49 protein-coding genes, 1 pseudogene and 1 riboswitch (2 of these 51 cut by a window edge) are annotated in these 57,671 nt (G+C 52.7%); of the genes and pseudogenes, 41 read left to right on the plus strand and 9 right to left on the minus strand.

All coding sequences use genetic code 11. The features are described from left to right. The 5 genes and pseudogenes from ureC to J3482_RS04910 all read left to right on the plus strand — a co-directional run. A pseudogene (ureC, locus tag J3482_RS04890) lies at nucleotides 1–534 on the plus strand (urease subunit alpha); it begins 1,612 nt to the left of the window's first position. A 14-nt stretch (nucleotides 535–548) separates the two neighbouring features. Further along, nucleotides 549–992 (plus strand): urease accessory protein UreE, encoded by a 444-nt coding sequence (locus J3482_RS21515; RefSeq protein WP_206922134.1) that lies wholly within the window; start codon nucleotides 549–551, stop codon nucleotides 990–992. Nucleotides 993–1,004: 12 nt separating this feature from the next. Next, entirely contained in the window at nucleotides 1,005–1,691 is a 687-nt protein-coding gene (locus J3482_RS04900) for an urease accessory protein UreF (protein WP_206916641.1), read from the plus strand. 13 nt (nucleotides 1,692–1,704) lie between these two features. Next, nucleotides 1,705–2,313 carry an urease accessory protein UreG gene (ureG, locus tag J3482_RS04905; RefSeq protein ID WP_206922135.1) on the plus strand — a complete coding sequence of 203 codons (609 nt, stop codon included), beginning with the start codon at nucleotides 1,705–1,707 and terminating at the stop codon, nucleotides 2,311–2,313. Continuing rightward, nucleotides 2,282–3,175, plus strand: a complete 894-nt coding sequence (locus J3482_RS04910; RefSeq protein ID WP_206922136.1) for an urease accessory protein UreD — start codon at nucleotides 2,282–2,284, stop codon at nucleotides 3,173–3,175. Before ureG ends, J3482_RS04910 begins: the two co-directional genes overlap by 32 nt. 82 nt (nucleotides 3,176–3,257) lie before the next feature. Here the strand turns inward: J3482_RS04910 and J3482_RS04915 are convergent, their stop codons facing one another. Continuing rightward, nucleotides 3,258–4,586 carry a nucleobase:cation symporter-2 family protein gene (locus tag J3482_RS04915; RefSeq protein ID WP_206917850.1) on the minus strand — a complete coding sequence of 443 codons (1,329 nt, stop codon included), beginning with the start codon at nucleotides 4,584–4,586 and terminating at the stop codon, nucleotides 3,258–3,260. Nucleotides 4,587–4,614: 28 nt separating this feature from the next. Beyond that, entirely contained in the window at nucleotides 4,615–5,193 is a 579-nt protein-coding gene (locus J3482_RS04920; RefSeq protein ID WP_206917848.1) for a xanthine phosphoribosyltransferase, read from the minus strand. 159 nt (nucleotides 5,194–5,352) lie between these two features. Then, nucleotides 5,353–5,454: riboswitch (purine riboswitch) on the minus strand. 288 nt (nucleotides 5,455–5,742) lie between these two features. Here J3482_RS04920 and xylA point away from each other — a divergent pair. From xylA to J3482_RS04935, 3 genes are all read left to right on the plus strand, one after another. Further along, entirely contained in the window at nucleotides 5,743–7,059 is a 1,317-nt protein-coding gene (xylA, locus tag J3482_RS04925; protein ID WP_206922137.1) for a xylose isomerase, read from the plus strand. A 5-nt stretch (nucleotides 7,060–7,064) separates the two neighbouring features. Then, entirely contained in the window at nucleotides 7,065–8,603 is a 1,539-nt protein-coding gene (gene xylB, locus J3482_RS04930; RefSeq protein WP_236017899.1) for a xylulokinase, read from the plus strand. A 254-nt stretch (nucleotides 8,604–8,857) separates the two neighbouring features. After that, a complete protein-coding gene (locus J3482_RS04935; protein WP_206917841.1) occupies nucleotides 8,858–10,228 on the plus strand; it encodes a sugar porter family MFS transporter in 1,371 nt (456 codons plus the stop codon). 147 nt (nucleotides 10,229–10,375) lie between these two features. Here J3482_RS04935 and J3482_RS04940 read toward each other — a convergent pair whose 3' ends face one another. The 5 genes from J3482_RS04940 to dhaK all read right to left on the minus strand — a co-directional run bounded on the left by J3482_RS04940 (nucleotide 10,376) and on the right by dhaK (nucleotide 15,420). Further along, the gene (locus J3482_RS04940; protein WP_206917833.1) at nucleotides 10,376–11,050 is read right to left on the minus strand and encodes a tetratricopeptide repeat protein; all 675 of its coding nucleotides are present in this window, start codon (nucleotides 11,048–11,050) and stop codon (nucleotides 10,376–10,378) included. 80 nt (nucleotides 11,051–11,130) lie between these two features. After that, a complete protein-coding gene (locus J3482_RS04945) occupies nucleotides 11,131–13,314 on the minus strand; it encodes a type IA DNA topoisomerase (protein ID WP_206922138.1) in 2,184 nt (727 codons plus the stop codon). Nucleotides 13,315–13,380: 66 nt separating this feature from the next. Further along, a complete protein-coding gene (gene dhaM, locus J3482_RS04950; protein ID WP_206917827.1) occupies nucleotides 13,381–13,788 on the minus strand; it encodes a dihydroxyacetone kinase phosphoryl donor subunit DhaM in 408 nt (135 codons plus the stop codon). After that, complete coding sequence (gene dhaL / locus J3482_RS04955) at nucleotides 13,767–14,417, minus strand: dihydroxyacetone kinase subunit DhaL (RefSeq protein ID WP_206917825.1); 651 nt, start codon at nucleotides 14,415–14,417, stop codon at nucleotides 13,767–13,769. The genes dhaM and dhaL overlap by 22 nt, the downstream gene beginning before the upstream one ends. A 16-nt stretch (nucleotides 14,418–14,433) precedes the next feature. Continuing rightward, nucleotides 14,434–15,420, minus strand: coding sequence for a dihydroxyacetone kinase subunit DhaK (gene dhaK, locus J3482_RS04960; RefSeq protein ID WP_206917824.1), 987 nt, complete (start codon nucleotides 15,418–15,420; stop codon nucleotides 14,434–14,436). A 335-nt stretch (nucleotides 15,421–15,755) separates the two neighbouring features. Between dhaK and J3482_RS04965 the strand changes: the two genes are divergently transcribed. The 4 genes from J3482_RS04965 to J3482_RS04980 all read left to right on the plus strand — a co-directional run bounded on the left by J3482_RS04965 (nucleotide 15,756) and on the right by J3482_RS04980 (nucleotide 20,692). Further along, complete coding sequence (locus J3482_RS04965) at nucleotides 15,756–16,316, plus strand: glycerol-3-phosphate responsive antiterminator (protein ID WP_206917815.1); 561 nt, start codon at nucleotides 15,756–15,758, stop codon at nucleotides 16,314–16,316. 200 nt (nucleotides 16,317–16,516) lie between these two features. Then, nucleotides 16,517–17,347, plus strand: a complete 831-nt coding sequence (locus J3482_RS04970) for an MIP/aquaporin family protein (RefSeq protein WP_206917814.1) — start codon at nucleotides 16,517–16,519, stop codon at nucleotides 17,345–17,347. Between the two features lie 62 nt (nucleotides 17,348–17,409). Continuing rightward, the gene (glpK, locus tag J3482_RS04975; RefSeq protein WP_206917813.1) at nucleotides 17,410–18,903 is read left to right on the plus strand and encodes a glycerol kinase GlpK; all 1,494 of its coding nucleotides are present in this window, start codon (nucleotides 17,410–17,412) and stop codon (nucleotides 18,901–18,903) included. Nucleotides 18,904–19,033: 130 nt separating this feature from the next. Next, on the plus strand, nucleotides 19,034–20,692 hold the full coding sequence (locus J3482_RS04980) for a glycerol-3-phosphate dehydrogenase/oxidase (protein ID WP_206922139.1): 1,659 nt from the start codon (nucleotides 19,034–19,036) through the stop codon (nucleotides 20,690–20,692). A gap of 74 nt (nucleotides 20,693–20,766) precedes the next feature. Here J3482_RS04980 and J3482_RS04985 read toward each other — a convergent pair whose 3' ends face one another. Next, complete coding sequence (locus J3482_RS04985; RefSeq protein ID WP_206917781.1) at nucleotides 20,767–22,017, minus strand: aminotransferase-like domain-containing protein; 1,251 nt, start codon at nucleotides 22,015–22,017, stop codon at nucleotides 20,767–20,769. A 308-nt stretch (nucleotides 22,018–22,325) separates the two neighbouring features. Here J3482_RS04985 and J3482_RS04990 point away from each other — a divergent pair, with 308 nt between their 5' ends. The 19 genes from J3482_RS04990 to J3482_RS05080 all read left to right on the plus strand — a co-directional run bounded on the left by J3482_RS04990 (nucleotide 22,326) and on the right by J3482_RS05080 (nucleotide 46,855). Next, nucleotides 22,326–23,972: an APC family permease gene (locus J3482_RS04990; RefSeq protein WP_206922140.1), complete on the plus strand. Its 1,647-nt coding sequence runs from the start codon at nucleotides 22,326–22,328 to the stop codon at nucleotides 23,970–23,972. A 105-nt stretch (nucleotides 23,973–24,077) separates the two neighbouring features. Further along, on the plus strand, nucleotides 24,078–25,058 hold the full coding sequence (locus J3482_RS04995) for an aldo/keto reductase (RefSeq protein WP_146822139.1): 981 nt from the start codon (nucleotides 24,078–24,080) through the stop codon (nucleotides 25,056–25,058). Nucleotides 25,059–25,479: 421 nt separating this feature from the next. Then, nucleotides 25,480–26,772: a histidinol dehydrogenase gene (hisD, locus tag J3482_RS05000; protein ID WP_146822138.1), complete on the plus strand. Its 1,293-nt coding sequence runs from the start codon at nucleotides 25,480–25,482 to the stop codon at nucleotides 26,770–26,772. Nucleotides 26,773–26,793: 21 nt separating this feature from the next. Further along, a complete protein-coding gene (locus tag J3482_RS05005; RefSeq protein ID WP_206917775.1) occupies nucleotides 26,794–27,849 on the plus strand; it encodes a LacI family DNA-binding transcriptional regulator in 1,056 nt (351 codons plus the stop codon). Then, nucleotides 27,846–28,328: a hypothetical protein gene (locus J3482_RS05010; protein WP_206922141.1), complete on the plus strand. Its 483-nt coding sequence runs from the start codon at nucleotides 27,846–27,848 to the stop codon at nucleotides 28,326–28,328. The genes J3482_RS05005 and J3482_RS05010 overlap by 4 nt, the downstream gene beginning before the upstream one ends. Nucleotides 28,329–28,346: 18 nt before the next feature. Then, complete coding sequence (locus J3482_RS05015; protein WP_206917763.1) at nucleotides 28,347–29,249, plus strand: N-acyl homoserine lactonase family protein; 903 nt, start codon at nucleotides 28,347–28,349, stop codon at nucleotides 29,247–29,249. An 18-nt stretch (nucleotides 29,250–29,267) separates the two neighbouring features. Further along, nucleotides 29,268–30,605 (plus strand): MFS transporter, encoded by a 1,338-nt coding sequence (locus J3482_RS05020; protein ID WP_206917760.1) that lies wholly within the window; start codon nucleotides 29,268–29,270, stop codon nucleotides 30,603–30,605. A 477-nt stretch (nucleotides 30,606–31,082) separates the two neighbouring features. After that, nucleotides 31,083–33,284, plus strand: a complete 2,202-nt coding sequence (locus J3482_RS05025) for an EAL domain-containing protein (protein ID WP_188332164.1) — start codon at nucleotides 31,083–31,085, stop codon at nucleotides 33,282–33,284. Between the two features lie 204 nt (nucleotides 33,285–33,488). After that, nucleotides 33,489–33,887, plus strand: coding sequence for a RidA family protein (locus J3482_RS05030; protein ID WP_188332163.1), 399 nt, complete (start codon nucleotides 33,489–33,491; stop codon nucleotides 33,885–33,887). 60 nt (nucleotides 33,888–33,947) lie between these two features. Next, entirely contained in the window at nucleotides 33,948–35,207 is a 1,260-nt protein-coding gene (locus J3482_RS05035; RefSeq protein WP_146822130.1) for an MFS transporter, read from the plus strand. Between the two features lie 198 nt (nucleotides 35,208–35,405). After that, entirely contained in the window at nucleotides 35,406–36,770 is a 1,365-nt protein-coding gene (locus J3482_RS05040; protein ID WP_438938582.1) for an aromatic ring-hydroxylating oxygenase subunit alpha, read from the plus strand. A 20-nt stretch (nucleotides 36,771–36,790) separates the two neighbouring features. Next, the gene (locus tag J3482_RS05045; RefSeq protein ID WP_146822128.1) at nucleotides 36,791–37,291 is read left to right on the plus strand and encodes an aromatic-ring-hydroxylating dioxygenase subunit beta; all 501 of its coding nucleotides are present in this window, start codon (nucleotides 36,791–36,793) and stop codon (nucleotides 37,289–37,291) included. Nucleotides 37,292–37,308: 17 nt separating this feature from the next. Next, nucleotides 37,309–38,526 carry a formaldehyde dehydrogenase, glutathione-independent gene (fdhA, locus tag J3482_RS05050; RefSeq protein WP_021297970.1) on the plus strand — a complete coding sequence of 406 codons (1,218 nt, stop codon included), beginning with the start codon at nucleotides 37,309–37,311 and terminating at the stop codon, nucleotides 38,524–38,526. Between the two features lie 531 nt (nucleotides 38,527–39,057). After that, nucleotides 39,058–39,738: a GntR family transcriptional regulator gene (locus J3482_RS05055; RefSeq protein ID WP_206922142.1), complete on the plus strand. Its 681-nt coding sequence runs from the start codon at nucleotides 39,058–39,060 to the stop codon at nucleotides 39,736–39,738. A 47-nt stretch (nucleotides 39,739–39,785) separates the two neighbouring features. Next, on the plus strand, nucleotides 39,786–41,081 hold the full coding sequence (locus J3482_RS05060; RefSeq protein ID WP_206917756.1) for an MFS transporter: 1,296 nt from the start codon (nucleotides 39,786–39,788) through the stop codon (nucleotides 41,079–41,081). A gap of 52 nt (nucleotides 41,082–41,133) precedes the next feature. Beyond that, nucleotides 41,134–43,092 carry a YjhG/YagF family D-xylonate dehydratase gene (locus J3482_RS05065; protein WP_206922159.1) on the plus strand — a complete coding sequence of 653 codons (1,959 nt, stop codon included), beginning with the start codon at nucleotides 41,134–41,136 and terminating at the stop codon, nucleotides 43,090–43,092. 87 nt (nucleotides 43,093–43,179) lie between these two features. Further along, on the plus strand, nucleotides 43,180–44,097 hold the full coding sequence (locus tag J3482_RS05070) for a fumarylacetoacetate hydrolase family protein (RefSeq protein ID WP_223204058.1): 918 nt from the start codon (nucleotides 43,180–43,182) through the stop codon (nucleotides 44,095–44,097). Further along, on the plus strand, nucleotides 44,094–45,482 hold the full coding sequence (locus J3482_RS05075) for an FAD-binding oxidoreductase (protein WP_206922143.1): 1,389 nt from the start codon (nucleotides 44,094–44,096) through the stop codon (nucleotides 45,480–45,482). The genes J3482_RS05070 and J3482_RS05075 overlap by 4 nt, the downstream gene beginning before the upstream one ends. A 179-nt stretch (nucleotides 45,483–45,661) precedes the next feature. Next, nucleotides 45,662–46,855, plus strand: coding sequence for a 4-hydroxybenzoate 3-monooxygenase (locus tag J3482_RS05080; protein WP_146822124.1), 1,194 nt, complete (start codon nucleotides 45,662–45,664; stop codon nucleotides 46,853–46,855). Here the strand turns inward: J3482_RS05080 and J3482_RS05085 are convergent. Further along, complete coding sequence (locus tag J3482_RS05085; RefSeq protein WP_223204057.1) at nucleotides 46,819–47,628, minus strand: IclR family transcriptional regulator; 810 nt, start codon at nucleotides 47,626–47,628, stop codon at nucleotides 46,819–46,821. The genes J3482_RS05080 and J3482_RS05085 overlap by 37 nt on opposite strands. A 199-nt stretch (nucleotides 47,629–47,827) precedes the next feature. On the opposite strand from J3482_RS05085, the gene J3482_RS05090 reads away from it, so the two are divergent. The 10 genes from J3482_RS05090 to J3482_RS05135 all read left to right on the plus strand — a co-directional run. Then, the gene (locus tag J3482_RS05090; RefSeq protein WP_146822123.1) at nucleotides 47,828–48,634 is read left to right on the plus strand and encodes a DODA-type extradiol aromatic ring-opening family dioxygenase; all 807 of its coding nucleotides are present in this window, start codon (nucleotides 47,828–47,830) and stop codon (nucleotides 48,632–48,634) included. Between the two features lie 76 nt (nucleotides 48,635–48,710). Beyond that, a complete protein-coding gene (locus J3482_RS05095) occupies nucleotides 48,711–50,147 on the plus strand; it encodes an aldehyde dehydrogenase (RefSeq protein WP_206917746.1) in 1,437 nt (478 codons plus the stop codon). A 13-nt stretch (nucleotides 50,148–50,160) separates the two neighbouring features. After that, on the plus strand, nucleotides 50,161–50,946 hold the full coding sequence (locus J3482_RS05100; protein ID WP_146822121.1) for a 2-keto-4-pentenoate hydratase: 786 nt from the start codon (nucleotides 50,161–50,163) through the stop codon (nucleotides 50,944–50,946). Nucleotides 50,947–50,977: 31 nt separating this feature from the next. Continuing rightward, nucleotides 50,978–51,862 (plus strand): acetaldehyde dehydrogenase (acetylating), encoded by an 885-nt coding sequence (locus J3482_RS05105; protein ID WP_146822120.1) that lies wholly within the window; start codon nucleotides 50,978–50,980, stop codon nucleotides 51,860–51,862. Between the two features lie 14 nt (nucleotides 51,863–51,876). Further along, on the plus strand, nucleotides 51,877–52,908 hold the full coding sequence (gene dmpG, locus J3482_RS05110; protein ID WP_146822119.1) for a 4-hydroxy-2-oxovalerate aldolase: 1,032 nt from the start codon (nucleotides 51,877–51,879) through the stop codon (nucleotides 52,906–52,908). A gap of 63 nt (nucleotides 52,909–52,971) precedes the next feature. Beyond that, nucleotides 52,972–53,745, plus strand: coding sequence for a 2-keto-4-pentenoate hydratase (locus J3482_RS05115; RefSeq protein WP_223204056.1), 774 nt, complete (start codon nucleotides 52,972–52,974; stop codon nucleotides 53,743–53,745). Between the two features lie 14 nt (nucleotides 53,746–53,759). Continuing rightward, nucleotides 53,760–53,951: a 2-hydroxymuconate tautomerase gene (gene thmT / locus J3482_RS05120; protein ID WP_146822117.1), complete on the plus strand. Its 192-nt coding sequence runs from the start codon at nucleotides 53,760–53,762 to the stop codon at nucleotides 53,949–53,951. Between the two features lie 33 nt (nucleotides 53,952–53,984). Further along, complete coding sequence (locus J3482_RS05125; protein ID WP_146822116.1) at nucleotides 53,985–54,923, plus strand: amidohydrolase family protein; 939 nt, start codon at nucleotides 53,985–53,987, stop codon at nucleotides 54,921–54,923. 22 nt (nucleotides 54,924–54,945) lie between these two features. Then, nucleotides 54,946–55,908 (plus strand): DUF1932 domain-containing protein, encoded by a 963-nt coding sequence (locus tag J3482_RS05130; RefSeq protein ID WP_206917722.1) that lies wholly within the window; start codon nucleotides 54,946–54,948, stop codon nucleotides 55,906–55,908. A gap of 308 nt (nucleotides 55,909–56,216) precedes the next feature. After that, nucleotides 56,217–57,671: the 5' portion of a M14 family metallopeptidase gene (locus J3482_RS05135; RefSeq protein WP_206922144.1), read on the plus strand. The gene runs 255 nt beyond the window's last position; the window shows 1,455 of its 1,710 coding nt (coding positions 1–1,455); its start codon is at nucleotides 56,217–56,219; its stop codon lies off the right edge, out of view.

The raw sequence follows: 57,671 nt of genomic DNA on the forward strand, positions 1-57,671 counted from the left end.
GAGGATGCGCGGGCAGACAACGCGCGTGTGAAGCGCTATGTCGCGAAATACACTATCAATCCAGCTATTACGCACGGTATCTCCCAGTATGTCGGGTCTGTGGAGGTGGGGAAATTGGCTGATCTCGTCCTCTGGTCGCCAGCGTTTTTTGGCGTCAAACCGGAGCTTGTGCTCAAGGGAGGGGCCATTGTGTTAGCTAATATGGGAGATCCCAACGCATCGATTCCGACGCCGCAACCGACGTTTTACCGACCGATGTTTGGCCAACTTGGCAAGGCGCGTTATGCGACGTCTTTGACATTTGTCTCGCAGGCGTCGCTGACGCTGGGTATCGTGCAACAGTATGGGTTGAACAAACGGGTTGTCCCTGTTTGTCAATGTCGTAATATCAGCAAGCAATCGATGGTGCACAACGACGCGCGGCCGGCCATCGAGGTTGATCCACTTACTTATCGCGTGACAGCAGACGGCGAGTGGTTGACGTGTGAACCAGCGGAGGTACTGCCGCTGGCGCAGCGGTATTTTCTATTTTGATGGAGGTCTAGCTTGTGAAGGTCACAGCGATTGTGGGCCGCGAAACCGACTTTCCGAATCATCCGTGTGATGAATTGCGCTTGGAAAGCGACGATTTAGCTCGGCGGGTGTTTCGCAAGCGGACGGTTGCCGGGCGTGAAATGAAGGTGTCGTTACCGCGCAATACGATATTGCGCCCGGGGGACGTCTTGCTGGAGGACGGCGGCGTGATTGTTGTCGTTCGCGTGGAACCGGAGTGGGTCTTGGCGATTTATCCCGCGAGTTTTGAGCAGATTGCGCAGGTGGGGCATCAGTTAGGGAATCGCCACATCCCGATTCAAATCTATGAGAACGAAATTCTCGTCGTTTATCACCCGTTGTTGGAATCGCTATTTCAAGGGATGGACATTGAATGCGCGCGTGTCTTGCGTACGCTGGAACAACCGTTTCTCCACATTTTTGCGCCTCACATGCACTAAAGGCGGATGGGAATGAATGCTCAACAATTGTCTTTCATGCTTCAGATTTGCGACGGGAATTTCCCCAACGGCGCGTTTTCCCATTCGTTTGGCTTAGAAACATTGATTGAGACAGGGGTCGTTCACGATGCAGCGACGTTTCAATCTGCACTGAAGAGTTGGTTTGATTTGCAGTTGATACCATTTGACGGTTTAGCGGCACATCTTGCATGGGAATATGCCCACGCAAGAGATGGCGCTGGCGTGATTCGTCTTGCCGACGTGGTGTCGTCATCGTTGATTGCGGAGCAGGCGAAACGCGGTTCGCTCCAAATTGGAAAGCGTTCTTTACAAGTTTTATATGGGCTCGTTCCGGGGGGTATCACAGAGTGGTATTGGCAACGTGTGTGCGCGGGCGAAGTCGAAACGACACACGGCATTGCGTTGGCTGTCGCAGCGGCTGAAATAGGCATCGAGCAGTCGTTAAGTACGGCGGCGGTGCTCTATAGTGCACTGTCGAGTCTGGTCGCGGCAGGTGTGCGGGCCATTCCGATTGGTCAGACAGTCGGGCAGCAAATTCTCGCGACGGCGCGACGCTGGATGCAAGAAGCTCCCGATTTTACTGGACGTACGCCAGAGGACATTTCTTCATCGGCTGTGCGTTGGGAAATTGCGCAAATGAACCACAAACGCTTGAATGGGCGACTGTTCATGTCCTAGGGAGTGATTTTCCATGAATGCGGTGCGTATTGGCATTGGTGGTCCTGTAGGCGCGGGGAAGACGGCGCTCGTCGAACGCCTGACGCGAACGTTTTATGGCGCATATGAGATGGCGGTCGTTACCAACGACATCTTTACCCGAGAAGATGCGGAGTTTCTCGTGAAGAATGGAATTTTAGAGGAAGCGCGGATTATTGGTGTGGAGACGGGCGGATGTCCGCATACGGCGATTCGCGAGGATGCGACGATGAATTTACAGGCGATAGACGATTTGGAGGGACGGTTTCCGGACTTAGAACTCGTGTTTGTTGAGAGTGGTGGGGACAATTTGGCGGCCACATTCAGTCCTGAGTTGGCGGATTTTACGATTTATATCATCGATGTTGCGCAAGGGGAAAAAATTCCGCGCAAAGGTGGCCCGGGCATCTGCAAGTCGGACTTACTTATCATCAATAAAACGGATCTCGCCCCGTTCGTAGGCGCAAATTTGGACGTGATGGCGCGTGACACGGCGCGAATGCGTGGGGCGAGGCCGTTTCTCTTTACGAACCTGTTATTGGGTGAAGGGCTCGACGAGGTGGTGCAGTGGATTGAGTACAACGCGATGCTTGTCGGCCCCTGATGAGACTGGAATTACCGGTAGCGTGGCAGTTGAATTTTGTCGTCGAGGCGAGCGCACCATTGTCGAGCGACAACAGTTCCTGGGACTCTTACGGACGAGTCGACCTGTATATCGGTGCGAAGGTACCTGTCCGGAAGTTCAATTGATTCACCTCGGTCCTGGAGTGATAGACGGGGATGATTACGAACAGCGTTTGACGCTTGGCTCGGGTGCTATGGCCGTTGTCGGGTTTCAATCTTATGCGAAGTTATTGCCTGGTGCTGTGGGTGCAACCCAGCGAACCATCATTACGCTAGGTTCTGAGAGTTACTTGACGATGCGTCCCAATGTTGTGATTCCGTATTCACACTGCACGTATACCTCGGTCACTGATATGTATGTAGAGGATGGTGCAAGGGCCATCGTGGCCGATGTTCTCACGGCTGAATCGTCACAGGGAGCTACTAATCTAGATTGCAATTTGGTATCCCTGACGACGCGGCTGTTTCGGGCGGATGGTTTCGTTTTACGCGATTGCATCCAAATTGGGCGACATTCACTTTCGCGAGGCCACATTTGGTCTAGCGAGTTCCCGGTGCTTGGCAATGTCATCTTGGTGGGGGTGGGGCGTCGTATGGAGAACGCTTTACACCAAGTTGTCGAGTCAATTGACCCTGCCAAGGCGCAAGTCGGTGTGTCTTATTTGACAGGCGCAGGTGTGGTCATTCGTATCATGGCGGGGAGAGTGCAGTTTGTGGAGCAAGTGATTGAGCGAGCTTCGCACCTACTCGAAGCAGATGTACAACGTCGACGTTTTGAGGTGGAACCAGTCCAGAGTGATGGCGGGAGCGACAAGAAATCGGTGAAATCGGCGTGCGATTAGCGACATTACATGAACGTCGCTAATCGCACGCCTTCTTCTTTAAGGATATCGCGAGGCTTATTTACGTCACATCTATGGATTGTTACATAGATGAAACCGCGTTGTCTGTATGGACGCTTTCTGTTTCTACCTTTTCACGAGATGTGATACGTTCACCAAAGTAGTTTAGGAACAAGTTCATCGCCACCGCCGTGATGGTGCCCGGTACAATGCCACTTTGCAAGAGCATGTTTAACGTATTGGGCAGATGAGCAAACATATTCGGTACGATAGCACAGCCTAGGCCAATGGAGACGCTGCATGCGATAACCAATAGATTTTCGTTACTCCGGAGGTCGACGTTCCCTAACATGTGCATGCCATAGGCGATGACCATTCCGAACATCGCGATCATTGCACCGCCCAAGACGGCGGACGGAATCACGGTGACAAGTGCGGCGATTTTTGGCAATAGGCCAAGGACGAGCAAGATACAGCCTGCAGCCACGATGACACTGCGATTTTTTACTCGCGTCATGGAGACCAGGCCGACGTTCTGCGAAAAGGCTGTGTACGGAAACGTGTTGAACAAGCCACCAAGGACAATCGCGATACCCTCCGCCCGCAATCCTTTGACGATGTCCTCACGTCCGATTTCTTTGCCAGTGATTTTGCCAAGTGCGTAATAGACGCCGGTCGATTCCACCATGCTGACGACACAGACAATAAACATCGTGATGATGGCCGCAATGTTGAGGTGCGGCTTGCCAAAATACAGTGGATGAACGACGTTTACCCAGGAAGCGGATGCGACAGAGCTGAAGTTGACCATGCCGAGTGCGTAGGCGGCGACGGTGCCAATGATGAGCCCTAAAAGCACAGAAATCGAGCGGAGAAACCCTTTAAAGAAACGATTCATCACGACGATGCAGACGAGTGTCCCTAGAGCCAGCAATAGGTTTTGTGCATCGCCAAAGTCAGGGCTGCCAGAACCGCCTGCTGCATCGTCCATCGCGACGGGAATCAGGGACAAACCGATAATGGTGACCACTGAACCGGTGACAATCGGCGGAAAAAACTGAAGTAGTTTGCCGAACAACGGCGCACATAGAAAGACGAGAATGCCGGCGATGATAATCGAACCGAAAATGGTTGGCAGGTTGGTCGTATGGCCAATGGCGACAATCGGTCCAACTGCAGTAAACGTACAACCTAAGACGACAGGGAGGCGAATGCCGATAGAGCGTGATCCGATGACTTGTATCAAAGTCGCAATGCCGCAAGTAAACATGTCGGCGGCGATGAGATAGGCCATTTGTGATGCGTTCAATTTTAAAGATCCGCCAATAATCAGGGGCACCACCATTGAGCCGGCGTACATCGCCAGTACGTGTTGCAATCCCAATGCGAATATACTTCGTCTGTTTAGCACGCTATGTCCTCCTTTATCAAGCCCTCTATCAATCTTCGAGAAACGTGATGCCTTCGTCGGGTGACATCGCGGCGATTCGAGCTAGCGCGTGCACGGGGATGCCTGCTTCATCCAAAGCTTTGCGTCCGCTTTGAAAGCTCTTTTCAATGACGACACCAACCCCCATCAATTTGGCACCTGCGGCGTCGATGATTTCCCGCAACCCCTTTACACTGGCACCTTCTGCAAGAATGTCGTCGATGATAAGCACCCTATCGGCGTGCGACAAAAACTCTTTGGATACAGTGATTTGATACGTTTGCTGGCGCGTGAACGAGTAGGTGGATGCGGTATATACCCCGTTGTCCTGTGTAATGGCCTTCGTCTTTTTCGCGTATATAAAAGGAACCCCCATGGACAGGGCGGTGGCGAACGCGAAGTGGATACCACTTGCTTCAACTGTCATCACCTTTGTGATGTCTTCGCCGCGGAACCGTGTCGCAAACTGTTCGCCAATCGACATGACCAGCGAAGGATTGACTTGGTGGTTCAAAAAGGAGTTGACCTTAAGCACATGTTCGGACAGTACAACACCTTCTCTACGGATATACGCCTGCAATTCTTTCACATGGTTGACTCCTTCCGAAACCGAGAAAAGCCCAGTTGGACAGATATCTTGGATACTCGCTTCCAAGTGAAACCTGTCCATCTGGGCTTTTCTCCCTATGGTGTACGCACGTCGTGCGTCGCATCGCTTGGACCAGTCCACCGAAAAACGGTGCGGAACCCTAGATGCGCTTCCACTCGTAGTCAGGCAATTCTCGGTCGCCTGGTAGAAACTTGTGGGCCATATTCCCACGATTATACGAGCGCTATTCTGTTTACACACGAGACGATATCAACAAATGGCCGACAGTGCAACAACCAGTTATTTGTGGTGGGATGAGCTCGTGAGAAATATCCATATATTATTCATTTTTCCAAAGAAAGCGTAAGATGTTGGCGATTACAGTTTGAATTCTCGTTTCTCATCTGCTATATTCTAAGTATGTTGAGTGAACAAACTAAATGTGTTTGCTCAGGGGTTTATTTACAACATGAGCATTGTTCGGAATGAAATAATTCTTGACGGTCATCATTCAGTTTGATGATTTGCCGCTCTTGAAAGGTGATGGACATGGCTTATTTTCCAGAAGTAAAGCGAATTCAGTACGAGGGACGCAAGTCGAAGAATCCATTGGCATTCAAACACTACAACCCGAGTGAGGTTGTCTTGGGCAAGACGATGGAAGAACATTTGCGCTTTGCGGTCAGCTATTGGCACACCTTTACGCTGTCCGGCAGTGACCTGTTTGGGCTTCCGAATATGATTCGCCCATGGGACGGATATAGCGGTTTGGATTTGGCGAAAAAACGGGTGGAAGCGGCGTTTGAATTCTTCGAAAAGATGGGCGTCAATTATTTTTGTTTCCATGACCGCGATATTGCGCCGGAAGGCGATACGCTTCGCGAGACCAACAAAAATCTCGATGTCATCGTCTCGATGATTCGCGAGTACATGAAATCCAGCGGCAAGAAGCTTTTGTGGAACACACAGAATATGTTCTCAAACCCGCGTTTTGCTCATGGTGCTGGGACATCGCCAGAAGCGGATGTGTTCGCCTATGCGGCTGCGCAGGTGAAGAAGGGATTGGAAGTCGCACTGGAACTGGGCGCTGAAAACTACGTGTTCTGGGGTGGCCGTGAAGGCTATGAAACCCTTCTCAACACGGATATGAAACTGGAACTCGACAATCAGGCTCGCCTGTTCCACATGGCTTGCGATTATGCGGATGAAATCGGGTTCAAAGGTCAATTCCTGATTGAGCCAAAACCAAAAGAACCGACCAAGCACCAGTACGATTTTGACGCAGCAAGCGCCATTGCATTCTTGAAAACGTATGACTTGGATAAACGCTTCAAATTGAACTTGGAAGCAAACCACGCGACGCTGGCAGGGCATACGTTTGAGCACGAGCTGTACGTCAGCCGCATCCACGGCATGCTCGGATCTGTCGATGCGAACCAGGGTGATCCCCTACTTGGCTGGGATACGGACGAGTTTCCAACGGATATGTACAGCGCGACGCTCGCGATGTATCAGATACTCAAGAATGGTGGGTTGCACTCTGGCGGCTTGAACTTTGACGCCAAGGTTCGCCGTGCGTCCATGACCCCAATCGATTTGTTCTATGGACACGTCGTCGGCATGGATACGTTTGCACGCGGGCTCAAGGTAGCTGCAAAGCTCGTCGAGGACAAAGTGTTTGACCAATTTATCGAGGAGCGCTACAAGAGCTATCAGAGCGGAATTGGCCTAGACATTGTGAGTGGCAAAGCGACCTTGAAGTCCTTGGAGGACTACATCATTGATAAGCCGGTCACCGTCATGACGTCTGGTCGCCAAGAGTTGTTGCTCGCGAAGCTGAATCAATATTTACTAGAAGTGGAATGACGGCTATGGCAGATCATCGTGGCAAGGGATTTATCGGCATTGACGTGGGGACTTCTGGGGTGAAAGTCGTCCTCATCGACGAGACTGGCCGAACGCTTGCGGAGTCCACGCGCGAATATAGTTATCAGCAGCCACGGCCATTGTTCGTGGAACAGGACCCTGAGGTTTGGTGGCAGAATACTTGCCTCGCGCTGCGGGATGTGCTGGATAAGTCCGGCGTCCCCGCGGCGTTCGTGCAGGGGATTGGGCTTACTGGACAAATGCATAGTTTGGTCTTGTTGGACGAAACCGGGCGCGTGATTCGACCCGCGATATTGTGGAGTGATCAGCGGACACAAGCGGAGTGCGATTGGATTGAACGCGAGATTGGCACGGATGAGACGATTCGCCTCGTGGCGAATCCGCCGCTGACCAACTTTACGGCGACGAAGTTGCTGTGGGTAGCCAACCATGAACCGGATAACTACGCACAAATCGACAAGGTTCTGCTGCCAAAGGATTACATTCGTTATCGCCTGACGGGTGAGTTTGCAACGGATGTGTCTGATGCATCCGGCACGTTGCTGTTGGATGTGGAGCATCGGCAGTGGTCGAAGATGATGTGCGACGCGCTATCGGTTCCGACAACCTGGCTGCCAGCGGTCTATGAATCTGTGGAAGTGACTGGAAAAATCACCGCCGAAGCTGCAAACCAAACAGGTCTGGCAGTGGGCACGCGTGTGGTGGCAGGCGCTGGAGATCAGGCCGCAGGTGCTGTCGGCAACGGTATTGTCCGCTCGGGTGTCGTCTCGAGCACGATTGGCACATCAGGTGTCGTATTTGCGTATGCAGAAGGCATTGTCAAAGATCCCCTGGGTCGCTTGCACACGTTTTGCCACGCGGTGCCAGGTGCTTGGCACGTTATGGGGGTGACGCAGGCTGCCGGCGGCTCACTCCAGTGGTTCCGCAACGAGTTCACCCAGCTCGAGCAGATGACCGCACAGCTCATTGGTCGCGATACGTATGAGCTTTTGACAATGGAAGCAGAACAAATCGCACCGGGTAGCGAAGGACTCGTGTATCTGCCGTATCTGATGGGGGAGCGTACGCCGCATCTCGATCCGCTCGCGCGCGGCGTCTTCTTTGGAATGACTGGTCGCCATCAGCGGGCGCACTTCATCCGTGCCATTCTTGAAGGTGTCACCTTTAGCCTGCAAGATTGCTTGAAGCTGATTGAGGGGCTGAATTTGCCGGTAGAGCAGATTCGCGTATCCGGCGGTGGCGCGCGCAGCCATTTGTGGAAGTCGATTCAAGCCGACGTGTTCCAGCAACCCGTGTACGCCGTGCAATCCAATCAGGGGCCGGCATTTGGCGCAGCTCTGCTCGCAGGTGTAGGAACAGGCGCATTTGAGAGCGTCCAAGAGGCTTGTGACACCCTTATTCAGACGGATGAAGGGATTCGTCCAGAGCCGTCTCACTTCCCGGTGTACGAAAAGGCGTACAAGCTGTACGTGTCGTTATACGAAGCGTTAAAGCCGCATTTTCAAGAGATGGCAACTTGGTAGTGTAGTCGTCCTGTAAGTTGAGATGAGCTGTTGCCGCCCTGATGGGCGGCAACAGAATCGCCTGGTGCTTGGCGCATGCAGATGCAAGCGCATGCAGAAAACCCAGTAATCAAGTTTTGCAGCAGATGCAACCGCCTTCAGATTACATGTTTTTGCAATGCTAAAAAGAGACACCAGATATGGTGAGATTCTGTTGGAATCGTCAAGTGGTTGTTCTGTGAAACCGTTCTTGACGAAGAAGGAGTTGACTTCAGATGAACTTTAGAGTGAACAACACGTTAATTTACTTCTTTGGCGCCCTTGGTGGATTGCTTTTTGGCTATGATACCGGTGTCATCTCTGGTGCAATTCTATTTGTTGAACAAGATTTACATCTGACTTCATTTACAGAAGGCGTTGTCGTGAGCTCTATTCTTGTAGGGGCCATGATTGGTGCGGCTATCAGCGGTACGTTGACGGACAAATTAGGGCGTAAAAAGGTGGTTCTCGCCGGTGCCGTGATTTTCTGTATAGGCGCCATCGGTTCCGCGCTTTCACCTAATGCTGGAGTTTTGATTTTGTTCCGGATTGTTTTGGGACTTGCTGTTGGAAGCGCTTCGACGCTCGTGCCGACTTATTTGTCCGAAATGGCACCGACGGCTGCGCGCGGTTCTCTGTCGAGTTTAAACCAGCTGATGATTGTTATCGGTATTTTGCTGGCGTATATTATTAACTACATTTTCAGCCCAAGTGGCGATTGGCGTTGGATGTTGGGATTGGCGTTTGTACCTGGGTTCATTCTCTTTTTCGGTATGCTGTTCTTACCAGAAAGCCCGCGTTGGTTGTTGATGAAGGGCAGAGAGCAGGAAGCTCGGCAAGTGTTAAATCATCTTCGTAAAGGTATTGGTGTGGACGAGGAAGTTCGCCAAATCAAAGAGACGAATGAACAAGAGCAGGGTGGGTGGAACGACCTTATGAGCCGGTGGGTGCGTCCGGCGTTGTGGGTCGCCATTGGACTGGCTGTATTTCAGCAAATTATCGGTTGTAATACGGTTATCTACTACGCACCGACAACGTTTAAAGAAGTGGGTCTCGGAAACTCCGCCGCAATTCTAGGGACGGTCGGTATCGGTACAGTCCAGGTGATTATGACGATTATCGCCACACGCTTGATTGATAAAGTGGGTCGTAAACCCCTGTTGATTATCGGAAGTATCGGTATGGCGTTGTCACTATTTGTGCTCGGTTTTATGAACGCGCTGTCAGGCTCAACTGCCGCTGCGGGTTGGACTACACTCATTTGCTTGGCCGCCTATATTTGTTTCTTCTCTATCAGCTGGGGTCCGGTCATGTGGGTGATGTTGTCCGAGATTTTCCCGTTGAGCATTCGCGGACTTGGCGTCGGTGTCGGCGCGGTGGTCAACTGGTTTGCCAATCTGGCCGTTTCCTTGACATTCCCGTCGTTGCTCAGCGCATTTGGCATCAGTACTTTGTTTATCGCATTTGGCGTGATGGGCGTGCTGGCGCTTATCTTTGTGGCACTGAAAGTCAATGAGACGAAGGGCCGCAGCCTTGAACAGATTGAAATTGATTTGCGCAACCGGGTCGCTCCAGGGCGTCACAGCGCAGTGCCTGTAAAACGGTAATATTTTCCTGATTCTCTGGTGGTCGTGCTCGGTATTGAGCAACATCGATACAGCAGCGAATGGTGTGAACCAACTCCTCGTGGGTTGGTTCACTGTTTGTTAGGGCAACGAAGTTCTTATATGTGATTTTTTTGTTTTTCGAGGTCTTTAGCCAGTCATTTGGCGAATGAGTGCGAGCAGTGCCCAACGCCTGTCCCGCCGCTTGCGGAACTTCGGCAACGTCCGGTAGTTCCGGAGGCATTGTCGCCATGCTTCTTTCGCTTGCGCCTGATTGCCGAGGCGCTTTTGTAGGCGCCCGAATTGGTAATGAGCTTCACAGGACGATTCATTTCTTTCCTGAAATTTAGACAGATAGGATAGCGCCTTGGATGGCTGGACGGGCGCTAGGGCTTCTGCCAGTTTGAGGTAAGGCTCCCCATAGTGAACGTTTGGATTTTTCGCGGTTGCATTTGTAATCAGTTGTTCACCGATATCCAAGCGTCCGAGCCCTAGTTGACAAACACCGGTGTCCGCGAGGACAGCGGGTTCACTTTGCATGGATGCAGATAGTTGTTGTAATAGCGCGAGAGCGTGTTTGAATCGACGTCGTTCCATGTAGATACGCGCCAATTCGTAGCGAGCGGACATGTCATGTGGATTGAAAGACAAGACACGTCGCAGGTTGGTCATTCTAGACCATCTTCGAAATGGCTTGACGACGCTCGGTAAAAAACCAAAATAACGTTGGTCAATGACATAGTAAAGTACAAGAATCACGATGACGGCGAGAATGGGATTGCCAGTCAGCATCCAAATTAGCGAAAATAGCAGGGCTTTTGACACAAATCTGAGCCTCCTACGGTTGGCGTGCGTCATTGCGGCACAACGGGACGGTGGAGCTTACGCGCCACCACGATACGAATCTATCTTCTAGGTACGGATTTTGCACTGGGGCGCTTGCTCCTCGTCGCGCTGCAATCCGTTTCGTTTAGAAATTCGAACGTCGTGGTGCCATCTGGGTTTAATAGAATTCGTGCTTGAAACGGCTTGCCCGCTTTACTTTTGAACTTCAGGGGTCGGGTGCGCTTTTTGTGAAGCAAATCTTTCACCTGCGCTGCACTCATGTTGTGGCCCGAAATTTGCTTCCAAACGCAAAATGCGCATCCATGTGACTTCCAGTTTGCGCACGCGAACGATTTTTTGGTTTCGACGACTTGTCCTCCACATAGTGGGCACTGCCCGAGGGAGGCGGAGGCAGTTTGCGCGTCCGGTACGACATGAACCGTAAATTGCCCAATCGATTCGACGACGCTATGCGTAAACTCGGTAATTTCGTGGATGAATTGACGAACGTCGTAGTGTCCAGCTTCAATTTGCGCGAGTCGGTGTTCCCAGTCCCCGGTTAACTCTGGCGATTTTAACGCGTCCACGCGAATGGATCCGATTAATGATTTTCCCTTCTCCGTTGCGATGAGTTGCTTCTTTACCACTTGGATGTACCCATCCCGCTTAAGTTTCTCTAGCACAGCAGCCCGCGTTGCCGGCGTCCCCAGCCCGCGCGCTTTCAGCGCCTCGGCCAGAATTTCGTCGTTGACTTCTCGTCCAGCCTTTTCCATGGCGGACAGCAGGGAGGCCTCTGTGAAATGAGCGGGCGGTTTCGTCTCCTTTTCTGCCACGTGGATGCCCGCCACCTGGACGGAGTCTCCGTTTGTGACGGCAGGTAGTGTGGGTTCCGTCTCGGGCTCGTCTGTCGGAGCAGTCGCGCGCGTGTCGTGATGGGCAGGAAAAACCGCCTTCCAGCCGGGTTTCACGAGGACGCGTCCGTTCGTTTTGAACAGTTCATCCATGATTGCTGTCACAATGGTGGTCGTCGCCCACTCCGCAGGTTCCAAGAGCGCCGCCAACGTCTGCTTGCTAACCAGCTCATAAATCTTTTGCTCGTCCGGGCGAAGCGCAGAGGAGACTGGCTGCTCTGTCGGAAGAATTGCATGATGGTCGGTCACTTTCGTCGCGTTGACGACGCGTTTGGCAGTCCGGATTTGTGCTGGAAGCCACGCCCGCAAATATGGGAATTGCGTGCTTGCGGCTAGTAATCGTCGCCGCAAAGTCGGGACAATATCGTCCGACAGGTAACGGCTGTCTGTGCGTGGGTAGGTCAGTACCTTGTGTTTTTCGTAGAGCGACTGTGCTAATTGTAGTGTCCGTTCCGCTGTAAAACCGTACTTCTGGTTGGCCGTTCGTTGCAGCGACGTCAAATCGAATAGTTGCGGTGGCTGTTCGTGGACGATTTTTTCTTCGACATCGTGAATCGTTCCAGATTGTCCGCACAGTTTCTCCAGTAGGCGATGGGCGGCCTCGCGCTGATCAATTCGCGTTTCGCGTTTGCGGTTCATCCAAGTCCCCTTGTACGAGCCATTGGCGTGAACGAACTGCGCTTGTAATTCAAAAAATGGTTGCGGTGTAAACTGCTCAATGGCTGAATCTCGTTGGACAATCATGGCCAGCGTAGGGGTTTGTACGCGTCCGATGGGCAACAAGGTTCCCGCCTGTGTCGTCATGGCGCGCGTCGCGTTGATGCCAGTGAGCCAATCTGCCTGCGCGCGTGCAAATCCGGCGAAAAAGAGATGCTGATAGACGCGGTTGTCCTTTAACTGCTTAAGCGCGTCTCGTATCGCTGTTGGCGTCATCGAGGATAGCCACAGGCGCTTCGTCGGTCCTTTGTACCCGGCAGACAGCGCAATCAGCTCGTAAATTAATTGGCCTTCGCGACCCGCGTCGGTGGCGACAACGACTTCTTCGGCGCGCTTGAGGAGCGATGCGACGATTTGATATTGCGCTTTGGTCTTTTCAATGACTTTTAGACGAAATGGGCGTGGGACAATCGGCAAATCTTCCATGCGCCATGTCTTATATTTCGCATCGTAGTCGTGTGCGTCGGCGAGCGTCACTAAGTGTCCAAGTGCCCAGGTAATGATGTGTGTGTTGGTCTCTAGGTAGCCGTCGTGGCGTTTGAAGCCACCGATGACGCCTGCGATATCACGGGCGACGGAGGGCTTTTCTGCAATCATTAACTTCGTTGTAGCTAACTTCGTTGTAGTTAACTTCATTGTCGTTCACTCCGTTGATGACGGACTTTGACTTGCCCTCGAGGCGGCTGCCGTATCACTAAAATCTTACGCCTCCTTTGGGATCTTTTCCATCCATTTCGCCTCGCGGGCATGTTGTATGATTTGTTCTACTGGCATACCAGCCCGTGCTGAAACGGCCGCAGCAATTGCGCCCTCGACGAGCGGTGCGTCGACGATGTGCGCGCGGGTTTGAACATCTTCATCGACGAGTTCGAGTGCCATCTGCGTGTTCATGAGGGCGCTGCCGAGATCGAAAAAGATGAGGATTTCGTTGTCGTGTGGGCAATGGGCCAGTTGCTTCATGATAAAGGTGGCGTCTGTGCCAATATTGTCACCAAGCCCCGCCGCGTGGCGGAGATCTACTTCGGGACCTGCGAGTTGGCCAAGCAACGTGACGAGGCCCGCGCCAAGATCACGACTATGCGAGACAATCAGGAGACTAATGTTGGCCATGGCGTTTTCTCTACACCTCCTACGATGACGTTTGCGAATTCCTCAAAAAACACGGCGCTGGAGACGCTCCCGGGGTCGCAGGTGCCGCGGCTGCGTTCGCCTAAGTAGGCGGCTCGACCTTTTCCTGCGACAAGTTCACGTGTGCCGACTGCGGCCTCGGCGGCTACTGTTGCCGCTTTCAGCAGGCCTGACACCGTGGGATTCTCCTGTAGGGTCTGTGCTGCAGGAGACCAGACGTCAATCATGGTCTTTTCGCCAACGTGCGCCTTGCCGCGGACTACTAAACCATCCCGAGCTTGTACGATGGCTTCGGTGATCTCTTTCGCGTCGACTTGTGACTGACCCTTCCACTGCGCAGAGAAGCGTAGGAAAACGGTGGCGTAGAGCGGACCGGACGCACCGCCGACACTCGATAACAGCGTCATGGCTACGGTTTGACTGAGGGCACCGAGATCATCTGTGGGTGTTGACGTAAGGCGTTCGTTGGCCGCATGAAATCCGCGGGTCATGTTCGTACCATGATCTCCATCGCCAATTTGATTGTCTAGTTGGTCGAGAAGTGGTTGTAATTCGTCGAGTCGGTTGGTGTACGCTTGGATGAATGCGACAAAGGCACTTGTCGTGAGCATGTCAGAAACCTCCTCGTCAGCTCCGCCAGGCTATTGTTGTGGCTGGTGCGTTCAACAACTTGGTGAGTTCATGGTCCAGTTTCAACAGCGATATCGAGAAGCCCGCCATTTCAAGAGAGGTCATGTATTCGCCTACGCGCGTCTGTTGGATGTTCACGCTTTGTTCGGCAAGCCTTTTGGCGATGCGTCGGTTTGCGATGTACAGTTCGCTGAGCGGTGTCGCACCGAGCCCGTTGACGAGTACAGCGACGTCATCGCCCGCCTGGATTGCGGCGTTTTCGAGAATGGTGTCGAGCAAGGTGTCAACCACGTCATCTGCTGGCCGGATGGGCTCGCGCCGAACCCCTGGTTCACCGTGAATGCCAATGCCAATTTCGATTTCGTCGTCCGCCAACTGGAAACTCGGCTGACCGCTAGCGGGTACGGTGCAAGGACTTAGTGCCACACCCATACTGTGGACGTTGGCGATAGTGCGCTTGGCAATTTGAGCGACAGTTTCCAAGGGATATCCAGCCTCTGCGGCGGCGCCAGCGATTTTATGCACAAACACGGTTCCTGCGATGCCACGGCGACCGATGGTATGTGTACTGTTTTGGACAGCGACGTCGTCGTCGACAACCACTTGTTCAACGTGAATCCCTTCCATCGTGGCCATTTCGGCCGCCATCTCGAAGTTCATCACGTCGCCCGTGTAATTCTTGACAATCAATAGCACCCCTTGATCCCCATGGACAGCGCGAATCGCCTCCAAAATCTGGTCTGGCGTCGGTGAGGTAAACATTTCCCCGGCAACGGCCGCGTCTAGCATGCCAGGACCGACGAATCCGCCATGTGCAGGTTCGTGTCCGCTGCCACCGCCACTCACGAGAGCGACTTTGTCCGCCTTTTTTGCCCGAACTAACACGGTTGTGCCAGGGAGTCGTCGCAGTTCAGGGTGCGCAAGGACTATCCCGTCGAGCATTTCATCGACATAGTGACCTACCTCGTTCATGAGTTTTTTCATGGATGCACCTCCAAACGTGAAATCTGGGACATTTACAATAGAAAAGGAAGGAAAAAGGGACGCAACGATTTCACTCCGTGCAGGGAGGAAACACTGCGCCCCTTCATCGACTGATGTACACGCCGGGGAATGGACTTTGTGTCATCATATGCGACGGAAAGCCCTTTCATATCCCTATCTTAAAAGCAATCACATGAAATGGCAATCACTGAATTGGGTGCACCTGGGTGGTCGGTTGATGTGACGTCAATCGAGTGATATGGTCAGTCGGTAGAGGCACATGTACCACTAGTGTTGCAATGTTGAGACTTATTGTCATGTAAGGGGAATGAAACGTGCATTTTGAGAATCAGCGGATAATTCCGGCAGTGAAACACATGAAGGACTTTGAGCAATTGTTGACGCGCGATTTCACTTATATCGTGCTGCTGGAAAGTCATCTGACACAGTTGCCCAGTCTCATTCGCACAGCCAAGCAGCACAATAAAAAACTGATTCTCCACGCGGACTTAATTCAGGGTCTAAAGCACGATGAGTCCGCCGCTCAGTTTCTTTGTCAAATGTTGAAGCCAGCGGGACTCATTTCAACTCATTCCAGTGTGATTACGACGGCGAAGAAAAATCGCGTATTGGCGATTCAAAGGATTTTTTTGATAGATTCGCAAAGTCTCGATACTAGTTATCGGGTGTTGACGAATTCGAAACCGGATTACATCGAGGTCTTGCCAGGTGTATTGCCAGATATTATTCGCGAGGTGCGGCGGGCGACACAATTGCCGATATTAGCTGGTGGATTTATTCGATCCCGCTCGGATATTCAATCTGTATTGGACGCAGGGGCGGCTGGGGTGACCACCTCGCATAAGGATTTGTGGTCGGTAAAGATTGACGGTTGACGAGAAACGTGAAAGGGATTACAGTAAGGCCAAGATATGAATGCGCTTACCTAAAAGTTAAGAGCGGTATGAGAATTGGAGAACCGTAAGATGTCCAGATCCGTCAGTGATTTGAGCGTCTTGCGGTTTTTTAATTTTCATTCGAACAGCAATTCATTCGAAACAACAACACAGTTTAGAAATGGCGAGGGGGCGTTTGGATGAGAAATTCTTTCTTAGGCGAGTGCATTGCTGAAATCATTGGGACAGCGTTCATGATTATGGTTGGTGATGGTGTTGCCGCTATGGCTGTCCTGTACAACTCGTTTTCGGGTGACTACTGGGGAATTTGTATTCTCTGGGGACTGGGTGTGACGATGGCGGTTTATCTCGTGGGCGCTATTTCGGGCGCTCACCTCAATCCTGCGGTTACCGTCGGCTTTGCCATGTACGGCGGTTTTTCGTGGAAAAAGGTGCCCGGTTTTGTTGTGTCACAAGGCATTGGGGCCTTCCTGGGTGCCGGGCTGACGTACACGTTGTTCAGTCCAGCAATCAATGCGTATAACGCGGCGCATCACGCCACCAGGGCTGCCACCACGGGATTGACGACGTCCGGGATCTTTTTCACACATCCAAGTGCGGGTATTACCACTGGGCATGCCTTTGTTGATGAAATCATCCTGACAGGGGCGTTGGTGATTGGCATTTTGGCATTGAGCGATACGTACAACACGAATACGCCACAAGGCAATATCACGCCGCTGATTGTTGGTTTGCTCGTGGCGATGGTGGGCGGTTTTGGCGGTCAGTTGGAGGCATGGGCACTGAATCCGGCCCGTGACTTTGGCCCACGGCTGTTCGCTTGGATGATGGGCTGGGGGCAAAATGCGTTTCCAGGACCTGGGGATTTTTGGTGGGTACCGATGGTTGCGCCGATTGTTGGGGCAATTGTGGCCGGGGCTCTGTATACCTACGTCTTGCGCCCGTTTATGCCAGGGAATCCGGCGCGAGTGAAAGCATCTGGCATCACTCCAAAGCGTCTTGAGGCGTAACAGATACACGCATTCGCGTGTCTTGGCGCAGACAAATTGTGTTTATCTATGGAGGGGTTTGCATGAGTGAAGAATACGTGATGGCGATTGATCAGGGGACCACGAGTTCACGGGCGATATTATTTGATAAATCAGGTCGTATTGTGGCGATGTCACAGAAGGAGTTTACACAGATTTTTCCGCAAAATGGTTGGGTTGAGCACGATGCGATGGAGATTTGGGGATCCGTCCAGAGCGTCATCTCCGAACTATTGGCGTCGCATGACGTCTCTGCACAGCAAATCGCCGCCATCGGCATTACCAATCAGCGTGAAACCGCCGTCGTGTGGGATCAGCATACGGGGCTGCCGGTGTACAACGCGATTGTGTGGCAGTCTCGGCAAACTTCGAAGATTTGCGAGGATTTAAAACAGCAGGGATATGAGTCGCTGTTTCGAGACAAGACGGGGTTGTTGATTGATGCGTACTTCTCGGGTACCAAGGTGAAATGGATTTTAGACCATGTGGAGGGGGCACGAGCGCGGGCTGCGAACGGCGATTTGCTCTTTGGCACGATTGATTCGTGGCTTATCTGGAAGTTGTCGGGCGGAAAGCGACATGTCACGGATTACACAAATGCTTCCCGAACCTTGATGTATAACATATTCGACCTTTCGTGGGATGACGAGTTGCTGGAGATATTAGCGGTGCCTCCGGCTATGTTGCCCGAAGTGTGCTCCTCGTCGGAAATCTATGCATACACCGAGCCGTCTTTGTTTTATGGCGAGGCGATACCCATTTCGGGTATTGCGGGGGATCAGCAGGCTGCACTGTTTGGGCAGGCATGTTTTCAACCCGGAATGGCCAAAAACACCTACGGAACAGGCTGTTTTATGCTGATGAACACGGGTGAAAAAGCTGTCAAATCGGCAAATGGTCTGTTGACGACGATTGCCTGGGGGATAGACGGGCGCGTGGAGTATGCGCTCGAAGGGAGCATTTTTGTAGCGGGATCGGCGATTCAGTGGTTGCGCGATGGATTGCGCATGGTGCGTACAGCGCCGGAGAGTGAGTCGTATGCGACGAAGGTGGACTCAACGGAGGGCGTGTATTTGGTACCGGCGTTTGTCGGCTTGGGCACACCGTATTGGGACAGCGACGCCAGAGGTGCTATCTTTGGTTTGACGCGTGCGACGAAAAAAGAACATTTTATCCGCGCCGCGCTGGAGTCCTTGGCGTATCAGACAAAGGACGTCATTCATGCCATGGAGGAGGATTCAGCGATTTCGCTACAAAAGTTGCGTGTGGACGGCGGCGCGGCGGCGAACGATTTTTTGATGCAGTTTCAAAGTGACATCCTTGGCGTGCCTGTCGAGCGACCAGCTGTCCTGGAGACGACTGCTTTGGGGGCCGCGTATCTTGCAGGTTTGGCTGTTGGCTTTTGGAAAGACAAAGATGAGATTGAACGCAACGCTGCTGTTTCACAGACGTTTGAGGCCAAAATGGATGACAGTACGCGTGCAGCGTTATATAATGGCTGGGTAAAGGCAGTGAATGCAACACGTTCTTTTAAATAGTCACTCGTATGGGTTACGCTCTGCGGGATACAAGTTCATAGTGATTGGTTATGAGATGAGGAGAAAACCATGGGCTTTATGCACAGTTGGCATAAAGTCTGTGGTTTTCTTGCTTTATGGGGGGAATGACATGAATCGCCGATTCTCGATGAGGTCGCGGTCGGAAATGGTGGGGGATATCCGTCGACATCAACTAGATGTATTGGTCATCGGAGGCGGGATTACGGGCGCCGGTATTCTGCTTGACGCACATGTACGGGGAATGAAGATGGGGCTTATCGAAATGCAGGATTTCGCCTCGGGAACTTCGAATCGTTCGACCAAACTGGTTCACGGAGGTCTTCGTTATCTCAAACAGTTCGAGGTTGGATTGGTCGCAGAAGTGGGAAAGGAACGCGCGATTGTGTATGAGAACGGCCCGCATATCACCACGCCCGTCTGGATGCTGCTTCCTATTATTAAGGGTGGAACTTATGGTATGCTCAGCAGTTCGTTTGGAATTTTTATCTACGATATTTTAGCCGGGGTGAAGCGAAGTGAGCGGCGGAAAATGCTCGACGCACAACAGACGTTGGCAAAAGAGCCGCTGTTGCGGACAGAAGGGTTGAAAGGCGCCGGGTACTATGTGGAGTACCGGACGGATGACGCTCGGCTGACCTTGGAGATTATCAAAGAAGCGATTGCGCGCGGTGCAACGGCGTTAAATTATACAAAGGCAACCAATTTAATTTACGAAGACGGTAAGGTGGTTGGCGTTCGCGCGCTCGATTTGCTCACGAACGAGGCGTATGAGATTCGCGCTAGAAAGATTGTCAATGCGACTGGGCCTTGGGTGGATGAGTTGCGGGAATTGGACGGATCGAAAACGGGAAAGACGCTCCATCATACAAAGGGCGTTCATATTGTGGTGGATGGCGCGCGCTTTCCGCTACATAACTCCGTCTACTTCGATGTACCGGATGGTCGCATGGTGTTCGCCATTCCGCGTGACGGCAAGACCTATATTGGCACGACCGATACCAATTATCAGGGAGATTTGATTCATCCGCGGATGACCAAAGCTGATCGTGATTATCTCATTGATTGTGTCAATTTCATGTTCCCAACGGTGAAGTTGACTGCAAAGGACGTAGAGTCTAGCTGGGCGGGGGTACGTCCGCTGATTCACGAAGAGGGCAAAGACCCTTCGGAAATCTCCCGTAAAGACGAGGTCTTTCGCTCGAAGAGTGGTCTGTTTACGATTGCTGGAGGAAAGTTGACGGGGTATCGGAAGATGGCTGACAAGGTTGTGACCATGGTTGCAGCAGAACTGAGCCAGGAGACCGGCCGACCGTTTGCGGCGTGTACGACAGAGGGTATCGAGTACTCAGGTGGCAAGTTTGGCGGATCAGCCAATTTCCAGCCGTTTCTACAGGAGAAGACAAGAGAAGGTGTAAGTTTAGGGCTAAGCGAAGCGCGAGCCAATCAATTGGCACATCGATATGGCACCAATATCGATATCGTCTATGACATCTTGCGACGCCATGAGGACGACGCGGATGCCGCTTCGTTGTCGCCTGAAGTCTATGCGGCGTTGGTGTACGGCTTGGAGTATGAGGCGGTGGTGACGCCATCGGACTTTTTCGTGCGGCGTACAGGCAGCCTCTATTTCGACATTGACTTTGTGCGGCGATGGAAGGAACCTGTACTTTCCTTCATGTCGGTCTGGTATGGATGGAGCGAGGCAGAAGCGGCGCGGTACCGCGACGAACTGAATGAGCGAATTGAAGAGGCGACCGTAGCTGTGTGAGTGGCGGCCGACTGTTCCAACGGGAGCCCTCGTTGGAACAGTCAAGATGGCCACGTTAAAAGGCAGTTTTTAGGTCACGAGGGTCTGACCTGTGGTGTGTCGTTTAAATAGTTGCGTAGCGATTTGGCTAGGCGAACCATCCCGTCGTGAACCACATTTGGCGAATAGAATGAAAAGCTGAGCCGCATTTGTTGGGCACCGCTTCCTTCTGATACATAAAACGGTGCGCCGCCGACAAAGCTGACGCGTTCTTCGATGGCATATTCCCAAAGTTTCGCGACATCGACGTAAGGCGGCATCGTCACCCAGACGAAGAAGCCTCCTGATGGATTTGTCCATGTGACCTCTTTCGGAAAATGCGCTGCAAGCGTCTCGACCATGGCATCGCGGCGCAATCGGTACGCTGTACGTACTTTCTTCAGGTGGGCAGAAAAATCGACGGATTCTAAAAAGTTCGCAAGTACCTCTTGCACGAAACCACTTGTTCCCCCTTCCGCCTTGACCTTTTGTAGAGCTTGGATAATCACGTGTGGCGCGACGATATAGCCAATCCGCAGACCAGGGGCAATGGTCTTGGAAAAGGTGGATAGGTACAAGGTGTGCTCTGGTGCAATGGCTTTGATGGATGGGATGGAGATGTCGTCAAAGCCCAATTCCCCGTAGGCGTCGTCCTCCACAATGTAAAAGCCGTAGTTGGCCGCCAGCTCGGCTAATTTGACGCGTCGTGCGAAGCTCATTGTAAGTCCCGTAGGGTTTTGAAAATTGGGGATGACATAAAAGAGTTTTGGCATGGTTTGCCCGGTTGCTTTGCGGTTTTTTAATTCCTGTTCGACGGCATCCACCAACAGACCCTCTTCGTCCATCGGAAAACTGCGTTCTATCGCGCCGTTTAGCGCGAAGATATGAATGGCGCCAAAATAGGACGGTTCCTCAAACCACACTTCGTCCCCTGGATTTAAGAAGAGACGTGCAATTAAGTCAATTCCTTGCGAGGAACCGCTGGTAATCAGGATGTCATTCGGGTCTATCGCGATGTTCCAAGAGGTCGTTTTTTGTACGGCGAGGTATTCAAGAATCCGCTTGGAACCTGAACCACCGCCGTATTGGAGCACGCGCGCTGCATCGACTTGAAGCGCCTTGGTTGCCGCTTCGGTCAACTCGGGTATTTGAAAGAACTCGCCATCTGGAAGCCCGTAGTTCAATGCGATGACGTCGGAAGTGTCCACTGTCCGCCCGGAGAAATCAAAGGCGGCAATTCCCGCTTGCACTTTTGTCCGCTGTGCAAACCGTTCATGGTGCTGTAGTTTTGAATGTGGAATGGACATTTGCTTTAATCCCCTCCAAAAAAGATGTTCCTCATTCATATCCAATCAAACATAGCGTTCAGAAGTGACAACAATACGATGATTGTATCGCTGGAACAGCGGTGCGACAATGCTATACGTAAGATTTAATGACAAAAATCAGATATGTAAGAAAACTTGCCTTGAATATGGTCGGATTATTCTGTATATTTCCGTTAAACACACTTGGAACCCTAACATTTCTGGCGCAAATTCTCAATTATTCGTTAGAAAACCTAACATTATGTCGTGACCTCCGCTGTTTATCACTTATTGAGGAGAGATGCTTTATGGATCCGGTCAAGCAGTATCAGCCAGCGGTTGATCCCGATGTCACTGGATATCGGCGAGCCTTGTCGTTTCGGGATTTGATGATGGTTTCGCTCAGCGGGGTCGTTGGGTCTGGTTGGTTATTTGGCGCATATAACGCGGCTAAAGTTTCGGGAGCAGGATCACTTATCGCTTGGGCATTGGGTGGCATCGCCATTCTCCTCAGTACCTTGCCGAATTCAGAGTTGGTGGGCATGTTTCCGCGAGCGGGGGGTGCAATGCGCTATCCCTTATACTCACACGGTAGCTTGGTCGGTTTTTTAGTCGCTTGGGGCAGTTGGATTCCGGGTGCAGCTGGGGCAGCGACAGAGGCTGCGGCTGTGATTCAATATGCGAGTTCTTATTGGCCTACATTGTACAGTGGCCAGCGGATGAGTCCGCTAGGTATGGCTGTGGCCGCTTTTCTCGTCATTCTCTTCGCGTACGTCAACATCTTGGGAATTCGCTGGTTTGCGAGAATCAATACGCCGCTTACTGTGGTTAAGTTAATTGTCCCTGGGGGAACCATTATTATTTTACTTGCCACCAGTTTTCATCCTGCGAATTTCACGTCTGTCGCGAGTGGTGGGTTATTGCCAACGGGCATGAAGGGTATTTTTGTCGCGTTAGCTACATCGGGCATTATCTACTCTTATCTCGGCTCTACGGGCCCTATTCAGTTGGCCGCCGAGGCCAAGAACCCGAGGCGACAAATCCCAGTGGCCATTCTCGCCGTCGTCGGCGTGTCGATGGCGCTTTATCTTTTCCTTCAAGTCGCTTTTATTGGCGCAATACCGAGTCATCTCCTGATGGCTGGCTGGGGGAACTTGAATTTTAATGCGCCATTTGTCGAGCTGCTCGTCTCCGTGAATTTGGTTTGGGTTTCGTACATTTTATACGCAGATGCGATTATTTCACCTTCTGGTACGGCGTTGACGGGCACGGCGGTGGTCGCACGAATTCTCTACGCCATGGGACTGCAGGGCTTTGCCCCGAAGCGTTTGGCTCAAATTGACCCAAAGCGGGGCGTTCCGGTGGTATCGATTATTGTGAATTCAATTATCGGAATCATCTTTCTTCTCCCGTTTCCGAGTTGGCAGTCTTTGATTAGTGTCGTGGTGACGTGTGCTGTCTTCACGAATCTCGTCGTGCCCGCTACAGTGAGCGTGTTAAGGCGCACGGTGCCGAATCAGGAAAGACCGTTTAAAGTGCCGCTATTAAATTTAACGGCGCCCGTCGCGAGTGCGGTATCGTGTCTGATCATGTATTGGGTGGGCTGGCCTGTCACGGGTCGGGTGATGCTTTTCTTTGCAATCGGAATCGTTTTTTATTTCATCGCTTTTCGGCGTCAAAAATGGCCGTGGCGCCACGTCCGGGCTGGCATTTGGTTGGTCTTGGCAATGGTGTTCATTCCGCTGATGTCGTTTCTTGGTACGTTTGGTGGAAAAGGTATCGTGCCGGCTCCGTGGGACTCTATCATTGTAGCACTGTCTGGTGTGTTATTTTGGTTGCTCGGACGCTATTCTGGTCTCTCTTTGCCAGCGGCGATGAACGGAAGAGGTATTGAGGGAGCTGAAGTCTATTCGGTTGAAGCACCAGAATTGATTGATTTCGACCTCAATTTTTGAGGTGTGGCAAGCATGGACACAGCTGTGGTGCCGCCGTGTGCATTGCGGGACAAATAGGCGTACAATCGTAGGTAGATACCAACCACTAGAGGAAGGAATGACAAAATGGACTACGTGAGGCTTGGCACCACTGGTTTGGAAGTGTCGCGCATATGCTTGGGATGTATGAGCTATGGCGTCCCAGAACGCGGAAACCACAGCTGGTCTTTGAACGAGGAAGACGCTCGCCCGTTTATCAAGCGCGCGCTTGAATTGGGCATCAACTTTTTCGATACGGCGAATGTCTACTCGGATGGCACTAGTGAGGAAATTGTCGGACGAGCACTGAAAGACTATGCAAGCAGGGACGAAGTTGTCATTGCCACGAAGGTACATGGTCGCATGCGACCGGGACCGAATGGCGCTGGGCTATCGCGCAAGGCCATTATGACCGAGATTGATAATAGTTTGAAGCGCTTAGGAACTGATTATGTTGATCTCTACCAGATTCATCGCTGGGACTATGACACGCCGATTGAAGAGACGATGGAGGCTCTTCATGATGTAGTCAAGGCCGGCAAGGCGCGTTATATTGGCGCTTCTTCGATGTATGCGTGGCAGTTCCTCAAAGCGCTCTATACGGCTGAGAAGCATGGCTGGACTCGGTTCGTATCGATGCAGAATTACTTAAACCTCCTTTATCGCGAAGAGGAACGCGAGATGCTTCCGTTGTGTGAGGCGGAGGGGATTGGCTTGATTCCTTGGAGCCCTCTCGCACGTGGGCGGTTGACACGAGATTGGGATGAGACGAGTGCCCGTTCAGAAACGGATGAATTTGGCAAGTCATTGTATGCGACGACTGCAGAAGCGGACAAGAAAGTCGTAGAGCGGGTTGCAGAAGTCGCCGCAAACCGTGGGGTTCCGCGTGCGCAAATCGCGTTGGCGTGGGTACTCCAGAAGTCACCGGTGACGGCACCTATCGTCGGGGCGACCAAAATGCACCATTTGGATGATGCGGTTGCTTCGTTGTCTATTACGCTCACACCTGAGGAAATCGCAAAGCTGGAAGAGCCATATGTACCACATCCCGTATTGGGATTCCGTTAAACGTTGGCCATTTCGCATAAATGATCTAGATATAAGGGGAGGGGCAGTCTGTGGCTACAGATTTGCCCCTCCCCGATTTTGATAGGCCAATCGTGGTTGGTGATTTTCTTTTGTAATGGTTGCAGTTCTGAGCGCTGGGCAGGTTTTGATGGAAGATTTAGCGGTGTGACGAAAAAATCTTTGATGAAAGCGGTTGACTATCGAAGCTCAGAAAATTAAGATGTGGTTAAGTAATTGAACGACTTGATTTCATCGAGTCATCAAGTGGCATCTGTGTTTGTTTTTCCTTTGCATACGAATGCAAAGTAATGTAGCCCTTTTCTCGGGTGGTGCATACGAATGCAAGCATGTAAGTTTTTTGCATTCGTATGCAGGTGTTGTGAGTTGCTGTTGATAGCGATTTCTTGAAAGGGTGAGCGTCGTGGTTAGGTTTTTAAAGCAAGGTAAGACGAAGGACGAAATGAAACAGGCAGACCATCAAGTATCGCAAACCGTAAGTGGTATTTTGAGTGACATTGAGAACCGCGGGGATGCTGCTGTGCGTGAATTGTCCGCCAAGTTTGACAAGTGGGAGCCGGAGACATTTCGCCTTTCCACTGAAGACATTAAAGCGATGATAAGCAGTGTGCCAGAAACAACATTGGAGGATATCAAATTTGCCCAAGCGCAAATCCGGCGGTTCGCCGAAGCGCAACGTGCTGCGCTGCGTGACTTGGAGATTGAGACACTCCCAGGCGTGACGCTCGGGCATAAAAACATTCCGGTTAACAGTGTGGGGTGCTACATTCCCGGGGGACGGTATCCGATGGTGGCTTCCGCGCATATGAGCGTGTTGACCGCGAAAGTAGCTGGGGTACAGCGCGTGATTGCCTGCACACCGCCGATTCAAGGAGAGATTCCAGCGGCCACGGTGGCTGCGATGGCGTTGGCGGGTGCAGACGAGATTTATATTCTCGGTGGCGTCCAAGCGGTCGCTGCAATGGCGTTAGGCACAGAGTCGATTGCGCCAGTTGATATGATTGTCGGGCCTGGCAACGCGTTTGTCGCCGAAGCAAAACGACAATTGTACGGACGAGTAGGCATTGACTTGTTGGCGGGCCCAACTGAAATTCTCGTGATTGCGGACGACTCCGCGGATGCAGAAATGGTCGCCTGTGATTTGCTTGGGCAATCAGAACACGGACCAACGTCGCCTGCTGTGCTGATTACGACCTCGGAGCAACTCGCGAAAGAAACGCTTGTAGAAATTGATAGGCAACTGGAGACATTAGAAACGGCAGATGTCGCCGGGAAGGCGTGGGCTGACAATGGTGCTATCATCCTAGTGGATAGTATTGAGGAGGCCGTGATTGAGGCCGACAAGCTCGCATATGAGCATGTCGAGGTGTTGACAAAGAATCCTCGTTACTTCCTCGAACACCTGACAAACTATGGGGCACTTTTCCTTGGACCAGAAACGAATGTGGCCTATGGCGACAAGGTTATCGGAACCAACCATACGCTTCCAACCAAAGGAGCTGCCAGGTATACTGGAGGCCTCTGGGTCGGCAAGTTTATTAAAACGTGTACGTATCAAGAATGTACACCACAAGCCAGTGCCTACATCGGAGAATATGCGGCGCGACTGTGTGACTTAGAAAACTTCGCTGGCCATCGGGAACAGGCTCTGTTACGAGTCCGGCGTTATGGGAAGGTCACCGCAGTCAGCCAATAAACCTGACAATGTGGTGATAGTGTGAAAGGTAATTATTCAGATGGTCAATTCGGCGATAGGGGAGCGGGACGAAAGCGGGTTACCGCTTCCGATATCGCACGAGTGCTCGGAATTCATCAATCTACGGTTTCTCGTGCACTAGGGAATGGCTCTGTGTCACCGGAAAAGCGGGAACTCATCTTAAAAACCGCAAGAGAGTTGGGGTATCGGCCAAATGGTATCGCACGTGGACTGATTACGGGAAAGTCGCGGATGATAGGGCTGATTACATCCGATATCAAAAACCCGTTTTATCCAGATGTTATTGAACGGTTTACAAACGCATTGAGAGACAGAGGATTTTATGTACTGTTTGTCCATTCGGCGGGAAATGACGTTGACAGCGACGATATTACCCCGTTCATCGAGTATCACACCGAAGGGGTCATCGCCGTAGCGGCGCAGTTGTCCTCGGCGATGGTAACTCGTTTGACCGACTATGGGTTTCCGGTGGTTCTCTTCAATCGCTATATGCAAAACGCGCGTTGTTCTGCCGTGACGTGTGACAATGTGCGCGGAGGAGAAGTCGTCGCCGAACTGCTCATCGGTACTGGACACCGAAGACTTGGTTATGTGGCGGGAGATCCCAATACATCCACTAGTCGGGATCGGGAAACAGGGTTTCGTAAAGTCTTGCAACGGCATTCGTATGCCGAACCAATCGTCGTGCCGGGAGATTACACGTACGAGGGCGGATACAATGCGGCATTGAACCTATTTCAGACTGATCTTCCTCCAGACGGGATTTTTTGCGCAAACGACATCATGGCATTAGGGGTTCTCGACGCTGCTCGCCACCTTGGGATTCAAATACCAGATGACGTTTCAGTTGTTGGGTTCGATGACATTTCTCTGGCAGCTTGGAAAGCGTATTCACTCACGACCGTACGTCAACCCGTCAGTGAAATGGTCGAGGCGACGGTCGACCGGCTAATTCGCGAAATTGAAGGGACTGCTCCAGAGCCGGAAATTACAAACATACCAGGTGAATTGGTGATGCGTAACACGGTAAGAGATAGGGGTGAATATGCGACGTGAATGGCGCAAAGACATTTCATGTCGATAGTCAGTGGATGACCGGAGACTTCGATAGTAAGTATCTTGTGGAAATGCAGATAGATTTTCACGAGCTAAAACGTTCTATGCAATCGCTGTCTGGCGTGTTGATGTTGGTTCAGTTCAAAACGATGACGGAAGCCACACAATTGTTGACGGTTCTAAAGGAGACGGGAAACTGGTTGGCTGAGACCCTTGAACACTTGTCTCAGGTTTCACACAGAGGGCGCTTAGAAGATTTTCGACGTGTGTGTGTCAATGTGTGTATGAATTTACAGTCTGTTCATCGTGAATTGGTCGAATGGGTGCAACAAAAGAGTGTGGCAGCGAAGCATCAGGCGATTCACAAGCTGTTGATGCGCCTCCAGTACGCCCATCAACAGCTGAGGCGTGCGGCGTCGTTCTCGCCGGCATTTGAAATGGTGTCTCTTAACACGAGTTGCGCTTGTGCACATCAGTGAGAATGGGAGGAATAATGGATGCAGGATTACTCCATTTGGGTTCTGGAATATGCTTACGTTCCAGATTACGCGAAAGGCGGCGTCCTTTATGGTGCGCATAATGAAGGAACTATCAAGCTACCTTATTGCTACGCGGTGATCAAGGGCAACGGTCACACCATTATGGTTGACGTAGGCTACAACTATAAGGAATACGGAAAAGTATTGGCAGAGCGCTTTGGCGTGATCAATTGGCGGGATCCGAAGACTGTATTGAAAGAAGTCGGCATTCAACCAGAAGAGGTAGATACGGTGTTGGTGACGCACGCACATTTTGATCACTTTGGAAATGTGGAAGATTTTCCGAATGCTCGGTTTTACATTCAGGAGCAGGAGTTTACGAAGTGGTTGTGGGCGCTGGCGTTACCCAAACAGTTCGAGTGGTTGCAAGGCGCGATGGATCCGGGTGATATGCTGCGCGCGACGCAGTTGGCGGTGGAAGGCAGATTAGTATTGGTCAATGGCGACCTAGAGAACGTACTGCCGAACATTGATTTGTTCGCGGCGCCGGATACGCATACGTTTGGATCACAGTTTATTCGCGTACGCAACGGAGAGGGATCAGATGCGTGGATTTTGGCTGGAGACTTGGCATACGTTTTCGAAAATATTGAAGGCCGAGACAAGGACGGCGTGTATGTACCGGTCGGACTTGCCTCGGGAAGCCAAGTTAATCTCTTGCTCACGACGGATAAGATGATGAATTTGGTTGATAGAGATCCTCGGCGCATCATTCCGGTTCATGAAGAGCGGTTGGTAGAGGTATTTCCCGCTCGGGTTTCTAGTGAAGGTTTGCATATTGTTGAAATTACGTTAGCAGATAATGAGGTTTCAAAGGTAGTAGTTGAATCGACGAGTTCGAATCATCAATCCATGTCCTAGGAGTAGGGGGCGAGAGTTTTGGGGAGTGTACGGACGCAGAAGGAGTTTCCCGAGATAACCAGTAGGCCGACGTTATTTGGCCTTGATAAAAACGCTTTCTTAGTCACTTTGACGTCGTTTTTAGGTTGGACGATGGTGAATATGGATGGGTCATTTTTCAGTAATGTCTATCCGCTGATTCAAAAGAGTTTGCATTTAGCTGCCTGGACGATTGGAGCTATCACCGCATCGATGGCGATTGCCGGATGTATTGCCACGTTGATTGCCGGTCCTTTATCTGATTATCTTGGGAGAAAGGTCATTTTTCAGTGGACAATTGTGTTTACCGCACTGGGCAGTGCGTTGAGTGCTTTGTCCGGCGGTTTTATCTCCCTGCTTATCGCGCGTTGCTTCACCATGGCTGGTAACGCCTCGGAGTGGATGATTGGGCAGGTGATGGTGACTGAAGGAACGCCCAGCCACTCACGGGGGTGGTGGACTGGTGTCGCGCAGGTAGGATGGCCTGTAGGATGGTTTCTGACTTCGGTTGTTGTGGCTCGTCTTGCGCCGGCCTGGGGTTGGAGAGGCGTATTCTGGGCAGGACTGATTCCAGTGTTTCTGATTTTGCTAACTCGCATTTTTGTCAAAGAGAGCGATCGGTTTAATGACTTGAAACGACTGCGGGCCAAAGTTAAGAAGACTGGTAGCCTTGAGGAGGAACATGTAAGCGCTCAATACGAGGTGAATCAACAGGAGGCAGTTCAGTTTACGTATCGCCAGTTGTTTAACTCAGACCTCCGCAAGACGACTATCCTATTATGGGTTTGGCAATTCGTTTACAATTACGGCTTGTATGCTGTCGCTTACTTTCTTCCAACCATTTCAGCGGCACACGGCTTTACGTTATCCAATACGTGGACCATCAACGCTTGGGGAACGGGTGTCGGGGCTTTTGGGTACTTGGCCGCGGCGTACCTCGGAAATCGATTTGGGCGTCGCAGTATTGCATTAATTTGGCTATTCTTGGGTGGGATTGCCGGTGTGTTCTTTGCATTTGGCACCCATTCACCCGGACAAATGGCCTTTTGGTGGGCGGCATATTACTTCTTTACGGTTGGGCACATGGGCGTCTATATCCCATATATGCTGGAGAACTTCCCGACGCGTGCGAGAGGAACAGGCGCATCGCTCATGTCGTTTGCGAACTGGGCAGCCCTTCTGTTGGCGGGCCTCACGTCGCAGTGGATGGTTCACACCATTGGCGTCGAATACGCGACCTTTATTTGGTTAGGTATTGCTAGCTGGATTGCTTGTGCGTGTGGGTTCGGTACACGCAAGATTAAACCAGGTATGGAACTCGAAGATATTATTACGTGATGCGTGAGATTTCATATAGTGTAATCATGATGCTATGCCATCACAGCCCGAGTAAGAGGGCTGTGATTATTTTTGTAAAATTCTGACGTTAAATTTCTTTATTTATTACAGCCATTTTATATATAAATTTTCTGATTGAATTTTTTGCTTCTCCCGGTGCGGCGCATCCTATGTGTATACCTCTTGGTATGTATAGTGGTTCCAGAAATTTAAACAGCTAAGAAGGGATCAGTTAGGTTACAATGATTGGCTGATACTCAGGTGTAAAACCATACTGTGGACGTGGACTGCACTGCACAAGCTTTCCGACAAATACACGACGAGTCCGGCACAAACGGACTAGAGACAATTGGTAGGGATAAATAGTCCAAACGGGTCATTACACGTTGTTCTCTGGTTGCTAATCTCAATTCGTAGAGCGCTTTGCGTCGGCATATGGCCACGCATGGTATGTTGCAGTGGACAAGGGGGATGGGCATGGGGAGCGCATTTGTGGGATGGATTTTACAAACGTGGCTGTTGTCCGCACAGGTGTTTTCGACACGTGAATTTGCGCAATTGGCAGTATATCGCGTTTATCCCGCGGCAGAGCCATGGTTTATTTTCATCTTGCTTCCACTTGGATTTGCGTTGGATGGTGGACTGTTTCACGTGGATGTATCCGCTGGTATCTTCGGTATTCTATATGCGACGGTGTATGTCTTACATGCGAGAACGTGGAAGTTGTCTGCATTTGTCGTCACGACGGTCGCTTCGTTTTTGTTGGAAGAACTTTGGTACGACGGGGTTCGGCCGCAAGTGTGGATAAGTGTGGGCCTTTTGTGTTTGCTCATTGCGATTATCTCGCCAATCTTGACACGCTGGAATTCGATGGTAGGCATGTTGTATGCGACCTCGCTGTGCGTCTTGGGTGATGGTCTGTTTTGGTTGATTTTCCATCGTGGGGTTGGTTCTACTGTTGTGGCTTTACTGACAGGTGTCATGTCGGGGATGTACGTAAATTTTCGCAACCAACATGATCAGTTCGTCCGGGAAACGCATCACGCTGTACAGCACGATGTGTTGACTGGCGCCCTCACGCGCCGCGGATTGACCACTTGGATAAACGATTTGCGCCGCCATGGGGTCACGTATGGAATTGTAATTTTTTGTGACCTCGACAACTTCAAGTGGATCAACGATACATGGGGACATGAAGTTGGCGATAGCGTACTGCGGGAGTTTGTGAGTCGGATACGGGCCAAGTTGCGCACAGAGGACGCGATTGCACGATTTGGTGGAGATGAATTTAAAATTTTCTTGCCGATGGAACCGGGGACTTCGGGGGACGAGGTCGTCCGGCGGTTACATCAAGCGGCAACCTCTGGTAGCTATGCCGTTTTGCAAGGCGGTGCAATGCTCGATATCGGTGTTTCAATGGGGTGGGCGCAAGGGGAGTTTAACGAAGCGACTGCGAATGAGGCAGACAAGGCACTGCTGACTGCAAAGAGATCTGGCAAGAACTGCGTTCTCAAAGCGAGGGGCTACAGTGACACGACAGAACCATGTATGTCGATTGCGGCGAACGTGGATGCCAATTTGTATTGGCTCACGAATATTGCACAGTCGTTGTGGGCTGACGCATATTATCCGTTTGTGCTGACGGATGCGCGCGGACAGATAATTGTCGCCAACCAGGCGTATGCGAATTTGGTTGGCCGCAACCGGGAGGAACTTCAAGGAAATAAACCGAGCATTAGCCGCTCAGGAAAAACCCCGCGAAGAGTCTATGAAAGTATGTGGAACAATCTGTCACATGGCCGACCATGGAGCGGTTGCTTGTTAAATCGGCGCAAAGATGGGGGCGAGTGGTGGGAAGTTGCCGAGTTGTTCCCGGTGACGCTCTCTGGGCAAATTGTCGGGTACTGGGGCTTGGTTCAAGACTTGCATCATGCCCAGTTTCCCGAAGTCATGAATCGCGAATATATCCGCTGGCATGGTCATATCGATTGGGTGTTTCAACCGATATTTGATGCGGCTACGGAAGAGGTCGTCGGTTATGAGGCATTGGCGAGGCCAAAATGGGGAGAACAGGATATTTCGCCAGAAACATTTTTTCGGATTGCGGAAAAGTTGCGGTTTTATTCACAGGCGGACTGGGATTGTCTCGACAGTTTGCTGGAGCGGTTGGAGGAGGTATCCTGGCCCAAAGGCGTCAGATTGTTTCTCAATGTATACGTGGCGAGCTTGAGCGACACGGGTAGAATGCAGGCCTGGCTGTCGAAATTTTACCAACAGCACCCTGATGTTATTTGTGTCTTTGAAATCCTCGAGCACCATCATGGACAACAGGAGATTGATTTGAACCATTGGTATGAACTTCAATTAGAATTTCCGTTGATTGAATTGGCGCAGGATGACTTTGGTGCGGGTGAACAAGACGTCATTAGATTGGTGAATGTTATGCCCAACTGGGTGAAGCTGGATAGAGCGTGGGTCGGTATTGCGGAAACGCATCCGGAAAGTCGAGATCTGTTGTACGCGATGACGCGCTGGGCGCGTGCGCAAGGCATTCGAGTGATTGGTGAGGGGCTTGAGACGAGAGCGCAGGCGGATATGTATATGGATTTAGGGATAGCGGTGCATCAAGGGTATTACTGGAGTCACCCCGGGCAGCAGTTGGTGGCATCACAGAGGTAATCTCAAAGCGGTGTCTGAGGATGAGCCAAGTTTACCGACTGCCTTCTAACGTATCATCGACGGTTTCGTCCGTATAATTGTTAACAATTGTGTTGACCGAAAGATGGCGGTTCAATATAATTGGATTAACTCTCAATTATATTGAACGGGAGTCATTATTATCCATCTATTTATTTTATTTTGAGGAAATTGAGGTGTATGTGGATGAGTCAACGCAGGAGTCTAGAAATTGACGGCGTTACACATGGAAAGACACCGATTCCACAGGGTGCAAAAATTGGACCATTTGTGTTCTCTTCAGCGATTGCAGGGATTGATCCGTCCACGGGCTCCATTCCGCCTGACCCAAAGCGCCAAGTGCAGTTGGTTTTTCAGCACGTGCGTAGTTTTATGCAGAACGCAGGAGGTAGTCCTGATGACATTGGCAAGATGACCGTGTATCTCGCAGACGAGCAATACCGCGACTTGGTGAACGAAGAGTGGGTAAAGATGTTCCCTGATCCGGCGAGCCGGCCCGCACGGCATTCAACGGTGAGCCAGTTGCGCAACGGAGCGTTGGTGCAGGTTGAGATTACGGCTGTGATTGATTCAACTCGCAAATGAGCGGGGCTGTCATCTCGTTTGTTTGAAAACGCTTTCTTAAAGCTGGTGGGAGGGTGAAATATGGAGAAAAAGTCGCAGTTTTGGTCTTATCAAAATGGCATCATTTTGATGATGTTTTTTGCATTTGGACTCGTCTTTATGGATAGGCAAAGTATCACATTTCTATCGCCGTTCATCATCCCGGCGCTGCATTTAAACAACGCACAGGTGGGTATGTTCGCGTCTGCTTTGTCAGTGTGCTGGGGCGTGTCCGCTTGGATCTTTTCCAGCTTTTCTGACATCATTGGGAGCCGTAAACGAGTTCTAGTTATTTTCATCATTGTTTTTGGGTTAGCGTCGGTTTTGTCCGGTGTTGTCGGATCATTCCTGGGTATGATTTTGGCACGCGGTTTGATGGGGTTATCGGAAGGGCCGGTCTTTCCGATTGGGGCTAGCGCGGTCAAGGCGTCGTCTACCGCAAGTCGCCAGGGATTTAACATTGGTTTTGTGCAAAGCGCGAGTGGTCTGTTGGGGAGCGCCGTTGCGCCGCTCATCGTCGTGTCGCTTGCGACAGCGTTTAACTGGCGAGCAGCGTTTTATCTATTAGCGATTCCGGCGCTGATTCTGGCTGCGATTGTCGCGAAATACATGCGAGAGCCAAAAATTTCGAAACAAGATACAGAATTCTCCCACAAAAGACTCACATGGGCTGAATATAAGATTATCTTTCAGAACCGAAACACGTGGTTGTGTCTGATTTGTTCTATCGGCTTTATTACATGGCTGATTACGTTTACCACGTTCGCGCCGATTTTGATGACAGAGGTCGATAAAATCAGTCCGACGCAAATGAGTTGGGCTATGAGTGCGTTCGGGTTTGGGTCATGGATTTGGGGGTTCATTGTTCCATTCATTTCGGATCGGATTGGACGCAAACCGTCCCTGATTATCGCGGGGCTACTGGCCACGCTCGCTCCCCTGGTTCTTGCTGAAGTCCACGTCGGTGTTGTGCCGATTATGATTTTGTTGTTTGTTTTGGCGATTGGCCAAGGGTATTCGCCGGTGGTGATGTCCATCATTCCGAGCGAGTCGGTTCCAGCCGTGTTCGCAGCTTCTACCATCGGGTTGATGATGATGATTGGTGAGATCTTTGGAGGCACTACGGTGCCGACGATTGCCGGAATTGCGGCTGATCACTACGGATTGACTGCACCGATGTGGATTTCGGCTGCAGGATCATTTCTTGTCTTCCTCGTCGGGTTCGGCATTCGAGAGACTGCGCCAAGACGGGTGGGGAATAAGTTGAACCCGGAGGCCGGAGTACCCGTCGAGGTGAAATGATGAGATTTTGACGTTTGCCGCAATTGCTTAGCATGTAGAGAGGGAAAAAACAACAGACCGTTCCGCATAGAGGAACCGACACGTATCACAAAGTCAAAAGCGATGGTACGGTAATGTCGTGATAGCGGTTACATTACTTTGTGTGCGCGAGTATCGGGGAATCGTGAATTAAACACGTCAACATGGAGGCGAATGAAGTTGGCGAATCAAGCGGGATTGGATACCAGTATGCTGGAAGGCGTGAAGGACAAAATCCGGCGCGGCTTGTTACCACAGTGGGCTTTTACAGATTCGGAAATCTTTAAGGCCGAGGTCAAAAGTATCTTTGCAAAGACGTGGAATTTTCTTGGACACGAGTCTGAGATTGAGAAACCAGGCGACTATGTCACGCGTTGGATAGTGCATGACCCCGTTTTACTGTTGCGAGATCAAAATGGTCAGATTCAAGCGTATTTAAATTCGTGCGCACATCGCGGTACGAAGTTGTGTACTGCTGATTTCGGAAACAAGAAAACGTTTACTTGCCCGTATCACGGTTGGACGTTCAATTTAAGCGGTGATTTGATTGGGATTATTGCTGGTAACAAAGTGTACGGGGAGGAAATGGACAGAAGTCAGTGGTCGCTTCGTAAGATTCCCAGAGTAGAAAGTTATCAGGGGATGATTTTCGGTTCCTTGGATGCGCATGCGGAACCACTCGAAACGTTTTTGGGAGACATGAAGTGGTATTTTGACATCATGCTCGGCCGAAGCGACGCCGGGATGGAAGTACGCGGTGTACCACAAAAGTGGATTATCAATACCAACTGGAAAATTAGCGCGGATAACTTCGGGGGAGATCCCTATCATACCGCGATGTCACATCGGTCGACTGTGGAGTTGGGGATTAGCCCGAAAGACCCGATGTATGCCAGTTACGGACATCAAATTGTCCTCGACAACGGGCACGGAATTAATATGGTGACGGCGCTGGGTGGCGCGAAAGTTCCCCCTTACCAAGGTTTACCCGAAGACATGTGGCCTATGTTTGCGCGAAATTTGAGTGCTGAGCAATTGGAAGTGTTCGAAAATACGATGATTATCGTCGGAAACTGCTTCCCAAATTTGTCCTTCGTCAGCCCGATGCACGGTACGGGCGGGCCGGATGAACCGCTGACATCGTTTGTGAATTTCCGTGTATGGCGGCCCGTAAGTCCGACGAAAATTGAAGTCACCTCCTGGTTTATGGTTGATAAAGAGGCGCCGGAGGCCTTTAAGGAAGCGTCGTACTTAAGTTATATTGGATCTTTTGGACCATCAGGAACCCTGGAGCAGGATGATGCGGAAATTTGGACGAGGGTCGCGGAGGCCAGCCAAGGGGAGATGGCGCAGGATAAAGATATTCATTACAACAATGTCCTGAATTACCTTATGGGGCTCGACCGAGTTGAACCAGATGAATCTTGGCCAGGGCCAGGTGTGGCTTATCCGACTTGCTATTTGGATGCGATATCGCGGGCGTTTTATGAACACTGGGTTGATCAACTGCTTGCAACAGCCGATATCCCTGCGAATGTGCGGTGAGCGATTTCCAAAGAGGGGAGATGAAGTCGATGACCTACGACGATATTTGCCAATTTCTTTATACGGAAGCGTCGCTACTCGACACGCGCCGGTATGAAGAATGGCTTGAGCTATTGGACGATAGTTTATCCTATCGAATGCCCGTGCGCGTGACGAGGGATTTTGACGAACCAGACGATATTGTCAACGACATGACATTCTTTGATGAGACGAAACGCAGCCTCACTACCCGCGTACAACGTTTTCGGACGACGTCGGCGTGGGCTGAAAATCCACATTCGCGCACACGCCATTTTGTCTCCAATATCGTTGTGGAACCAGGGACTTCCGAAGACGAGGCAAAGGTTCATAGTTATTTTCTGATTATGAGGAGTATTCGAGATCGGGCGGACGTCGAGCAGATGTTTGGCGAGCGGATAGACATCATTCGGCGTGTGAACAATCGCCTGCAACTTGTCGAACGAACCATCTATCCGGATCAAACCGTTCTCTCCATGTTGAACTTGAGCATCTTCATCTGATTTGAAGGGGTGTAACTATGGGAGGAAATCGAGCAGTTGTATACAAGGGACCCTCGCGTGTTGCCGTTGAAACGATTGACTATCCGGAACTGGTACTGAAAGATGGCCCAGGGGTGAATCCGCTGAACGTGGGGCGCAAATGTGAGCACGGCGTGATTCTGAAGGTCGTGTCGACGAACATCTGCGGTAGTGACCAGCATATGGTTCGCGGCAGAACCACGGCTCCCGAGGGCTTGGTGCTTGGACATGAGATCACGGGCGAGGTCATTGAGGTCGGACGCGATGTCGAATTCATTCACAAGGGTGACTTGGTGTCGGTTCCGTTTAATATCGCCTGTGGGCGCTGCGATAATTGCAAGCGCGGCGATACCCACATTTGCCTCCATGTGAACCCTGACAGACCGGGGTCTGCCTATGGCTATGTCGACATGGGCGGCTGGGTTGGCGGCCAAGCGGAGTACGTGATGGTGCCTTACGCCGATTTTCAATTGCTGAAGTTCCCCGACAAAGATCAGGCGATGGAGAAAATTCTCGACTTAACCATGCTATCCGACATCTTCCCGACGGGCTTTCACGGCGCAGTGACAGCGGGCGTAACGATTGGGTCTACTGTTTACGTCGCGGGTGCTGGGCCGGTTGGATTGGCTGCGGCGCACTCCGCTCAACTTTTGGGCGCGTCGGTGGTGATTGTGGGGGATTTGAATGAGCAGCGCCTGGCGCAGGCGCGAAGTTTCGGTTGCGAGACGGTAAACTTAAGCGAGCACGACGACTTGGGTGAGCAAATCGAGCAGATTCTTGGCGTACCAGAAGTGGACTGCGCGATTGACTGCGTCGGCTTCGAAGCACACGGTCATGGTCACCAACACGAAGAGGCGCCTGCGACGGTGCTCAACACGATGATGCAAGTGACGAGGGCCGGCGGCCGGTTGGGGATACCAGGGTTGTATGTCACGGGAGACCCTGGAGCGAAAGATGAGGACGCCAAAGTCGGTTCGCTGAAAATCCGAATTGGGCTGGGATGGGCTAAGGCACATTCCTTCACTACAGGTCAGACGCCTGTGATGCGCTATCACCGCCAACTGATGAATGCCATTTTGAGCGGGCGGGCGTCCATTGCGAAGGCGGTTAATGCGACCGTCATCTCACTCGATCAGGCCCCTAGCGGCTACCAAGAATTCAACGACGGTGTCGCGCGCAAGTTCGTGTTGGATCCACATGGCTTGATTTCCCACTGACGACACGGGGACGCGTGTCGTGACATGATTTGCGCGCCGGGGTCTGTGATCCCCCCGGCCGCGCGTTGGCACATGCTAGGTGCGGGGGCTAGGTAGTTGAGGCAGTCGCATCTGGCACAGGCGTTTGGCACCTCCGATACGTGGCGAATGACTGTGGTGCGTGAAGGCACCAACTGGGCCACGATGGGAGGTGCCTATTGTATTGAATAGCGGCAGTACAGGGGGGGCACGAAGGCACTGAAGTTTCTTTGCGCTGACGGATCAACCTCTGGGAATATTCCGGTTGGCACCAACCTGTGCTGGGCGGCCGCGCGCGGCACGGGCGTCCTAATAAACTAAGGCCAGTTTTCAACAGCTAAAATGTCAAAGATTGTGGCCTCATGAATTGGCGTGAACAGGCGTGAACAATTGAACAGCTGCTCCCACCACCCAAAATGTACTGTAAACACAGAATATATTATATATAATGAATCATATATCGGTTCGCGGGCGCATAGGTTGAAATATCGTTGCGGAAGGGGGGAGAGTGAATTGTCGGACGGAAATTTGAAAACGCTTACTATGAATTCGTTCAAGGGTGAAGTCAAGGAGCGAATCCGAGAGGCCATCATCACGGGGGAGCTACAGCCAGGTGAGCGGATTGTGGAGACCAAGTTGGCACGGCTGTTTGGCATTAGTCAGGTACCTGTGCGGGAGGCGCTGAGGGGTCTGGAAGAAGAGGGACTCGTTCGTTCCGTACTGTACAAGGGAACGTATGTATCGGAGTTTGTGCTTCGTGAGATCTATCATGTCTTCCTGCTGCGAACGCAGATTGAAATGATGGTGCTGAAATTGGTTGTTCCAACGTTGACAGACCGGCAGATTGCGGAGTTGCAGGCGATTGTCGATGAGATGGCAGAGGTTGATGGGGATTATCGCGTGCAGTCTGGACTGGACGTGCGGTTTCATGGGCGAATTATCGAGTGGAGCAACGTGGAGACGTACCGTCGAATCTGGCGGATGCTCAGTGGCCATGTCCGCCGATTTATCTCGTTCATGCATCCAACGTATTTTACGGAGCAGCACAAATCGGCTGTCGAGCAGCATGAAGAACTCATTCAGGTGTTGCGAACTCGGAATCTTGATGAGATTCAAAAAACATTTACGGACCATGTGATGTTTTTGTGGTATGAGCATGGTGAGGCATGGCTGCAGGAGAACGCTACTGAATAGGAACCAAGGGTTACCCGGATAGGCAACGATACAGGAGGGATCTCGCAATGGCGCAAGCCACAAAGCTGGCATCTTCGCGTTGGTGGCGCCTGATGCCGATTATCTTTATCACGTATAGTTTTGCTTATGTCGATAGGTCAAATTTTGGATTTGGCGCAGCGGGGGGAATGACCGAAAGTCTCCATATCACATCGGGCATTACGTCGTTAATCGGCGCACTGTTCTTTTTGGGGTATTTTTTCTTTCAAATTCCAGGCGCAAATTACGCGGAGAAGAAAAGTGCCAAGAAACTTTTGTTCTGGTCGATGGTATTGTGGGGAATTCTGGCGGCGGCAACTGGCGTCGTGACGAGTGTTCCGTTGTTGTTGATCGACAGGTTTTTGCTCGGCATTGTTGAAAGCGCTGTCTTTCCGGCGCTGTTGATATTGATTAGCAACTGGTTTGGCAAGCGCGAGCGGTCGCGTGCGAACACGATACTCATCTTGGGAAATCCTGCTACGGTCTTGTGGATGTCGATTGCCTCAGGCTATCTTGTGCAGTTTTTTGGGTGGCAATGGATGTTCATCATTGAAGGGCTTGTGGCGATTGTTTGGGGCGGTATCTGGTGGTTGACTGTGAAGGACAATCCGCAGCACGCAAGCTGGTTGACGGAGCAGGAGAAGCGGGATATTGCGCACGTGTTGCAGATGGAGCAGACGGAATTGCAGCCCGTTCCGAATTTGTGGGTGGCGGCGAAGTCCGGTAACGTGCTGTCGCTGATAGGGGTGTACTTTTTCTGGAGTATCGGCATTTATGGCTTCATTATGTGGCTACCATCGATTTTGAAACAGATGTCGCACGAGGGAATTGCGGCGACAGGATGGCTCTCTGCGCTGCCTTATTTGTTAGCTATTTTTGCGATGATTGGGATTTCTTACGTCTCCGATAAAACGCTGCGCCGGAAAGCGGCTGTTTGGCCTTGTTTGATGCTTGGCGGCGTGTTGCTCTACGTATCCTATCAGATTGGCACACAGCATTTTCTTGTTTCCTATATCCTGCTCGTCATCGCGGGGGCGGCACTATACGCGCCATATGGTCCGTTTTTTGCTGTCATTACGGAAATCTTGCCGCGAAATGTCGCGGGTGGTGCGATGGCGCTCGTCAATAGCATGGGGGCATTAGGATCATTTATCGGCACATATGTCGTTGGTTTGCTGAACGGCAGTACCGGTTCGCCGCAGGCGTCGTTTCTGTTGATGGCCATCGCGATGTTGCTCTCTGGCGGGTTGATGCTCTTCGTCCGGAAAGGGCGGCATCGGAATGGCAGCGGTTCGGAGGATGTCGACGAGGGCATTTTCGCGTGACAAGTCCTAGAGAAGGAAGTGCGTTGTCATGACTGAGAAATGGGATTGGAAAATGTTGTTTCAGGCGGATACGGATGATGCAAGTTTGTACGATATCCCCACCCATGCGCCAGGGCCACAAGGGTCGTTGCCACTGAATTCGGAAATGCTTCGCAACTGGCCGAGTGGCGATTTGTTCGGTTTGACGCAGAGCGTGGGGATGGGGTGGGATCCCCAACGGGTTCTTGGCAAGCATGTTTTGATGATTAGTACGCAAGGCGGTATCCGCAATTCGGATGGAACGCCGGAGGCGCTTGGCTATCACACTGGGCATTGGGAAATTGGTCTGTTATTGGAGGCGGCTGCCCGCGAGTTTCGCAAACTCGGTGCCGTCCCGTATGCCGCTTACGTGAGTGACCCCTGTGATGGGCGCTCCCAAGGCACGGCTGGCATGTTTGACTCGTTACCCTATCGAAACGATGCAGCGCTGGTGATGCGAAGACTCATTCGCTCGTTGCCGACCCGGAAGGCCGTGATGGGTGTGGCAACGTGTGACAAGGGGCTGCCGGCGACGATGATGGCGCTGGCCAGTCTCGGGAAACTCCCAGGTATCCTTGTACCCGGCGGGGTGACGCTCGCGCCGGAAGCGGGGGAGGACGCCGGGAAGGTGCAGACGATAGGCGCCCGCTATGCGCATGGTGAAATCAGTCTCGAGTACGCCGCTGAGATGGGGTGCAAGGCGTGCGCCAGCCCCGGGGGAGGGTGTCAGTTTCTTGGGACGGCGGCTACGTCGCAGGTCGTCGCGGAGGGATTGGGGATGGCGCTTGTCCATTCAGCGCTCGCCCCGTCTGGTCAACCGATTTGGAAAGAGATGGCGCGTCAGTCTGCGCGGGCGTTGTTGAATTTGCAGCAAATCGGCTGGGGGATGCAGGAGATTTTGACCGACGAAGCCGTGCGAAATGCGATGGTTGTGCATGCGGCGTTCGGCGGATCGACGAACTTGCTGTTACATATTCCTGCCATCGCGCATGCAGCTGGGTTGCGCCTACCGACGGTCGCAGATTGGCGGCAGGTCAATCGCGATGTGCCGCGGCTGGTGAGCGTCTTGCCCAATGGGCCTGTCGACTATCCGACTGTGTACGTCTTTTTGGCAGGTGGCGTGCCGGAAGTGATGTTGCATTTGCGCAAGCGGGGGTTGTTGGATACGCGCGTGAAGACAGTTGCGGGCACGACGCTTGACGACGTGCTCGATTGGTGGGCCGATTCGGAGCGCCGTCAGCGCGTTCGCCAACAATTAGCGGCGTACGGGATTGAACCAGACGATGTCATTATGCATCCGGATGTGGCCCGCCAACGCGGCTTGACGTCGACGGTGACCTTTCCGTCCGGCAATTTGGCACCAGAAGGCGCCGTCATTAAATCGACTGCGATTGACATTTCTGTTGTCGACGCCGACGGTGTCTATCGGCAGACGGGCCCTGCACGGGTGTTTACATCGGAGCGATTGGCGATTGCGGCGATTAAGCGCGGGGATATTGTAGCCGGCGACGTGCTCGTCTTGATTGGGCGAGGGCCTTCGGGAACGGGAATGGAGGAGACGTATCAGCTCACGTCGGCACTCAAACATCTGCCGTTTGGCAAACAAGTGGCGCTCGTCACGGATGCGCGCTTCTCCGGTGTCTCGACAGGGGCGTGCATTGGCCACGTTGGGCCAGAGGCATTGGCGGGGGGACCGATTGGCAAGTTGCGCGACGGCGACATCGTGGAGATTGTGATTGACCGCAATCAGTTGACCGGCAGCGTGAATTTTGTCGGTCAGGGAGACCGGCGTTTTTCCGCAGCGGAGGGTGTGAAGATTCTCGCAGAGCGTCTGCCGCACCCAGGTCTCATGCGGGACGAAGATCTTCCAGATGACACCAGGCTGTGGGCTGCGCTGCAGGACGTGAGCGGTGGGGCGTGGAAAGGTGCCATTTACGATGTCGACCGAATTCTGGAGGTGTTGGCGGCAGGCAAAAAAGCGCTTGGCTTATGAGTTTTTGGCGTCGTGCGCAGAGAGATTCACGACTGAATCGGCAACTTGGCACGTATTATCAATTGGACATTGTAGGGAGGAATTCATGTGAGGACTATTCGCTTTCAACATCCAGAACACCAGCGCGTCCATCTCGGCCTGCTCGATGGCAATTACGCGTATAGTATCACGGAGCAGGTGCCCGCGTGGACGGATCCCATGCCGATGTGGCACGCCCTTCGAGCCTTGGGCGTTACCGTACAGGAGGCCCGGCAACGGTTGGCCGTTGGCACGCCGCTGGAATTTGCGGCACTGGAGCGTGAGGGGTACCTCCTGCCTCCTGTCGCTGCGCCAGAGGTCTGGGCTTCCGGCGTCACGTACGAACGCAGCCGCCAGGCGCGAAACTTGGAGACGCAGTTTAAAGACAGCGTGTACGATCACGTTTATACAGCGAGTCGACCGGAACTGTTTTTCAAGGCGACGAGTGAGCGCGTCGTCGCACCTGGCCATGCGGTTGCGTTGAGATCGGATTCGAAGTGGATGGTACCTGAGCCAGAACTGTGCGTGGTATTGTCGGCCGCGGGTGACATCGTGGGTTGGACCGTGGGAAACGACATGAGTTCGCGCGACATCGAAGGTGAAAATCCACTGTATCTGCCACAGGCGAAGGTGTTTGCGAAGAGTTGCGCATTTGGGCCAGGTTTGCTCTGGAACGATGGTACACAGCGGCCGCAGGATTGGCAGATAGAGTTGGAAATTTCGCGGGGGGCGGGTACCGCGTTTCAGGGGGCGGTTTCGTTTTCGCAATTCCGGCGCAGCATTGACGAGTTGGTTGATTATTTGTGCCGCGACAATCCAATTCCCGACGGTACAGTTCTCATGACGGGCACGGGCATTGTACCGCCGGACGAATTCACGTTGGCGCACGGCGATTTAATCGAAATTTCTATCGACGGAATCGGTGTATTGCGCAACCCTGTCGAAGATTTGGCCGTAGTCGCTTCAAAGAGAGGTGTTGGCGTATGAATCGGTTAAAAGAAGACCTGCGGGCCATCCTGCGTGCAGACCAAGTTTCAGATAGTGAAAGTATTCTCGAACAACACAGTCACGACGAATCGTATCACACGCCGGTTTTGCCAGACGTAGTCGTCTTTCCGGAGTCGACTGAGGATGTCGTCGCCGTTATCTCCTATGCGGCTCGCCAGGGGGTTGCGGTGGTTCCGTTCGGAGCCGGATCAAGTTTAGAAGGGCATGTCATCCCTGTGTCTGGTGGTATTTCCCTGGACATGATGCGCATGAATCAGGTACTCGAGGTGCGCCCGGACGACTTTCTCGTTCGCGTGCAGCCGGGCGTGTTAAAAGATGAACTCAACGAGCGGTTAGGGCGATACGGCCTGTTCTTCCCGGTTGATCCTGGTTCCAACGCTTCACTGGGTGGCATGGCTGCGACCAACGCAAGTGGCACAACGACCGTACGCTATGGCGCGATGCGCGACAACGTGCGCGCGTTGGAGGTGGTCTTGCCAACCGGCAAGGTGATTCAAACGAGTTCTTTAGCGCCTAAGTCTTCGTCTGGTTACAACATCACGAGTTTGTTCGTCGGCTCCGAGGGGACACTTGGCGTTATCACGGAGTTGTGGCTGCGGGTGTGGGGCATTCCCGAACAAACGGTGGCGGCGCGTGCCGTCTTTTCCGATGTGGAACATTGTGTCCGCGCGGCCACCGCGATTGTTGGCGCTGGAATTCCTGTGGTGCGGATGGAGTTAGTCGACGGGCCGTACATTGCCGCGGTGAACCAATACAGTGGCTCCGATTTTCCAACGCTGCCGACGCTGTTTCTCGAGTTCCACGGCAATCGCCGCCACGTGGAGGCGGACGTCGAAGTGGCGAAAGAAGTGATTGAGGATGAGGGGTGCACGTCTTTTGAGTTCGTGATGGATGAAAAGGCCCGTCAGGCCATGTGGGCCGCTCGTCATCATGCGCTCTACGCATTTATGCATCAGTATCCTGGCTTCGGCCACATGTCGACAGATGTCTGCGTACCTGTCTCGAAATTGCCGGAGGCTGTATTGCGCGCGAAGGAGCTGTTGGCCCAAACCGGGGTGCGCGGCGCGATAGTGGGCCATGTTGGCGATGGCAATTTCCACGTGTCGATGGCTGTGGATAGGGGGAATCCAGACGATTTGGCGCGTGCAGACGCGTTTAATGAGCAACTCGTGTATACCGCGTTGTCACTTGGCGGCACTTGCACCGGCGAGCACGGCGTCGGACTGGGCAAACGCAAGTATCAACAGAAGGAGCACGGGGACGCATTGGCGGTCATGCAGGCGATTCGGGCGGCTATCGATCCGCAGTACCTGATGAACCCTGGCAAACTGGTCGATCCCGCCACGGCCATCACACATACGTAACCTAATCTGACGACGGGTGTACCGTATTGGGAGATTGGATTGAATGGTTTTATACGGGTGTTCCGGATGTAGAAACAGTTCACTTCTTTCTCCCGTCAGATTTCCTTATGATGGGTTTGGTAACGCTTTCTATAACTTATCTGCCGATTGAGGCAGGCATTCGCGGGAGGTCGTTGAAGATGCGAACACAAGTCGCAATTATTGGAGCCGGACCCGCTGGCCTGATGTTGGCACAGTTACTGCACAGCAAGGGGATTGAGTCGGTGATTCTCGAGTCACGTACGCGCGCCGAGATTGAAGAAACTATCCGGGCAGGCGTTCTGGAGCAGGGGACGGCCGATTTGATGCGTGAACTTGGCGTGGCGGACAGGATGAACCGGCTTGGTCAGGTACACGACGGCATTGAGTTTCGGTTTCATCGCAAGGGACATCGTATCAACCTGAATGAACTCACGGGTGGCAAGCGGGTAACGATTTACGCCCAGCATGAAGTGTTGAAGGATTTGATCTCAGCCCGCATTGCCACTGGTGGTGAGATCTTGTTTAATGTGGGCGATGTCCGTCTGTTGGACGTCGATACCGAATCGCCGCGCGTTCAGTTTCGACGGGACAAAGATGGGGAACTGGAAGAGCTTGTTTGCGATTTTATCGCTGGCTGTGATGGTTTCCACGGGCCGAGTAGACAACACATTCCGCAGCACGCTCGCACGGAGTATAACGAAGTGTTTCCGATGAGTTGGCTTGGCATTTTGGCGGAGGCGCCGCCGTCTTCACCGGAGTTGATTTATGCGCACCACGACCGGGGGTTTGCCTTGGTCAGCACGCGTTCACCCGAAATTCAGCGAATCTATTTACAGGTGGACGCGCATGACGACCTGGGCAATTGGTCGGACGAGCGGATATGGTCTGAACTGCACCGGCGGCTGGAGACCGACGATGGTTGGACGCTGATTGAGGGGCCAATTATTCAAAAGAACATCGTCGGGATGCGCAGTTTCGTCTGTGACCCGATGCAGTACGGGCGGCTGTTTCTCGCCGGCGACGCCGCGCATATTGTACCGCCCACGGGAGCCAAGGGCTTAAACCTCGCCGTGTCTGACGTCGTGGTGTTGGCTAAGGGGCTTGAAGCGTATTACAAGCAGGGGAATGCAGCGTGGTTGCAGGCGTATTCAGAGATTTGCCTGCGGCGAGTCTGGAAGGCTGAACGATTTTCCAACTACATGACGGCACTATTGCACCGTCACGCCAACTACTCGCCGTTTCAGCGCCAGATTCAACTGGCTGAACTCGATTATGTGACATCTTCTCCCGTCGGGCTCGCGAGTATCGCGGAAAATTACGTTGGATTGCCAATCGACTGGCGCCGTTCGTAATAGCCGAGACGATTGGATATCTCCTTGCCAATCGATTGTAAGGTTCGCGCAATGGCTTTCATCTTCCCGTCCGTGAGTCGACTGGCCGGTCCGACGACCGTGACGGCGCCGATGACTTGCCGGGTGTAATCGCGCACGGGTACCGCGACCGAGTGGACGCCTTCGCGAAGCTCGCTGCGACTGATGGCATAGCCGGTTGTCCGAATGTTTTCCAGTGCCGCTTTGAGTTCTTCCGCATGGGTGATGGTGTTTGGCGTCATCTGTGGGAGTCCGCGGCGAATCACTTCTTCAATCATGTCGTCGCTTTGGAACGCCAAAATCGTCTTGCCGGAACTGGTGCAGTGCAGGGGATTCTTTTTCCCAAGGTGTGTGAGAATCTTCACAGGATGTTTGCATTCGAGTTTGCTCACGTAGACCGTGGAATAGTCTTCGAGGACAGCTAGGTGGACTGTTTCATCAAAGCGGCTGACGAATTCTTCGAGCAGGTGCTGGCCTTCGCGGTAGATTTCCAAGTTGGACATGATGATGCCACTCAAGCTCAACACAGACAATCCAAGGCGGTAACGGTGCGTTTGTTCGTCGCGCCGCACAAATCCCTCTTCGGCAAGAGTGGTCATGATGCGGTGAACCGTACTTTTCGATAGCCCGAGGGCCTGAGCGATTTGGGTGATTCCAAGTTCGGGTTCATCAGCAGTGAAACATTTGAGCGCTAGTAAGGCGTTTTTCAGGGAGGATAGGGTGCGGTAGTCGTTCGCCTGCTGCTCTTGCATCATTGTGTTTCCTCCATTCCGAAGAAAAGTTTGGGTTGTATGCGGCCGTGTTCCGCATAGAGAAACGCTGACATAGTGAAACCGCTTGCGATCGTGTTACGATGCAATTAAGACGATGCAATCACGTTGTTCAACCTATCATCGTGTAACGTTTTGATAGGGTTAAATGTGCATTTGAACGAGATTGAAGGGAGGAAGTCCCATGAGCCTTGAACTTGCCATGATTACGCCGCACACGCCAAGAATTTGCCATCGCGAAAGAATTCCGGAGTTTCAGAAACCGATGGTCGAAGCGATGGTCAAATGTGCGGATTTGATTGACCAGGTAAACCCCGACGTCGTTGTTTTGATTTCTTGCCATTGGATGTCTAGCTTCTTCCATTATGTCGACATCACCCCAAGACATCAAGGGATTTTAACCGCTGTGGAGTGTCCAGATTTAATTACGGACGTCCCGTACGACTATGTCGGCCATCCAGAGCTTGGACGTCAGTTGGTTCAAGCTGGAAAAGAGGCGGGCATGTCTGTCGTAGGCATTGATGATCCCACGTATATCTGGGACTACGGGACAGTGGTTCCGCTGCGTTATCTGTTGAAGCGCAAGGAGACGCCGGTTGTCGACTTATCTGTTTGTTGGGCGGCCTCGATTGAAGAGTCGATTGAGTGGGGACGCATCATCGGGCAAGTCTTTGAAGAATCGCCGCTGCGCGTCGTCTTTTTGGCGAGTGGCGCATTGGCACATAACCTCGGACGCACGCCGGAATTGTGGCCGAATATCACGGAACAGGCACTTGACCGGGAATTTTGCAATTACCTCGTGAACGGGGACCGGGATTCCGCTGTGTCGATGCTGCCCTCTTACGTCCGTGCGGCGGGGGTTGAGTCGGGTGGACGTCACGTCGCTGTGCTGCTTGGTGTCTTGCAACACAAGTTTAAAGGGGAATTGCATGGGTATGGTCCTTCATCGGGATCAGGCAATCCGGTGCTGACGATTCGGTACGCGGGTTAATGGCGTTATAGAGCGGATTGTACTTCTTAATACGAAGTGTTTGATTGAGATGAACTCGGATTGCGAGGGAAATGACATGGAAAGAGTCTTGCACTTTATCGACGGAGAATTTTGTGAATCGGTTGATCATCGCACATTTGACAATATCAATCCGGCAACTGGGGAGAAGATTGGCGTCGTCGCGGAGGGGACAAAAGTAGAAATCGACAGGGCCGTCGCCGCCGCGCGCCGTGCTTTTAAAACGTGGGGAAAGACGTCGGCGGCGGACCGGTCGGTGATTCTTCATAAAATCGCTGATCTTATCGAGCAGAACCTCGATGAACTGGCTCTGCTGGAGACGACGGATACTGGCAAGCCCTTGTCGTTGTCTAAGAGTCTTGATATTCCGCGCTCTGCTTATAATTTTCGGTTCTTTGCCGACTTCGTGAAAGGGATGAGCACGGAGGCGTTTGAGATGGAAGGTGTCGCATTGAACTATGCGTTGCGCCGACCGGTTGGCGTCGCGGGGCTCATCTCGCCGTGGAATCTACCGTTGTTTTTGCTGACTTGGAAGGTAGCGCCTTGCCTTGCGGCAGGCGATACGTGCGTCATTAAACCGGCTGAATTGACGCCGATGACGGCCACGAAATTGGCGGAAATTTGTAAGCAGGCTGGCTTGCCAGACGGCGTTTTGAACGTCGTGCACGGATTTGGCCCGGATGCTGCGGGTTCGGCGTTGACGGAGCACCCGGATGTGGACTTGATTTCACTGACAGGGGAGACCACCACGGGAAAAGCGGTGATGAAGGCCGCTTCGTCTACGTTGAAGGGGCTGTCGTTGGAGCTCGGTGGAAAAAATCCGAACATTATCTTCGCCGACTGTGACCTCGAAGACGCGTTGGAGACCACTATCCGCTCTAGCTTCGTCAACCAAGGTGAAGTTTGCCTGTGCGGTTCGCGAATTTACGTGGAACGCCCGCTGTACGACACTTTCGTCGAACGCTTGGTGGAAAAGACAAAGGCACTGGTCGTCGGAGATCCACTAGATCCGAAGACCAACATCGGCGCGCTGGTCTCGGAAGAACACAGGGACCGGGTCGAGGGGTTTGTACAGCGCGCGATTCAAGAAGGGGGCCGCGTTCTGACGGGTGGCAAGCGGCCGGAACATCTGAGTAAGGGCGCGTTCTATGAGCCGACGATTATCGTCGATGTCGACTCGTCGTGTGAAATTACGCGGCAAGAGGTATTTGGCCCGGTGGTCACGATTCAACCGTTTGACACCGAAGATGAGGTTATCGAAGCGGCGAACGATACGAGCTATGGTTTAGGGGCGACGATTTGGACGTCGAACTTGAAGCGCGCGCATCGTGTTGCAGGCGAAATTGAGGCGGGTATTATCTGGGTGAACACCTGGTTCTTGCGCGATTTGCGCACGCCATTTGGCGGTATGAAGCAGAGTGGCATCGGCCGCGAGGGTGGTGTGCACAGCTTCGAATTCTTCTCCGAACTGAAAAACGTCTGTATCAAACTGTAAAGGAGGACAATGGATGGTCGACACCCAGATTCGTGAATTTGCCGACAGACTGTACCGGGCTGAAAAAGATTTGACTGTGATTCCGCCACTGACCGACGAAGTGTCCGATATGGCGATAGATTTGGCGTATGAAATTCAATTGTTGAACGTAGAAAAAAAGCGAGGGCAAGGGGACCGCGTCGTCGGTCACAAAATTGGCCTGACGAGCAAGCCGATGCAGGCGATGCTCGGCGTCAATGAGCCGGATTTTGGACACTTGTTTGCCTCTATGCACTATCAATCGGGCGATGTGGTTGACTATCCGCTGATTCAGCCGCGTGTCGAACCGGAGTTGGCATTTGTCCTCCAGGCTGATCTCGACGGACCCCAAATCGGCGTTCAGGATGTGTTGCAGGCGACGCGATTTGTGCTGCCAGCGGTGGAGATCATCGATAGCCGCATTGCCGATTGGAAAATCAAGCTCGCGGATACGATTGCCGACAACGCGTCGTCGGGCTGCTTTGTCCTGAGTGACACGGTTACCGCGGTTGACCAGGCGAATCTGACGACTGCAGGTGCGATTTTGAAAATCAACGGCGAAATTGTCGAGACCGGCGCGGGTGCAGCGGTCATCGGCAATCCGGCGCGGGCTGTGGCTTGGCTTGCGAATAAGTTGTCGTCTTTGGGGACGACGTTGAAAAAGGGCGACATTATCCTGTCTGGTGCAGTTAGTCGAGCCGTGAATGTTCGAGCGGGGGATAGGGTGTCGCTGTCATTTGGACCCTTGGGGCGCGTGGAATTTACGATGCAGGCCAACTAGTGTGCAGGAGATTACTTGGAGGTGCCGGAACATGCAGAAACTGACTGCGGCGATTGTCGGTTCGGGCAATATTGGAACGGACTTAATGATTAAATTGCAGCGCAGCGAGTGGATTGAACCGCGCTGGATGATTGGGATTGACCCTGAATCAGATGGGTTGCGCCGCGCGAAGCGGGCAGGTTTGGAGACATCGTGGGAGGGGCTGGCGACTGTGCTTGCACAGGGCGCGCGCCCGGATATGGTGTTCGATGCGACGAGTGCCAAGGCACACGTTCGGCACGCCAAGTTGTTGCGGGAGGCGGGCATTCAGGCGATTGACTTGACACCTGCCGCGCGTGGCCCGTATGTTATCGCAGCGGTCAATTTACAGGAGCACCTGGATTCGGAAAATGTCAACATGGTCACTTGCGGCGGCCAGGCGACGGTTCCGATTGTCCACGCGGTGAGCCGGGTCGTCGGCGTGTCTTACGGTGAAATTGTTGCGACCATTTCGAGTAAGAGTGCGGGCCCTGGTACACGTGCCAATATTGACGAGTTTACAGAGACGACTTCCCGGGCGATTGAGGTCATTGGTGGAGCCAGAAAGGGCAAGGCGATTATCATTCTCAATCCAGCCGATCCGCCGATTCTCATGCGCGATACGATTTATTGCATGATGGATGAAGCGAACGATGAAATTTATGATCGCGTCCGGGCGTCGATTGCGGAGATGGTCAAACACGTTCAGACCTATGTTCCGGGTTATCGGCTGAATCGGGATCCGATTTTTAAAGACAATCTTGTGAGTGTCTCCATCGAGGTGGAGGGACTTGGCGATTATTTGCCCGTCTATGCAGGCAATCTTGACATCATGACCGCCGCTGCCGTCAAGTTCGGCGAAGAATTTGCGAAGCACAAGCTGGCGCTGAAGAACTGAGGAGGAGAGAGACGATGGCGTACAAGTACCGCATTGAACTCACCGACGTCACCTTGCGCGATGGAATGCACGCTGTGCGACACCAGTTTAGCGTGGAGGATGCATCGGCTATCGCGTCAGCATTGGATGGTACGGGTGTAGCTTTGATTGAAGCGACACATGGCGATGGTCTGGGCGGTAGTTCCGTTCAGTATGGATTTTCCAAGGAGACGGAAACTGATTACCTTCGTGCGGTTTGTGGTGTCGTTTCGCAGTCAAAAGTGGCGGCGTTGTTGCTTCCGGGGATTGGCACTGTCGAAGACTTAAAGCGCGCTGTGGAGTGTGGCATACAGGCGGTACGCGTCGCCACCCACTCGACGGAAGCCGATATTTCCGCGCAGCACATCGAAGAGGCGCGCAAGTTAGGACTGGATACAGTTGGGTTTCTGATGATGTCCCATATGACGCCGAGTGAACGGCTGGTGGAAGAGGCGAACAAAATGGCCTCATACGGGGCACACGCGGTGTACATTGTGGATTCAGCGGGTGCGATGTTGATGGACGAGGTGCGCGCCAAAGTATCCGCACTGCGCAACGCCTTGCCAGATGATGTGCAGGTTGGTTTCCATGCACATAACAACCTCGGCGTTTCGGTGGCGAATTCCATCGCGGCGGTCGAAGAAGGCGCATTCCGTATCGATGCAAGCCTTGGCGGTCTTGGTGCCGGCGCTGGCAACACGCCGCTGGAAGTGTTCGTCGCAGCTTGCGAAAAATACGGAATTGACACGGGGGTCCAATTGTATCCGGTCATGGACGCTGCGGAAGATGTCGTTCGCCCGCGGATGCATCGTCCGATTATCACGGATAGGACGAGTTTGACACTGGGCTACGCCGGCGTTTACTCTAGCTTTTTGCTTCACGCGCAGCGCGCAGCGGAACAGTTCTCTGTCGACACGCGCGACGTGCTCGTCGAACTCGGGCGCCGCAAGGTCGTTGGCGGTCAGGAGGACATGATTGTCGACGTGGCGTTTGAGATTGCGCATGGAAAAGCGGCGGCGACGCACTAAGCCGACGATGGGCACAATGTGGTTGCAGAAGTGGGTATGACAAGCACAAGGGAGGGCACTTTTGTGGGATTGCGGGCCATTGCTGATGAAATCTATCAACACCAAATGACTGCACGGGAGCTAGACAAGATTACCCTTCGTTACGATGGCCTCACGGTCGATGATGCATATGCCATTCAACAACTGACGATTCAGAAGTACACGAACCAAGGTGACAGGCTGATTGGCTGGAAGATGGGTCTGACCAGTAAAGCAAAGCAACAGTCGGTGGGCGTGGATGAAGCGATTTTTGGCCATTTGCTCGAGTCGATGGAACTGACAAATCCGGAGATATCCCTAAAGGGATTGATTCACCCGCGCGTGGAGCCGGAAATTGCCTTCGTGTTCAAACACAGACTGGAGGGCACGCGAATTACGCCGCGGGACGTCTGGCTTGCAACGGAATGCGTGATGCCTGCAGTCGAAGTCATCGACAGCCGCTACAAAAACTTCTCATTCACATTGGTCGATGTGATTGCGGACAACGCGTCGAGTGCGAAGTTTTATGTGGCTGATCAGGCGTTTTCACCTTATCAATTTCAACTTGACAAGCTTGGGGTTGTCATGTGCCGCAATGGCGAGGTGGCGCAGACTGGCGCCGGTGCAGCCGTACTGGGCCATCCTGTCCGCTCGATTATCGAACAGGTGCACATGTTGAGTCGGATTGGCAAGGCGATTGAGCCAGGAATGGTCGTCCTTACGGGCGGGATTACAGAGGCCATTTATATCTATGACCAAGATACGATATCAGTCGAATTTGAGGGAATGGGCGACATCGAACTGTCAGTTCACGCCTAACGGGAGGGTTTTACATGCCGTTGATTCAGATGAGTATTTTAGAAGGTCGTTCCAAAGAGGCGAAAAAGGCAGCTATGAAAGAAGTGACGGATGCGGTGGTGCGCACGCTAGGCGTACCGCCAGAAACGGTGCGCGTGTTGATTTATGAGATGCCGAAGGAACATTGGAGCGTCGGCGGCATTTCGAAAGCGGATGAATCGAACTAATTTCGTTTTTTGAAAAATTTTGAGGTGAATGCCTTGTTCGATGTACATTCTCATTTTGTTCCGGAGACTGTGTTGTCATGGCTGAAGGAAAATGCCCATCTCGTTCGCGCGACATGGGAACAGCGTGGCGTGGGGAAGGAGCCCTTTCTCGCCATCGACGGCAAATGGTCGTTCGAGTTAAAACGCGCATTTTACGCGCGTGAGTTATATCTTGAGGAACAGCGTACGGCAGGTGTTACGCATACGCTTGTCTCGCCCATTCCGCAACTGTTTCTTTACGATTTTCCGCACGAATTGACGACTGAGGTCGCCGAGCTGTACAACGATGAACTCAGCCGTTTTGTTGTCGCAAATGCCAAAATTTTGTCCGGGTTGGCAACGGTGCCGCTCAATCACCCAGAAACCGCAGCTCGTGTCCTCGAGCGAGCGGTTTCGCAGGGCTTGAAGGGTGCCATTATCGGACCGGGGCATGCCGGGCAACTGCTCAGTGATGAGCGTTTTACACCGTTTTGGGAAGCAGCCGACGCGGCGCGCGCCATCGTGTTCATCCACCCGCTGCTCAACACAGATCCGCGAATTCAACGGCGGATGATGCCCAACTTGATTGGTGTTCCGTGGGAGACGACGGTTTGTGCGCTCGATTTAATCCTTGGCGGCATACTCGATAAATTCCCTAATGCGCGTATTTTGCTCGCACATGGCGGGGGCTTTTTGCCCTATCAGATTGGCCGTCTAAACCAGGGTTACGAAGTATGGCCACAGGTTTCCTCACTGCTTACAGATAGGCCTGAGGCGTATTTGCAAAGGTTCTTTTACGATAATGTGCTGTGGCACGAGGAAGCGCTCATGTACTTGCGAAAACTGGTCGGGGACGACAGAGTTTTGCCGGGTTCTGACTACCCGTTTGATTTAAAGACGTGGCCCCCAGCAAAGAGCAGTGATGCCGCGGCAAGCGCATTTCTCGGTCTGTGATGTTTATTGAGGTGTCGTCCATGTGGCGCTATCGGCCGTCTTCGTATGGCTTAGGCGCCTCTGGATTTTTGTTTATCACGACGCTTCTGGCACGGAGGTGTACGTCATGATTATCGGGTTTATGGGGTTTGGTGAAGCCGCGCGGGCAATCGCCGCGGGGCTGCGCGAGGCCGGGGTAGAGAATATTGTCGCGTACGACGCATTTCGCAACGAATCACTGGAAGAACGCGCGCGTCAAATCGGTGTCGCCTTGCAGGATGACCCGGAGGGTGTGGGGCGGCAGGCGGATATCGTATTTTCACTGGTCACGCCGAGTTCTGCATTGGACGTGGCGAGATTGGCTGCGCCCTATTTGCGCGCGGATGCAGTATACGCTGACCTGAACTCTTGTTCGCCGAAGGTCAAGCGGGACATCGCCCAGGTTCTTGCGAATACCGGGGCGCGTTTCACCTGTGTTGCCGTGATGTCCGCAGTTCCACCGTTGCGTCACAAAGTGCCGATGTTGGCCGATGGGCCTGGGGCAGCGCCTTTGAAGCAGGCGATGGTTCCCTATGGAATGCAGATAGACGTGATAGACGGCGCGATTGGCAGTGCGGCTGCAATTAAGATGTGCCGCAGCGTCATTGTCAAAGGCATGGAAGCGCTGTTTTTGGAGGCGCTCTTGGCGGCTGACGCTGCCGGTGTGGCAGACGAAGTCTTAGCGTCCGCCGACGCATCGTTCGGACATATGACCGTGTCTGAGTTGGCGAATTATCTCGTCGTGCGCAACATGCAACACGGCGAACGGCGGGCGCATGAGTTGCGGGAGGCTGCTGAGACTGTCGCCGAATTGGGGTGTGATCCGCTTGTCACAGAGGGCGCCGCCAAACGCTTGGAATGGTCGGCGCAGCGGCAGAAGGCAAGCGGCGGTGTGGCGCAGGTGCCTACATCTTACAAAGCGGCCTTGGACATTTTGCGACAGTCGCGCACCGGCCACATGGACTGACGACGGTGTGCTGCGGGGGCGCTGGCTGGCTGTGGCTCGGCGCTCGCCTGCGGTGCATGTCCTAATAGACGTTTCAACTGAAAAGCCGCCCATTGGCCGTATGCCGCGAATAAGGCAGAAAATCTGCACTATCCTCATCAGCCCCAGCCCCGCCATAGTCTCCCGCATACGTCCCTCACGTCCCTCGCAAAATCGTTTACCGATTTTTCAAACAGTGCGTTAAGATGGAGCTATTCGGCTCACGTAGGGTACATATTGGCGAATCCGGAAACAATCACTGTTACTGATACTGGAGGGTGACGGACGCGATGCAGGCAAAATATTGGACATATCGAGAAATGTGGGATGAACTGCGCAGGCTGGAGGCAGCCTACCCGAATCTGATGGACGTGGAAGTGATTGGGCAAAGCCGCGAAGGGCGCGATATTGCGGCAGTCACCTTGACGAACAAAGCGACAGGGGCAGCGGCGCACAAATCGGCTGTCTTGGTTGACGCGAATATACACGCGGGCGAGGTGTCGGCGAACTCGGTCGCGATGTACTGGATTTCCTGGTGTCTTGCACATGACGGTGAGGATGCGCAGGCCACAGCGCTGCTCCATCAGCATACAGTCTACCTCGTACCGCGCATTGCGCTCGATGGTGCGGAGTTGTACTTGACCACGCCGCTTCGGTTTCGTTCCAGCCCTCATCTGTATCCTTACACGGAACCGCGGGACGGTTTTGTCGCCGAAGACGTAAACGGCGATGGGTATATCCTGCAGATGCGCGTTCCGGCAGTTGATGGCGGATATGTTATTGACGAGGTGGATCCACGGGTGATGCGCCCGCGTCGGCCGGGGGAAATGGGGGGCAAGTACTATCACGTCTTCGAGGAAGGCCGGATTGACAAGCTGGCAAAGACCGGGGGGCTTCCTCAATTCGCCAAAGCGCACCCGGCGCGCCGGGCGACAATGGATTTTAACCGGAACTTCCCCATTCGCTGGGCCGGAGAGAGTGGTCAGCCAGGTGCCGGTCCCTACCCCTTGTCCGAGCCGGAATTGCGGAGTCTCGCGGATTTTATTCATCAGCACCCAAACATTGCGGCCTACGCGGCCTTACATACGTCGGGCGGTGTCATTTTGCGTCAGCCATCGACTGGGGACGATACGGTGCTATCGCAGACCGACCGCCATCTGTTCAGTAGGGTAGCCGAGATGGGGGCGCGGGTGAGCGGGTATTTTGCCGGATCGAACTATGAGAAATTTGCGACAGGTCACGAGAAAGTGCTGATGCCCGGGGCGGCAGACGATTGGTTGTACGATCACTTCGGCATCCTTGGCTTCACCGTGGAGATCTGGGATTTGTGCCGGCGGGCCGGCGCGCGGGGATATGGTGAATTTGGCGTGCGTCACCTGATGAGATTGAGTCCGGAGGAACGCACGGAAGATGAGCGCAAACTTTATGCGTGGGCGACGCGCGAGGGTGGACCTGACGCGGTCTTTCCGTGGACACCGTTTGAGCATCCCGATTTCGGAATGGTGGAGATTGGTGGGTTGAATCCGAAATTTCTCGTGCAAAATCCGCCGCTGCACTTGTTGGAAGAGGAGTGTACAAACGTCAGCGCATTTTTGACCGGTCTTGGGCTGTCGACGCCCCAGCTCATTATCCCTTCTATCCAGGTTGTGCAAACGGCGCCCGGGGTTTTTCGCGTGGTTGCCGAGGTTTCCAATGCGGGGTTCCTGCCGACGTCGAGCACGGACAAAGGGCGTGAGTTGTCACTG

Source organism: Alicyclobacillus suci (genome assembly GCF_017329615.1).
Lineage (GTDB): Bacteria > Bacillota > Bacilli > Alicyclobacillales > Alicyclobacillaceae > Alicyclobacillus > Alicyclobacillus suci.

What these genes read in the sequence shown, in the direction of transcription:
- J3482_RS04900 (WP_206916641.1), top strand. Translation starts at nt 1,005, where the DNA reads ATGAATGCTCAACAATTGTCTTTCATGCTTCAGATTTGCGACGGGAAT.
- ureG (WP_206922135.1), top strand. Translation starts at nt 1,705, where the DNA reads ATGAATGCGGTGCGTATTGGCATTGGTGGTCCTGTAGGCGCGGGGAAG.
- xylA (WP_206922137.1), top strand. Translation starts at nt 5,743, where the DNA reads ATGGCTTATTTTCCAGAAGTAAAGCGAATTCAGTACGAGGGACGCAAG.
- xylB (WP_236017899.1), top strand. Translation starts at nt 7,065, where the DNA reads ATGGCAGATCATCGTGGCAAGGGATTTATCGGCATTGACGTGGGGACT.
- J3482_RS04935 (WP_206917841.1), top strand. Translation starts at nt 8,858, where the DNA reads ATGAACTTTAGAGTGAACAACACGTTAATTTACTTCTTTGGCGCCCTT.
- J3482_RS04945 (WP_206922138.1), bottom strand. Translation starts at nt 13,314, where the DNA reads ATGAAGTTAACTACAACGAAGTTAGCTACAACGAAGTTAATGATTGCA.
- dhaM (WP_206917827.1), bottom strand. Translation starts at nt 13,788, where the DNA reads ATGGCCAACATTAGTCTCCTGATTGTCTCGCATAGTCGTGATCTTGGC.
- dhaL (WP_206917825.1), bottom strand. Translation starts at nt 14,417, where the DNA reads ATGCTCACGACAAGTGCCTTTGTCGCATTCATCCAAGCGTACACCAAC.
- dhaK (WP_206917824.1), bottom strand. Translation starts at nt 15,420, where the DNA reads ATGAAAAAACTCATGAACGAGGTAGGTCACTATGTCGATGAAATGCTC.
- J3482_RS04970 (WP_206917814.1), top strand. Translation starts at nt 16,517, where the DNA reads ATGAGAAATTCTTTCTTAGGCGAGTGCATTGCTGAAATCATTGGGACA.
- glpK (WP_206917813.1), top strand. Translation starts at nt 17,410, where the DNA reads ATGAGTGAAGAATACGTGATGGCGATTGATCAGGGGACCACGAGTTCA.
- J3482_RS04980 (WP_206922139.1), top strand. Translation starts at nt 19,034, where the DNA reads ATGAATCGCCGATTCTCGATGAGGTCGCGGTCGGAAATGGTGGGGGAT.
- J3482_RS04985 (WP_206917781.1), bottom strand. Translation starts at nt 22,017, where the DNA reads ATGTCCATTCCACATTCAAAACTACAGCACCATGAACGGTTTGCACAG.
- J3482_RS04990 (WP_206922140.1), top strand. Translation starts at nt 22,326, where the DNA reads ATGGATCCGGTCAAGCAGTATCAGCCAGCGGTTGATCCCGATGTCACT.
- J3482_RS04995 (WP_146822139.1), top strand. Translation starts at nt 24,078, where the DNA reads ATGGACTACGTGAGGCTTGGCACCACTGGTTTGGAAGTGTCGCGCATA.
- J3482_RS05015 (WP_206917763.1), top strand. Translation starts at nt 28,347, where the DNA reads ATGCAGGATTACTCCATTTGGGTTCTGGAATATGCTTACGTTCCAGAT.
- J3482_RS05025 (WP_188332164.1), top strand. Translation starts at nt 31,083, where the DNA reads ATGGGGAGCGCATTTGTGGGATGGATTTTACAAACGTGGCTGTTGTCC.
- J3482_RS05030 (WP_188332163.1), top strand. Translation starts at nt 33,489, where the DNA reads ATGAGTCAACGCAGGAGTCTAGAAATTGACGGCGTTACACATGGAAAG.
- J3482_RS05035 (WP_146822130.1), top strand. Translation starts at nt 33,948, where the DNA reads ATGGAGAAAAAGTCGCAGTTTTGGTCTTATCAAAATGGCATCATTTTG.
- J3482_RS05045 (WP_146822128.1), top strand. Translation starts at nt 36,791, where the DNA reads ATGAAGTCGATGACCTACGACGATATTTGCCAATTTCTTTATACGGAA.
- fdhA (WP_021297970.1), top strand. Translation starts at nt 37,309, where the DNA reads ATGGGAGGAAATCGAGCAGTTGTATACAAGGGACCCTCGCGTGTTGCC.
- J3482_RS05060 (WP_206917756.1), top strand. Translation starts at nt 39,786, where the DNA reads ATGGCGCAAGCCACAAAGCTGGCATCTTCGCGTTGGTGGCGCCTGATG.
- J3482_RS05065 (WP_206922159.1), top strand. Translation starts at nt 41,134, where the DNA reads ATGTTGTTTCAGGCGGATACGGATGATGCAAGTTTGTACGATATCCCC.
- J3482_RS05075 (WP_206922143.1), top strand. Translation starts at nt 44,094, where the DNA reads ATGAATCGGTTAAAAGAAGACCTGCGGGCCATCCTGCGTGCAGACCAA.
- J3482_RS05080 (WP_146822124.1), top strand. Translation starts at nt 45,662, where the DNA reads ATGCGAACACAAGTCGCAATTATTGGAGCCGGACCCGCTGGCCTGATG.
- J3482_RS05085 (WP_223204057.1), bottom strand. Translation starts at nt 47,628, where the DNA reads ATGATGCAAGAGCAGCAGGCGAACGACTACCGCACCCTATCCTCCCTG.
- J3482_RS05090 (WP_146822123.1), top strand. Translation starts at nt 47,828, where the DNA reads ATGAGCCTTGAACTTGCCATGATTACGCCGCACACGCCAAGAATTTGC.
- J3482_RS05095 (WP_206917746.1), top strand. Translation starts at nt 48,711, where the DNA reads ATGGAAAGAGTCTTGCACTTTATCGACGGAGAATTTTGTGAATCGGTT.
- J3482_RS05100 (WP_146822121.1), top strand. Translation starts at nt 50,161, where the DNA reads ATGGTCGACACCCAGATTCGTGAATTTGCCGACAGACTGTACCGGGCT.
- J3482_RS05105 (WP_146822120.1), top strand. Translation starts at nt 50,978, where the DNA reads ATGCAGAAACTGACTGCGGCGATTGTCGGTTCGGGCAATATTGGAACG.
- dmpG (WP_146822119.1), top strand. Translation starts at nt 51,877, where the DNA reads ATGGCGTACAAGTACCGCATTGAACTCACCGACGTCACCTTGCGCGAT.
- thmT (WP_146822117.1), top strand. Translation starts at nt 53,760, where the DNA reads ATGCCGTTGATTCAGATGAGTATTTTAGAAGGTCGTTCCAAAGAGGCG.